Source organism: Xanthomonas prunicola (assembly GCF_002846205.1).
GTDB lineage: Bacteria > Pseudomonadota > Gammaproteobacteria > Xanthomonadales > Xanthomonadaceae > Xanthomonas > Xanthomonas prunicola.
The window spans coordinates 56925-112163 of record NZ_PHKV01000007.1; the positions used below are offsets into that span (position 1 = coordinate 56925).

At 63.9% G+C, this 55239-nt stretch carries 57 protein-coding genes, 1 tRNA gene and 1 other RNA gene (2 of these 59 running past the window's edge); 29 read left to right on the plus strand and 30 right to left on the minus strand.

Translation table 11 applies throughout. The features are described 5' to 3' along the window. The 3 genes from XpruCFBP8353_RS17840 to XpruCFBP8353_RS17850 all read left to right on the plus strand — a co-directional run. A protein-coding gene (locus XpruCFBP8353_RS17840; protein ID WP_101364411.1) for a hypothetical protein crosses the window boundary here: on the plus strand, positions 1-114 show its final stretch. 162 nt of this gene lie to the left of the window's left edge; the window shows 114 of its 276 coding nt (coding positions 163-276); its start codon lies beyond the left edge, outside the window; its stop codon occupies positions 112-114. Between the two features lie 77 nt (positions 115-191). Beyond that, positions 192-785, plus strand: a complete 594-nt coding sequence (locus tag XpruCFBP8353_RS17845; RefSeq protein WP_101364412.1) for a DUF4142 domain-containing protein — start codon at positions 192-194, stop codon at positions 783-785. A 206-nt stretch (positions 786-991) separates the two neighbouring features. After that, entirely contained in the window at positions 992-1879 is an 888-nt protein-coding gene (locus tag XpruCFBP8353_RS17850) for a TIGR01777 family oxidoreductase (protein ID WP_101364413.1), read from the plus strand. A 261-nt stretch (positions 1880-2140) separates the two neighbouring features. Here the strand turns inward: XpruCFBP8353_RS17850 and XpruCFBP8353_RS17855 are convergent, their stop codons facing one another. Further along, a complete protein-coding gene (locus XpruCFBP8353_RS17855; protein ID WP_101364414.1) occupies positions 2141-2959 on the minus strand; it encodes a histidine biosynthesis protein HisIE in 819 nt (272 codons plus the stop codon). A 242-nt stretch (positions 2960-3201) separates the two neighbouring features. Between XpruCFBP8353_RS17855 and XpruCFBP8353_RS17860 the strand changes: the two genes are divergently transcribed. From XpruCFBP8353_RS17860 to XpruCFBP8353_RS17915, 11 genes are all read left to right on the plus strand, one after another. After that, positions 3202-4638: a Do family serine endopeptidase gene (locus XpruCFBP8353_RS17860; RefSeq protein ID WP_101364415.1), complete on the plus strand. Its 1437-nt coding sequence runs from the start codon at positions 3202-3204 to the stop codon at positions 4636-4638. A 118-nt stretch (positions 4639-4756) separates the two neighbouring features. Then, positions 4757-5119 (plus strand): hypothetical protein, encoded by a 363-nt coding sequence (locus tag XpruCFBP8353_RS17865; protein WP_101364416.1) that lies wholly within the window; start codon positions 4757-4759, stop codon positions 5117-5119. A gap of 3 nt (positions 5120-5122) precedes the next feature. Further along, a complete protein-coding gene (locus XpruCFBP8353_RS17870) occupies positions 5123-5608 on the plus strand; it encodes a hypothetical protein (RefSeq protein WP_101364417.1) in 486 nt (161 codons plus the stop codon). Next, a complete protein-coding gene (locus tag XpruCFBP8353_RS17875) occupies positions 5605-5988 on the plus strand; it encodes a hypothetical protein (protein ID WP_101364418.1) in 384 nt (127 codons plus the stop codon). The genes XpruCFBP8353_RS17870 and XpruCFBP8353_RS17875 overlap by 4 nt, the downstream gene beginning before the upstream one ends. Positions 5989-6577: 589 nt before the next feature. Continuing rightward, complete coding sequence (locus XpruCFBP8353_RS17885) at positions 6578-7684, plus strand: AI-2E family transporter (protein WP_101364420.1); 1107 nt, start codon at positions 6578-6580, stop codon at positions 7682-7684. Positions 7685-7790: 106 nt separating this feature from the next. Continuing rightward, positions 7791-8528, plus strand: a complete 738-nt coding sequence (locus XpruCFBP8353_RS17890) for an HAD family hydrolase (protein ID WP_101364421.1) — start codon at positions 7791-7793, stop codon at positions 8526-8528. A gap of 41 nt (positions 8529-8569) precedes the next feature. Continuing rightward, complete coding sequence (locus tag XpruCFBP8353_RS17895; RefSeq protein WP_101364422.1) at positions 8570-9940, plus strand: leucyl aminopeptidase family protein; 1371 nt, start codon at positions 8570-8572, stop codon at positions 9938-9940. Positions 9941-10111: 171 nt separating this feature from the next. Then, on the plus strand, positions 10112-10645 hold the full coding sequence (locus XpruCFBP8353_RS24010; RefSeq protein ID WP_207759669.1) for a hypothetical protein: 534 nt from the start codon (positions 10112-10114) through the stop codon (positions 10643-10645). Between the two features lie 70 nt (positions 10646-10715). Further along, complete coding sequence (locus tag XpruCFBP8353_RS17905; protein ID WP_101364423.1) at positions 10716-11300, plus strand: hypothetical protein; 585 nt, start codon at positions 10716-10718, stop codon at positions 11298-11300. Between the two features lie 232 nt (positions 11301-11532). Beyond that, positions 11533-12624: a catalase family peroxidase gene (locus tag XpruCFBP8353_RS17910; RefSeq protein WP_101364424.1), complete on the plus strand. Its 1092-nt coding sequence runs from the start codon at positions 11533-11535 to the stop codon at positions 12622-12624. Continuing rightward, positions 12621-13163 carry a cytochrome b gene (locus XpruCFBP8353_RS17915; RefSeq protein ID WP_101364425.1) on the plus strand — a complete coding sequence of 181 codons (543 nt, stop codon included), beginning with the start codon at positions 12621-12623 and terminating at the stop codon, positions 13161-13163. The genes XpruCFBP8353_RS17910 and XpruCFBP8353_RS17915 overlap by 4 nt, the downstream gene beginning before the upstream one ends. A 98-nt stretch (positions 13164-13261) precedes the next feature. On the opposite strand, the gene XpruCFBP8353_RS17920 is transcribed toward XpruCFBP8353_RS17915, so the two are convergent. The 3 genes from XpruCFBP8353_RS17920 to XpruCFBP8353_RS17930 all read right to left on the minus strand — a co-directional run bounded on the left by XpruCFBP8353_RS17920 (position 13262) and on the right by XpruCFBP8353_RS17930 (position 16141). Then, positions 13262-14050 carry a ThuA domain-containing protein gene (locus tag XpruCFBP8353_RS17920; protein WP_101364426.1) on the minus strand — a complete coding sequence of 263 codons (789 nt, stop codon included), beginning with the start codon at positions 14048-14050 and terminating at the stop codon, positions 13262-13264. Between the two features lie 229 nt (positions 14051-14279). Next, positions 14280-14882 carry a response regulator transcription factor gene (locus XpruCFBP8353_RS17925; RefSeq protein WP_101364427.1) on the minus strand — a complete coding sequence of 201 codons (603 nt, stop codon included), beginning with the start codon at positions 14880-14882 and terminating at the stop codon, positions 14280-14282. A 77-nt stretch (positions 14883-14959) separates the two neighbouring features. Further along, complete coding sequence (locus XpruCFBP8353_RS17930; protein ID WP_101364428.1) at positions 14960-16141, minus strand: sensor histidine kinase; 1182 nt, start codon at positions 16139-16141, stop codon at positions 14960-14962. Positions 16142-16585: 444 nt separating this feature from the next. On the opposite strand from XpruCFBP8353_RS17930, the gene XpruCFBP8353_RS17935 reads away from it, so the two are divergent. The 5 genes from XpruCFBP8353_RS17935 (at position 16586) to XpruCFBP8353_RS17955 (ending at position 22705) form a co-directional block, all read left to right on the plus strand. Beyond that, the gene (locus tag XpruCFBP8353_RS17935; RefSeq protein ID WP_162301106.1) at positions 16586-17830 is read left to right on the plus strand and encodes an efflux RND transporter periplasmic adaptor subunit; all 1245 of its coding nucleotides are present in this window, start codon (positions 16586-16588) and stop codon (positions 17828-17830) included. Between the two features lie 379 nt (positions 17831-18209). Continuing rightward, positions 18210-18899 carry an ABC transporter ATP-binding protein gene (locus XpruCFBP8353_RS17940; protein WP_101364429.1) on the plus strand — a complete coding sequence of 230 codons (690 nt, stop codon included), beginning with the start codon at positions 18210-18212 and terminating at the stop codon, positions 18897-18899. Positions 18900-18911: 12 nt separating this feature from the next. After that, entirely contained in the window at positions 18912-20072 is a 1161-nt protein-coding gene (locus XpruCFBP8353_RS17945; protein WP_101364430.1) for an ABC transporter permease, read from the plus strand. Positions 20073-20085: 13 nt separating this feature from the next. Continuing rightward, entirely contained in the window at positions 20086-21405 is a 1320-nt protein-coding gene (locus XpruCFBP8353_RS17950; RefSeq protein ID WP_162301107.1) for an ABC transporter permease, read from the plus strand. 184 nt (positions 21406-21589) lie between these two features. Next, entirely contained in the window at positions 21590-22705 is a 1116-nt protein-coding gene (locus tag XpruCFBP8353_RS17955) for an alpha/beta hydrolase family protein (protein ID WP_101364431.1), read from the plus strand. Positions 22706-22784: 79 nt separating this feature from the next. Here the strand turns inward: XpruCFBP8353_RS17955 and rarD are convergent, their stop codons facing one another. Then, positions 22785-23693 (minus strand): EamA family transporter RarD, encoded by a 909-nt coding sequence (rarD, locus tag XpruCFBP8353_RS17960; protein WP_101364432.1) that lies wholly within the window; start codon positions 23691-23693, stop codon positions 22785-22787. Beyond that, positions 23690-24634 carry a drug/metabolite exporter YedA gene (gene yedA, locus XpruCFBP8353_RS17965; protein ID WP_207759670.1) on the minus strand — a complete coding sequence of 315 codons (945 nt, stop codon included), beginning with the start codon at positions 24632-24634 and terminating at the stop codon, positions 23690-23692. Before yedA ends, rarD begins: the two co-directional genes overlap by 4 nt. A 31-nt stretch (positions 24635-24665) precedes the next feature. Between yedA and XpruCFBP8353_RS17970 the strand changes: the two genes are divergently transcribed. After that, positions 24666-25145: a Rap1a/Tai family immunity protein gene (locus XpruCFBP8353_RS17970; protein WP_207759680.1), complete on the plus strand. Its 480-nt coding sequence runs from the start codon at positions 24666-24668 to the stop codon at positions 25143-25145. Between the two features lie 245 nt (positions 25146-25390). Here XpruCFBP8353_RS17970 and XpruCFBP8353_RS17975 read toward each other — a convergent pair whose 3' ends face one another. Continuing rightward, positions 25391-27043 carry a M28 family metallopeptidase gene (locus tag XpruCFBP8353_RS17975; protein ID WP_101364490.1) on the minus strand — a complete coding sequence of 551 codons (1653 nt, stop codon included), beginning with the start codon at positions 27041-27043 and terminating at the stop codon, positions 25391-25393. A 179-nt stretch (positions 27044-27222) separates the two neighbouring features. On the opposite strand from XpruCFBP8353_RS17975, the gene XpruCFBP8353_RS17980 reads away from it, so the two are divergent. After that, a non-coding RNA gene (locus tag XpruCFBP8353_RS17980) (sX9 sRNA) lies at positions 27223-27299 on the plus strand. 368 nt (positions 27300-27667) lie between these two features. On the opposite strand, the gene XpruCFBP8353_RS17985 is transcribed toward XpruCFBP8353_RS17980, so the two are convergent. The 6 genes from XpruCFBP8353_RS17985 to rocF all read right to left on the minus strand — a co-directional run bounded on the left by XpruCFBP8353_RS17985 (position 27668) and on the right by rocF (position 32040). After that, positions 27668-28612 carry an MBL fold metallo-hydrolase gene (locus tag XpruCFBP8353_RS17985; protein ID WP_101364435.1) on the minus strand — a complete coding sequence of 315 codons (945 nt, stop codon included), beginning with the start codon at positions 28610-28612 and terminating at the stop codon, positions 27668-27670. 130 nt (positions 28613-28742) lie between these two features. Further along, positions 28743-30032, minus strand: coding sequence for a tryptophan--tRNA ligase (locus tag XpruCFBP8353_RS17990; RefSeq protein ID WP_101364436.1), 1290 nt, complete (start codon positions 30030-30032; stop codon positions 28743-28745). Between the two features lie 166 nt (positions 30033-30198). Next, a complete protein-coding gene (locus tag XpruCFBP8353_RS17995; protein WP_017117799.1) occupies positions 30199-30408 on the minus strand; it encodes a CsbD family protein in 210 nt (69 codons plus the stop codon). Between the two features lie 239 nt (positions 30409-30647). Then, complete coding sequence (locus XpruCFBP8353_RS18000; RefSeq protein WP_010374872.1) at positions 30648-30782, minus strand: entericidin A/B family lipoprotein; 135 nt, start codon at positions 30780-30782, stop codon at positions 30648-30650. A 74-nt stretch (positions 30783-30856) separates the two neighbouring features. After that, on the minus strand, positions 30857-31009 hold the full coding sequence (locus XpruCFBP8353_RS18005; protein ID WP_010374875.1) for an entericidin A/B family lipoprotein: 153 nt from the start codon (positions 31007-31009) through the stop codon (positions 30857-30859). Between the two features lie 107 nt (positions 31010-31116). Continuing rightward, positions 31117-32040: an arginase gene (gene rocF / locus XpruCFBP8353_RS18010; protein ID WP_101364491.1), complete on the minus strand. Its 924-nt coding sequence runs from the start codon at positions 32038-32040 to the stop codon at positions 31117-31119. A 322-nt stretch (positions 32041-32362) separates the two neighbouring features. On the opposite strand from rocF, the gene XpruCFBP8353_RS18015 reads away from it, so the two are divergent. The 5 genes from XpruCFBP8353_RS18015 to tmk all read left to right on the plus strand — a co-directional run bounded on the left by XpruCFBP8353_RS18015 (position 32363) and on the right by tmk (position 35958). Beyond that, positions 32363-32815 (plus strand): roadblock/LC7 domain-containing protein, encoded by a 453-nt coding sequence (locus tag XpruCFBP8353_RS18015; protein ID WP_101364437.1) that lies wholly within the window; start codon positions 32363-32365, stop codon positions 32813-32815. 63 nt (positions 32816-32878) lie between these two features. Continuing rightward, positions 32879-33238, plus strand: a complete 360-nt coding sequence (locus tag XpruCFBP8353_RS18020) for a roadblock/LC7 domain-containing protein (protein ID WP_101364438.1) — start codon at positions 32879-32881, stop codon at positions 33236-33238. 97 nt (positions 33239-33335) lie between these two features. After that, a complete protein-coding gene (locus tag XpruCFBP8353_RS18025) occupies positions 33336-34253 on the plus strand; it encodes a hypothetical protein (RefSeq protein ID WP_101364439.1) in 918 nt (305 codons plus the stop codon). Further along, positions 34250-34792 carry a GTP-binding protein gene (locus XpruCFBP8353_RS18030; protein ID WP_101364440.1) on the plus strand — a complete coding sequence of 181 codons (543 nt, stop codon included), beginning with the start codon at positions 34250-34252 and terminating at the stop codon, positions 34790-34792. The genes XpruCFBP8353_RS18025 and XpruCFBP8353_RS18030 overlap by 4 nt, the downstream gene beginning before the upstream one ends. A 482-nt stretch (positions 34793-35274) precedes the next feature. Beyond that, complete coding sequence (tmk, locus tag XpruCFBP8353_RS18040; protein WP_101364441.1) at positions 35275-35958, plus strand: dTMP kinase; 684 nt, start codon at positions 35275-35277, stop codon at positions 35956-35958. Between the two features lie 395 nt (positions 35959-36353). On the opposite strand, the gene XpruCFBP8353_RS18045 is transcribed toward tmk, so the two are convergent. The 4 genes from XpruCFBP8353_RS18045 to birA form a co-directional block, all read right to left on the minus strand. Further along, positions 36354-36429 (minus strand) — tRNA-Thr (locus tag XpruCFBP8353_RS18045). Positions 36430-36461: 32 nt separating this feature from the next. Then, complete coding sequence (locus XpruCFBP8353_RS18050; RefSeq protein WP_101364442.1) at positions 36462-37376, minus strand: SPOR domain-containing protein; 915 nt, start codon at positions 37374-37376, stop codon at positions 36462-36464. Between the two features lie 9 nt (positions 37377-37385). Further along, positions 37386-38114 carry a type III pantothenate kinase gene (locus XpruCFBP8353_RS18055; protein ID WP_101364443.1) on the minus strand — a complete coding sequence of 243 codons (729 nt, stop codon included), beginning with the start codon at positions 38112-38114 and terminating at the stop codon, positions 37386-37388. Beyond that, complete coding sequence (birA, locus tag XpruCFBP8353_RS18060; RefSeq protein WP_207759671.1) at positions 38111-39127, minus strand: bifunctional biotin--[acetyl-CoA-carboxylase] ligase/biotin operon repressor BirA; 1017 nt, start codon at positions 39125-39127, stop codon at positions 38111-38113. The genes XpruCFBP8353_RS18055 and birA overlap by 4 nt, the downstream gene beginning before the upstream one ends. A 306-nt stretch (positions 39128-39433) precedes the next feature. Here birA and XpruCFBP8353_RS18070 point away from each other — a divergent pair, with 306 nt between their 5' ends. Beyond that, positions 39434-39748 (plus strand): hypothetical protein, encoded by a 315-nt coding sequence (locus tag XpruCFBP8353_RS18070; protein ID WP_101364445.1) that lies wholly within the window; start codon positions 39434-39436, stop codon positions 39746-39748. Positions 39749-39756: 8 nt separating this feature from the next. After that, a complete protein-coding gene (locus tag XpruCFBP8353_RS18075; RefSeq protein WP_101364492.1) occupies positions 39757-40512 on the plus strand; it encodes a M90 family metallopeptidase in 756 nt (251 codons plus the stop codon). Positions 40513-40656: 144 nt separating this feature from the next. Here the strand turns inward: XpruCFBP8353_RS18075 and XpruCFBP8353_RS18080 are convergent, their stop codons facing one another. The 6 genes from XpruCFBP8353_RS18080 to dusA form a co-directional block, all read right to left on the minus strand. Next, positions 40657-41841 (minus strand): DUF1501 domain-containing protein, encoded by a 1185-nt coding sequence (locus XpruCFBP8353_RS18080; protein ID WP_101364446.1) that lies wholly within the window; start codon positions 41839-41841, stop codon positions 40657-40659. Positions 41842-41974: 133 nt separating this feature from the next. Continuing rightward, positions 41975-43564, minus strand: coding sequence for a DUF1800 domain-containing protein (locus tag XpruCFBP8353_RS18085; protein WP_101364493.1), 1590 nt, complete (start codon positions 43562-43564; stop codon positions 41975-41977). A gap of 120 nt (positions 43565-43684) precedes the next feature. Continuing rightward, entirely contained in the window at positions 43685-45055 is a 1371-nt protein-coding gene (locus tag XpruCFBP8353_RS18090) for an ATP-binding protein (RefSeq protein WP_017115381.1), read from the minus strand. A gap of 74 nt (positions 45056-45129) precedes the next feature. Further along, entirely contained in the window at positions 45130-45813 is a 684-nt protein-coding gene (locus XpruCFBP8353_RS18095) for a response regulator transcription factor (RefSeq protein WP_002808458.1), read from the minus strand. Positions 45814-45884: 71 nt separating this feature from the next. Next, positions 45885-46187, minus strand: a complete 303-nt coding sequence (locus tag XpruCFBP8353_RS18100; protein ID WP_010379215.1) for a hypothetical protein — start codon at positions 46185-46187, stop codon at positions 45885-45887. Between the two features lie 338 nt (positions 46188-46525). Beyond that, complete coding sequence (dusA, locus tag XpruCFBP8353_RS18105; protein WP_101364448.1) at positions 46526-47530, minus strand: tRNA dihydrouridine(20/20a) synthase DusA; 1005 nt, start codon at positions 47528-47530, stop codon at positions 46526-46528. 174 nt (positions 47531-47704) lie between these two features. Here dusA and XpruCFBP8353_RS18110 point away from each other — a divergent pair, with 174 nt between their 5' ends. Then, positions 47705-48061, plus strand: coding sequence for a hypothetical protein (locus tag XpruCFBP8353_RS18110; RefSeq protein WP_101364449.1), 357 nt, complete (start codon positions 47705-47707; stop codon positions 48059-48061). Positions 48062-48408: 347 nt separating this feature from the next. Here the strand turns inward: XpruCFBP8353_RS18110 and XpruCFBP8353_RS18120 are convergent, their stop codons facing one another. From XpruCFBP8353_RS18120 to XpruCFBP8353_RS18145, 7 genes are all read right to left on the minus strand, one after another. Further along, positions 48409-48633, minus strand: coding sequence for a hypothetical protein (locus XpruCFBP8353_RS18120; RefSeq protein ID WP_010374918.1), 225 nt, complete (start codon positions 48631-48633; stop codon positions 48409-48411). A 565-nt stretch (positions 48634-49198) separates the two neighbouring features. Then, a complete protein-coding gene (locus XpruCFBP8353_RS18125; RefSeq protein ID WP_101364450.1) occupies positions 49199-49774 on the minus strand; it encodes an ankyrin repeat domain-containing protein in 576 nt (191 codons plus the stop codon). A gap of 57 nt (positions 49775-49831) precedes the next feature. After that, on the minus strand, positions 49832-51337 hold the full coding sequence (katB, locus tag XpruCFBP8353_RS18130) for a catalase (RefSeq protein WP_207759673.1): 1506 nt from the start codon (positions 51335-51337) through the stop codon (positions 49832-49834). A gap of 432 nt (positions 51338-51769) precedes the next feature. Next, positions 51770-52378 carry a DUF6624 domain-containing protein gene (locus XpruCFBP8353_RS18135; protein WP_101364452.1) on the minus strand — a complete coding sequence of 203 codons (609 nt, stop codon included), beginning with the start codon at positions 52376-52378 and terminating at the stop codon, positions 51770-51772. Continuing rightward, a complete protein-coding gene (locus XpruCFBP8353_RS18140; protein ID WP_243391141.1) occupies positions 52375-53508 on the minus strand; it encodes an ATP-grasp domain-containing protein in 1134 nt (377 codons plus the stop codon). The genes XpruCFBP8353_RS18135 and XpruCFBP8353_RS18140 overlap by 4 nt, the downstream gene beginning before the upstream one ends. A gap of 20 nt (positions 53509-53528) precedes the next feature. After that, positions 53529-53696, minus strand: a complete 168-nt coding sequence (locus XpruCFBP8353_RS24015) for a hypothetical protein (RefSeq protein ID WP_023905561.1) — start codon at positions 53694-53696, stop codon at positions 53529-53531. A gap of 19 nt (positions 53697-53715) precedes the next feature. Further along, positions 53716-55239, minus strand: partial view of a peptidase domain-containing ABC transporter gene (locus XpruCFBP8353_RS18145; protein WP_101364453.1) — the 3' portion only. The gene runs 663 nt beyond the window's last position; the window shows 1524 of its 2187 coding nt (coding positions 664-2187); its start codon lies off the right edge, out of view — the gene reads right to left on this strand; its stop codon occupies positions 53716-53718.

Here is a 55239-nt window from a genome sequence, read left to right on the forward strand (position 1 = left end):
CGTACCGCCCGCATGGCGCGCACCTGCCGCAGTGCACAGGAGGCAGTGCGTGCACCCAAGGTACCTGTCAGACCCGTGGGCATTGCGCCCGTTGCCCAGCCGCAATTGGCCTGACCGACACCTCTCCGGAGCCGCACAGCGGCTCCTTTGCATTCCACCCTCGACAATTGCCGATTCTTTCCAGGACCTCCATGAAATCCACGCTCATCACTGCTTCGCTGTTGGCCATGCTCTCCCTGACTGCGTGCGATCGCCCTGGTGGCGATGCATCGCGCACGGCCCCAGCGGTGTCGCCCGAACCGACGGCTGCGCCTGTCAGCGGCAGCGGTGCGACCGAATTGGCCAAGGGTGATGGCGCGGTGTTGGGCGTGCTGGCGGCCATCGACGAGAATGAGATTGCGCTCGCCAAGCAGGCCATCGAACAGGATCTGGGAGGGGCCACTGGCGATTTCGCGCAGCAGATGCTGCACGACCACGAAGCGAACCTTGAAAAGACCAAGTCGCTTGGCGCAGCCGAGAGCCCGCGTGCCGAAGCCATGCGCGCCAAGGGCAAGGCTGCTGTGGAAGCGCTGTCCAAAACACTGACCTTGCCCGACGGCAAGGACGCGTACCGCAACGCGTTCATGCGCACGATGGTCATCGACCATGGTGACACGATCAAGATCATCGATTCGGAACTGCTGCCCGCTGCCGAAAGCGCACCGGTCAAGCAGCACCTGGAAGAGACCCGACGCGTGGTCTCGGCGCATTTCGAACGCGCCCACGCGGTGTCCTCGTCCAAATAAGCAACTGTCCGGACTGCACCCTGCAAACGCGCCGGCCCGTCCGGCGCGTTTGCGTTTAGCGCCCAGTACATGCCGCTGCCTGCGAGGCGCTTCGGCCACGCAGTGAGATGACGGCGCAGCGCACAGCGGGATGTCCGCGCCAGCTTCACCTCGCTTGGCGTGATCCTGGCCTATGGTGCCGCATCGATTCGGCCCGGGAGCCATCCATGCATCTGCTCATCACCGGCGGCACCGGCTTCATCGGCCAAGCCTTGTGCCCGGCATTGCTGCAGGCCGGCCATCAGGTCAGCGTCCTGACTCGCGACGTGCGACGCGCCAGGCGCACCCTGCCCGGCGTCACTGCGGTGGAGACGCTGGACAGGATGCAGGCCGATGCAGTCATCAACCTGGCCGGCGAGCCGCTGGCTGCAGGCCGTTGGACCGATGCCCGCAAGCAGCGCTTCCGCGAATCGCGCCTGGGCATCACCCGCCAATTGCATGCCTGGATTGCGCAGCAGCCGGCCGCGCAACGCCCCTCTGTGCTGATTTCCGGCTCGGCCGTGGGCTATTACGGCGCGCGGGGCGACACGGCACTGACCGAAGCCGAGCCCGCCGGCGATGACTTCTCTGCCGTGCTGTGCCGCGATTGGGAAGCCGAAGCAACTACCATCGCCGCCCTCGGCCCGCGCGTGAGCTGGGTGCGCACCGGTATCGTGCTGGATCGCGATGGCGGCGCGCTGGCCCGCATGCTGCCGGCATTCCGTTTCGGCGGCGGCGGGCCGTTCGGCGATGGCCGGCACTGGATGAGCTGGATCCACCGCGCCGATATGGTCGCGCTCTTGCGATGGCTGCTGCAGCACGGCCAGCCCGGCGCCTACAACGCTACTGCGCCCAACCCGGTCACCAATGCAGAATTTGCGCGCACGCTGGCCCATGTGTTGCACCGCCCCGCCCTGCTGGCATTGCCGGCAGGGCTGCTGCGGCTGGGCTTCGGCGAGATGGCCAACCTGCTGCTGATCAGCCAGCGCGTACTGCCGCAACGCGCGCTCGATGCCGGCTTCCGCTTCCAGTACGTCCAGCTGGACGCGGCGCTGCGCGCCATTCTGCAGCGCTGATCGGCGACCAAGACGCGGCCAACCGAAAGGGCTCCTCCTGGACGCAAGCAACACAGTGACGCAGCAGAGAGGCGTCACCAAGGGCAGGTAGAACGACACGGGAAAGGCTAAGCAGGCTGCAACGAACGACTCCCTAAGACAGCGACAAGAAGGGCCAACGACTCGGCCACAAAAAAAGCCGACGCTGTTGCACAGTGCCGGCTTTTCAACAGGACATCTGGTGCGTGCGCTGCACGCAGCGCACGCCGCAGCGTGACGACCTCAGCGCGTCACGCGCTTTACGGCTTTTTTGCCCACTGCCTTGCGGGCAGCGGTGGTCTTGGCCACAGCACGCGTTGCCGGGGTCTTGGTGACCTTGGCCGCTTTCTTCAACGCGGTTTTTGTCACCGCCTTCTTGAGCGGAGCCTTCTTCACTGCGGCCTGTTTGGTCGCGGTCTGCTTGGCGACCGGCGCTTTCTTGGCCGCGGGCTTGGCCGGCGTCTTGGCAACCGACTTCTTCGCTGCCGCCGACTTGGCCGCGGCCTTCTTCGCTGCCGTACGCGCGTTCACCGTTGCAACAGCGGTCTTGCGCGCTGTGCTCTTGGCGGCAGTCTTGGCACTCAGTGCAGCCGCTTCGGCCTTGGCGTTGGCCTTGGCAGTTTCCAGCTTGCGCTTGGTCTTGGCCTTGGTGTCGGTGATCTTCTTCTTGGCGGCGGCGCTGGTGCTGCTCAACTTCTGCTTGGCCGCATCCTTGGTGGACACCAGCTTCTGCTTCGCGGCGTCTTTGGTGGCGACCAGCTTGTCCTTGGCAGCATCCTTGGTCGCCGTCAGCGAACGCGTGGTCTTGGCCACGCTGCGCTTCACTGCGGTGGCCGCGGCGCCGGCCTTCTTGGCCACGTTCTTTTCGACCTTGACCACCGCCTTGCGCGCTTTGGCTACACGCGTCTTGACCTCTTCCACTGCCGTGCCTGCAGCTTCCTGCACGCTGGCGACCGCCTCGCTGGTGGTACTGGCGATGGTCTCGGTCAACTCGGTGGCGGTGCTCTTTACGCTATCGACGGCGTCGGACAGGGTTGCCGTTACACCATTGCCGTTGCTCATAGTCCCTCCTTAAGGGCGTCAGTGCGGGAAACCGGGCGATGCGCGACCGCACGCAACATGCTGAACAGGCATCGGATGAAGCGGACGCTACGCCGGGCCTGACGGGCTGTCAACGCAATCGGGGCAAGGGATGCGCGGCACTTTCACCAGCAGTTAAATTGTACCCAGGCACTCTCGTTCAGCTTGATTTACGCAGTCAGACGCCCTATTCCTCTTCCACCGCGTAACCCGGAATCCGTTCCATGCGACCGCTGCCCACTTTGCTGACTCTTTCGCTGGCCGCTGCCTTCGGCGGATTTGCCGCCACTGGCATCAACGCTTGGCTCGACAACCGTGCCGACGCCACACCGCCGAGCAATGCCGCCTTTACACTGCCCACCGCCGCCGCGTTGCCGGCCGCAGTCGCCGGCCAACCGGTGCCGTCGCTGGCGCCGATGCTGCAGCAGGCGATGCCGGCAGTGGTGAGCGTCAACACCAAACAAGTGGTGCGCGTGCGCAACCCGTTCTTCAACGACCCGATCCTGCGCCGGCTGTTTCCACAGGTACCACAGGACCGCATCAACGAATCGCTGGGGTCGGGCGTGATCATCGATGCGCAAAAAGGCTACGTGCTGACCAATCACCACGTCATCGAAAACGCCGACGACGTGCAGGTGACGCTGGGCGACGGGCGCACGGTCAAGGCAGACTTCATCGGCTCCGATGCCGATACCGATATCGCGTTGATCCGCATCAAGGCCGATAACCTCACCGACATCAAACTGGCCGACAGCAACGCGCTGCGCGTGGGCGATTTTGTAGTGGCGATCGGCAACCCGTTCGGCTTTACCCAGACCGTCACCTCCGGAATCGTCTCGGCAGTGGGGCGCAGCGGCATTCGCGGGCTGGGCTATCAGAACTTCATCCAGACCGATGCCTCGATCAACCCCGGTAACTCGGGCGGTGCGCTGGTCAATCTGCAGGGCCAACTGGTGGGCATCAACACCGCCAGCTTCAACCCGCAAGGCAGCATGGCCGGCAATATCGGTCTGGGCCTGGCAATTCCGTCCAACCTGGCGCGCAACGTGGTCGAACAACTGGTGACCAAGGGCGTGGTGGTGCGTGGCACGCTCGGCTTGGAAACCCAGAACCTCACCCAACAGATGCTGCAGGGGCTGGGCGTGGATTCGTTGCGTGGCGCCTTGGTGACGCGCGTGTTGCCTGGTTCCGCAGCGGCAGCCGCAGGTGTGCAACCGGGTGATGTGGTGGTGGCGGCCAACGACCAGCGCGTCGACAGTGCCGAGGCCCTGCACAACTATGAAGGCCTGCAAGCCGTTGGCAGCGCGGTGACATTGGACATCCGTCGCGATGGCAAACCGCTCAAGCTCAAGGCCACGCTAAAAGAGCAGGACCGCGCCGTTACCGGCGACATGCTCGACCCACGCTTGACCGGCGCGACCTTCGTGGACCTGCCCGAATCGCTGCGTCAGTCCGGCATCACCGGGGTGATGGTGAGCGAGGTCAAACGCGGCGGTCGCGCCGCAGCCAATGGGTTGGTGACCGGCGATGTCATCGTGGCCAGTAGCGTGGGCGAGTTTGCCGATCTTGCCAGCTGGCGCGCCAATTTCCAGCGCAAACCGCAGCAGCTGGTCGTGCGCATCCTGCGTGGCAACGCGCAGTACGACGCGCTGATGCGTTGACGTGATGTGTACCGCGAAGTGCTTCCACTAACGCCTCCTACACCCCCCCGATGCTATTGCTAGCGCTCGACCGCACGTGAGTGGCGGCTGTGTCATCAATGACCCAAGGAGATATCGCATGAGCCCCACCAATACCGAACAGCTGAAAGAAAATCTGAGCGAAGCCGGCACCCACCTGAAGTCGGCAGCCAGCGCCGCCGGCGAAGCCGTCAAGGGCGCCACCAGCGCTGCAGGCGATGAGCTCAAGCTCGGTCGCGCCAACGTCAAGGCCGAGCTGTCCGACACCGCGCTGGCCGGCATGGCCGCTGCCGAGTTCGGCGGTGCCGCTGCCAAGGAACAGATGGATGTGCTGGTTGCCAAGGGCAACGATCTGCTGGAAAGCGCCACCGACCTGATCCGCGAGCGTCCGCTGGCCGCCTTCGGCGTGGCCTTCGCTGCTGGCTGGGTGATCGCCAAGCTGGCACGCAGCAACGACAACTAAGCCGTGAGCGATCAGGCCTCTACAGCTGCCGGAACCGACGCGCCCGACGCGCGTGCGGAAACGCCAGGACTGGACGAAAGCGTACGTGCGGTCGGCGCTGCCGGCCGCGCAACGCTGGGCTCGGCCAAGGACACCAGCCGCGCGTTGCGCCGGTTGGTGTCGGCCGATCTGCAACTGGCACGCAGTGCGTTCGGGCGTGGCCTGGCCTGGGCGTGCGTTGCTGTGGTGTTTGGTGCATCGTCGTGGCTGTTGCTGGCCGGTGCGATCATTGCCCTGCTGCAACGTGCCGGGCTGTCGTGGTTCCAGGCGATGTTCTTCACCGCGCTGGCAAGTTTGCTGGTGACCGGCATCGCTGCATGGCGGGTGTTCTTTTACTTCGACCACACCGGCCTCAACGCAACGCGCCGTCAGCTCATCAAGTTGGGAATTTTCGATGATCCCAACGACGATGAAGATGCCGCGACGTCTGCCAGTGGAGCACGCACATGAAGTTTGGAGACTTACGTCAGCGCGTTGAACGTGCAGAGTTTCTAGTGGAAGGGCGCGCGCAAGAGACGCGTCTGCATTGGAGTGAATTGCGCCAGACCTGGCGTGCCGGCTGGTCTCCGCTGCGGATCGTGATGGTGGGCGTCGGGCTGGGGTTTGTCACCGGTCGCAGCGAGCCGCAGGCCGCTTTGGGCAGCATCGCCGGCAAGCTCGGCGGGATTCCCAAGATTTTGCAGATGATCAGCACGATCTCTGCGCTGTTCACTGCGCACCGCGCCCAGGAAGCCTCCGAGCAGGCCGAACGTGCCGCGGACAATGCCGAAGAAGTCGCGGCTGATCCGGCGGTGACGGTGGTGCAGGTCCCGGTCGATCGCGCGGCCTGATTTCGTGTTGTTTTTCGACGGCGGCTGACGATTTGTCGTGCCGCCGTGGTTAATGGCAGCGGGTTTGACCTGTCTCTGCCACCCACCGAACCAACGCAGCCGATAGCGCACGCAACCGAGACATGCGCGTGTTCAGCTCCTACGCTGCACGCAGCGCTCATGCAGACCGCTTGGCATTCGTCGAAGAGAATCGGTGTTCGAGCCGACCGGCTGATCGTGTTTGCGGCATCACCAACCGCTAGATGCCTGATGGGCGTGTGGTGCTAATCCCTCTGAACTTCGAAATGGGTCGAGCGCCATCACTGGCCGCTCGATTTTCTTGATGCTCGTCCGCCTAACGGCTACTCGCGCGCAGCAGGCGTGCTGGCAGCGTCGAAGCAGTGCTTGCGATGGAATCCGGCGTCGCCGGCAACGCCACGTCGAGTACCAACTGGGCCTGTGAAAACTGCACCACTGCGCGCGCGGCCGAGTCCGCCAGGTCATTACCCGCTCCCTGACACGGCGCGCACAGATTCTGTGCGCGCTGTTGACGCATTGGGCCGATAATGGCGCACCGCTGGCAGCACGCCAGTCTGCTGCCAGGGCGCGCATGTCTCTTTCCGTCGACTCATCGGATGCCGCCGTAGCGGCAGATTCGCTTCCGCCCGCACCGGCGCCTCGCCCGCGCGCCCCTGCTTCGATGGTGGTGCTGGCCACACTTGCCGTTGGCTACACGCTGTGGGCGGCGCAGACGATCATTCTGCCGATCATGCTGGCCGCGTTCTTCGCGTTGATCGGCAACCCCATCCTGCGCGGTCTGCGCAAGCTGTATATCCCGCGGTTTCTCGGTGCCTTACTCATCCTGTGCCTCGGCCTGGCCGGTACCGTGACCCTGGCCGCGCAGTTGGCAGGCCCTGCCACCGAGTGGGTGCAGCAGGCGCCGCAGCAGATGCGCCAGATCGCCCGCGATGTGCGCGATCTCACCAAGCCGATGATGCAGGCCAACCAGGCGGCGGAAAATTTTGCACGCGCGGCCGGTGGCGAAGGCCAGCGCGGCGTGCAGATCGTACGCACGCAGATGGACGACCCCTACAAGGCATTGATCCGCACGCCCAAGCTCGCCGCATCGGTGCTGGCAGTGGTGCTGCTGACCTTCTTCTTCATGGTGTATGGCGAAAGCCTGCAGCGGCATGCGATCGCCTTGCTACCGAACCGCCAGCAGCAACGGTTCACCACCGAAATCATGCTGGACATCGAACGCGAGGTTTCGCGCTACGTGCTCACGATCAGCGTGATCAATACGCTGGTCGGGTTGGTCTTTGCCGGCATTTTGTATGCGCTGAAGATTCCGCTGCCAGAAGCGATCTTGTGGGGCACGGTGGTAGCCCTGCTGAATTTCGCGCCGTATGTGGGTCCGTTGATCGGCGTGATGCTGATGCTGCTGATGGGCTTTGTGGAATTCCGCACCACCTTGTCTTCGCTGCTACCGGCCATCCTGTACCTCGCGCTGCACAGCATCGAAGGCCAGGTGGTCACACCGATCGTGCTGGGCCGCCGCATGGCGATTTCGCCATTGATGCTGATCCTGGCGCTCATGCTGTTCGGCTGGTTGTGGGGCATGGTCGGGCTGTTGCTGGCGGTGCCGCTGCTGGTCTGCATCAAGATGGTGCTGAGCCGGGTGGAAGGCATGCAGCGCTGGGCGCGTTTGCTTGAGTAGTCGGGAGTCGGGAGTCGGGATTGGGGATGCGCAAAAGCGGCCTGCAGAGGCGCTGCGTTGCCCATTCTCCATTCCCGCCCCCCATTCCCGGCATTACAATCGAGCGATGAGCTTCCACATCCGCGCCATCACTCTCGACCTCGACGATACGTTGTGGCCCTTTGCGCCAATCGGGGCGCGGATCGATCAGGTGCTGTACGACTGGATGCGCGAGCACAGTCCAGTCACCGCCGAGCGCTTTCCGGTGGAGGCGATGCGCGAGCTGCGTGAGCGCAGCTTTGCCGACAACCCGCACCTGCATCACGACCTCAGCGCACTGCGTCGGTTGACGCTGGAAATGGCATTGCGCGAGAGCGGCGGCGATCTGGCGTTGCTGGAGGCGGCCTACGAGGTGTTCTATGCCGCACGCAATCAGGTGGAATGCTATCCGGATGCGCTCGACGCGCTGGCACGTATCGCCGCGCACGTACCGGTGGCTGCGCTCAGTAACGGCAATGCCGATCTGCAGCGCATCGGGTTGATGCACCACTTTGCGTTTCAGCTGGGCTCGCGCGAACACGGCAGCGCAAAACCCGACCCGAGTATCTTCCTGGCCGCCTGCGCCCGGCTTGAGGTGCCTCCCGCGCAAGTGCTGCATGTGGGCGACCACGTGCGCATGGACGTGCTGGGCGCACTGGATGCGGGCCTACGCGCTTGCTGGATCAACCGCGAAGGCGCGGTGTGGTCACACCCCACCCAGCAACCGGATCTGGAATTCGACAGCATGACCGGGCTGGCCGACTGGCTGGACGCGCAGCAGCCGCATCCCGGCCCCGCGCACGCCGGCATCCCCCTTCCCGCCTGAGCCCAACTGCTCGGCGCACGGCGCCGCATTCGAGGATTTCCATGTCGCACCTCACCGGTTTCATCGATTCCAACGCGGCGGCCTTGCCGCTGTATGTGCTCGACCGCGAAAGCTTTACGCGCTGGTGCGCGGAGCAGCCCACCCGTGTGCTGTCGTGGGCGCAGGCGCAGCGCTTCGACGCCGCGCCGGGCAGCGTGCTGCTGTTGCCGGGTGACAACGGGCTGGCCGGGGCGATCCTCGGCATCGGCGACCGTGCCGATGCCTACGCTTACGCGCATGCGCCGATGGCGTTGCCGCCGGCCAGCCGCTGGACGCTGGCCAACCCGTTGAGCGATGCCGAGCAGGCGTTGCTGCATCTGGGCTGGGGATTGGGCGCGTATCGCTTCGCGCGGTATCGCAAGGTGCCGCGTGCGCCGGCCGAACTGGCGGCCACGCCATCGACACAGACGCGCGCCTTGATCGAGGCCTGTCTGCAGGTGCGCGACTGGGTCAATACGCCGACCGAAGACATGGGTCCGCAGCACCTGGAAGACGCCGCGCGCACGCTGGGGCAGGCGCATGGCGCGCAGGTCGATGCGATCGTCGGCGAGGCATTGCTGGCGCAGAACTTCCCCACCATCCATGCCGTGGGGCGTGCTTCGCATCGCGCCCCGCGCTTGATTCAACTGCACTGGGGCGACACCGCGCATCCGCATCTGGTGCTGGTCGGCAAGGGCGTGTGCTTCGACACCGGCGGGCTGGATCTGAAGCCGGCCGACGGCATGCGCAACATGAAAAAGGACATGGGCGGTGCGGCGCATGCCTTGGCGCTGGCCGGGCTGGTGATGGCGCAGCAGTTGCCGGTACGGCTGACGCTACTGATTGCTGCGGTGGAAAATGCGGTGGGCCCGGATGCCTTCCGCCCCGGCGAAGTGATCACGACCCGCGCCGGCGTGACGGTGGAAGTGGACAACACCGATGCCGAAGGCCGCCTGGTGCTGTGCGATGCGCTGAGCTACGCCACCGAACAGCGCCCGGACCTGATCCTGGATTTCGCCACGCTCACCGGCGCCGCACGCATCGCGCTGGGCCCCGACCTGCCCGCGCTATTCGCCAACGACGATGCGCTGGCGCAGGCCTGGATCAGCGCCGGCGAACAGACCCGCGACCCGGTCTGGCGCATGCCGCTATGGCGCCCCTATTTACGCTATCTCAACAGCCATGTCGCCGATATGGCCAACGCCGGCTCGCGCATGGCCGGTGCGGTCACCGCTGCGCTGTATCTGGAGCGCTTCGTGGCCCCGGGCCAGCCCTGGGCGCATCTGGACGTCTACGCCTGGAACGACAACGACCGCCCCGGCCGCCCGGCTGGCGGCGAGGCGCTGGCGCTGCGCTCGGCCTTTGCGATGCTGCAGCAGCGCTACGGCGGCTGAGCGCGGATGGCGCTGCAACCAGGCGTTCGTTCTGCCGTTACGCTTAGGGTTGAGTGGCACTCTCTGGGCTGCCTCGCGATCCAGACATCGCGTTCAAACGCCTTCAGGCGTTGCCCAACCTGATCACGGTCTCGCCACGGCGAGCCGCTTCAATCAAGGCGACAGACACGCATGTACCGACTCGGGCATCTGGAAGACGGGCAATGGCGCGCTCATTCGCATCCGGCGGTCTTTGAATCCACAGACCGCATCGTGGCAGGTGTTCCCGGCGGGGATCCTGCAATTTTCGAGCGCCTGATCGCGTGCATGGAGCCGCCGTATTACTTACTGTATCTCCTGCACACGTCGCGTGGCGAGGCAGAACCAGGCCGCTACCAAAGTCCTGTGCTGGAACGCTCCGACGTCAAAACGTTCCTGTCACGGTTTGGCGCATTTCTTTCAGCAGACGCGCGCTATGACCTGTGGGCGCATTCGCCTTCCAGCAAAGCGACGGTGATATGGGACCGCCACAACCAGTTATTCGCCTATGGCCCACTCGCACAGTTTTCGGCCAGATTGCAGGCGATGGGTTTCACCCGGGGGAAGACCGTAGTTCCAACGCCGCACGAACATCATTATCGGCCTGAGTTTGATCAATTGGCCAAGGAACTGCTGACAGTATTCGATTGGTCGTTTTCACCGCTTCGCTCGGAAGATGTGCAATGAACGAGTGTCGGGTTGGTGAAACACGGTCTGGCCTACAGCATCACTTGGCTAAGTAAGGCATCGAATCTTGATGAGTGAGCTACCCATCACGACGGCTGATGTGGGCGGACGCGGACGCGGGCGCGTCTTCGCCATGGCGCCTGATGACCCCGATGGCGCTGCCACGATCGCCCGAAAAATCAAACATCCCGGGTATCGGTGCCAGGCGCTGTCGCGTGCCGCCAAATTCTCTTCTGGCGCCAAACGCTCTTCCCTTCTCAAGGCAGCGATCGAGGCTGCTTACGAACAAAGCGAACCGAATCCCATCGTGACGGTTGCCTCCTGGCCGGTCGCCGTAATGGCCGAAGCATCTCCGGCGCAGGCGGCAGATGTGATTCGTCAGCTACTTGGCGTCGCCGAAACCGAGCGACACAATCTTCGTCGCGCACATGCTTTGCAAGCGCTTGCGCGCTGCGTTTGTCATCTTCCCGAGCTTCTTGGATTGATCGTCCCGGCGCTAGCTGCGGCCATCCTTGGCGGAGCCGGGCCGCGCATGGATCGCGTCATCCGTGACACCTGCGAACTGGTGAGAATCACCAACCCTGAACTGCTTTACAGCTTGGCTCTCCATCACAAGTCGAACCAACAGCAAAAGAAACTTTTAGCTTCTATCTGAAACAATACAGGCCTCTATGTTGATGCTTATTGGCGTATGTCGATTGCGTTCCGTGAACGCCTGCAGCAGGGATATCCACGTCGCACTTGAAGCGCTCCGCAGAATGTTCCATCACACGCCCAAGGCGGCCTCTTCCGGATGATACAGCACGGGCGTGCTCGGCTGCGGCAATGCACGCAGGGCCGTGCGACAGTGAGCACGCCGCCCACAGTACCCACCACCGGAGCCAGCCATGACGTTGCCACCTCCCTCGCCCAAGCGCGCGCGTAGCCCTGTGCTGCCGTTGCTGGGCATCGCCGCGATTGCCGGTGGCATCGCCATCGCGTTTGCCTGGACCGCCGGCTGGATCGGCGGCGACCGGCTCACTGCCGCGCGCATGACCGATACCATCGAATCCAGCGGGCCGCCGCATCCGGGCTTTCGCCGCGCGCATACCAAGGGGTTGTGCGTGAGTGGGCAATTCCAGTCCAGCGGCAAGGCCACCTGGCTGTCGTCGGCGCGCATCTTCAGCCAGCCCAGCACGCCGGTGCTGGGGCGCATGTCGATCGGCGGCGGCGACCCGCACGGAGCCGATGGGCAGGCGCGCGTGCGCAGCATGGCGCTGCTGTTGCGCAGCGACGACGGGCAGGAATGGCGTACGGCAATGAACAGTTTTCCGTTCTTCGTGGTCGCCACGCCGGCCGGCTTTCAGGCCCTGAACGTGGCCTCCAAGCCGGACCCGGCCACGGGTAAACCGGACCCGGAAAAACTGGCGGCGTTCGGCAAGCAGTATCCGGAGGCAGCCAAGTTCCAGCAGTGGGCCAAGACTGCGCCGTGGTCGGACAGCTGGGCCAATACGCAGTACAACGGCGTCAACGCGTTTCGCGCAATTGCCGCCGATGGGCGCGAACGCTACATCCGCTGGTCGATGCGCCCGCATACACCATTCAAGGAATTGAGTGCCGAGCAGCGCAAGCAGGCCGATGGCGATTTTCTCGCCACCGATCTGGATGCGCGGCTCGCACAGGGGCCGTTGCGTTGGGACATGGTGCTGACCGTCGCCGAGCCCGGCGATGCGGTGGACGACCCATCGCAACCATGGCCAGAAAGCCGCAAGCAGATCGTGGCAGGTACGCTCTCGATCGAGCATGCGCAGCCACAAGCCACCGGCCCGTGCCGCGATCTCAACTACGACCCATTGATCTTGCCCAAGGGTCTTGCCGCATCGAATGACCCGATTCTGGCGGCACGCTCGTCGGTGTATTCGCAGTCGTTCAATCGCCGCGAGCGCGAGATCGCCAACGGTCAGGGCAACGCCGCCACCGGCCAGGGAGCACGCCAATGAGCAGCCGTACCCACTTCAACCTGCCTGCGCGCGTGCTGCATTGGCTGATGGCCGCGATGATCCTGACCATGCTGTTCGTCGGCGTGGGCATGGTGGCCTCGGTGACACAACGGCCGTGGTTGATCGACCTGCATCGCCCGTTGGGCATCGCGATCCTGATCCTGGCGGTGCTGCGCCTGATCAACCGCCTGCGCAATCGGCCACCGGCATTGCCTGCGGATTTGCCTGCCTGGCAGAAGGCCGCCGCGATCGCCTCGCACTGGCTGCTGTATGCGTTGATGCTGGGCATGCCGTTGATCGGCTGGGCGATGTTGTCGGCCGGCGGCTACCCGATCGTGTTGTGGCCGGGCGCAAACCTGCCGGCGATCGCACCGCACGACCCGGCGCTGTACGCGTGGCTACGCACGGCGCATGGCTGGTTAGCGTATCTGTTGTTCGCCACCGTGCTGGGGCATCTGAGCGCGGCGCTGTTCCATGCCTGGGTGCGCCGCGACGGCGTGTTTTCCAGCATGGCGCGTGGGGAGCGGTCTGCACGTTGATGGTTTGGATGGGTGTTGGCAGACGCCTTGCGCGGAGTGATTTGACTGCGTGGACGTACCTCCCCCAACCCCTCTCCCGACGGGAGAGGGGCTAGCGCTTAGCGTTGGCGTTTTGTTTTGTCCGTTGGCGCAGATGCGTCGATGCCCTTGCCGGTGGCTGCCCAGTAGATGCCGCCGTACAGATGATCCAGATAGCGCGGATCGTTGTAGGCCTCGGCCAGATGGCCAAGGGCAGTGGCGAAGACGCGGCCGCCTTCGAAATGGTGGTACCACGCCACCGGGTGGTGTTTGCCCATGCCCTTGGCGACCTGGCCCGGCCAGATCAGCGTGGGGTCGTAGCTGGTTTCATCCACGGTCAGTAGCGTGACCAGATCGTCGCTGTAGGGCGGGTCGTATTCGTACCACTCGTCGCTCCACACCCAGCGCTTGGGCAGGCCCGCGGTGGCGGGGAAATTGGCGTCCACCACATCCACCATCGCGGTTTGCATGTACGGATGCGTGCGGAACGAACGGCCGATCAGATGGTCGTACCATTCCCACTCGCCGCGCTTGATCGCAAACGCCTTGTGCACCGCGACTACGCCGCCTCCATTGCGCACGTATTTCTGGAAGTTTGCCCGCTGGGCCGGATCCAGATCGGTGGCCGGGGTATTGAGCAGCACGATGGCCGCGTATTGCGACAGATCGCCATCGAACGCCTTGGCATTCCAGGCCCACACCATCTCGACATCATGCTTGCGTGCCATCGCTTCGAATTGCGGCTTGGCGACGGGGATATAGTCGTGGTGATACTGGTTGGGAATGGCCGCCACCAAGATCTTGAATTGCTCGGCAGATGCGTTGAAGGCGCACACCCACAGCAGGCCCGACAGCCACAGAGACTTCATGCATCACTCGCCGTGTTTTCCAATGCTGCGCAGTGTACCTGCGTGCAAATCGCATGCCTTCGCACGCGTGTGTGGAATAGCTGCGGATCGGTGAGCGAAGCGGCTGACGCCACCTCTTTGATGACGGTTAGGCGGTGTGATTCCTTCGATCGAGCGCCGCTCAAGCGCATGCTGTCTCACACACGGCAGACTCCAGCTACACGCGCACGCAACGCATCGACTGGCTGCGCTACAACCAGCCCTTCTGGCGCGCCAGTCGATAGGCTTCGATGCGATTGCCCACACCGAGTTTGCCGATGCATTCGGACAAGTAATTGCGCACCGTGCCGTGCGACAGCTGCAACTGCTGGGCAATCTCGCTGGCAGAGCGACCCTCGCCGGCCAGCCGCAGCACGGTCCGTTCGCGTTCGCTCAAGGGGTCCGCTTCCACCCAGGCATCGATGGCCAGCTGCGGGTCGATCACCCGCCCGCCGCGGTGCACCTGACGCAACGCCTCGACCAATTGTTCGGCCGGCGCGTCCTTGAGCAGATATCCGGCCACACCGGCATCCAGTGCACGACGCAAAAATCCCGGGCGCGCGAACGTGGTGACGATCATGACGCGCACCGGTAGCGCCTGACGCTGAATCCGCTGCGCCAATTCCAGCCCGGTCAGGCCAGGCATTTCGATATCGGTGACCAATACGTCCGGCTGCAGGCGCTGCAGTTCACGCCATGCGCTTTCGCCATCGCCGGCGCTGCCAACCACGGCGATGTCGTCCTCTAGCCCGAGCAAGGCGACCAGCGCGCCGCGCAGCAAGGCTTGGTCTTCCGCCAACAACACCCGGATCATCGGTCGCGCTCGTCTGCATGCAACGGTTGCGCACCATAACAGCGCTGGTGCACCTCGTGCACAAGCAGCGACGCGTTTTAGTGCGACTGCGGCATCGCTGGCGACGGCGGTGGCGCCGAAACAGCGGCCGGACGCGGCAACGGCAAGCTGGCGCGTAGCCGCATGCCGCGCGGCAAGGCCTGCACATCCAGCGCGCCACCCAGGCTATGCAAGCGTGCGCGCATGCCATCCAGGCCGTTACCCGGCACGATCACGCCGCCGCGTCCGTCGTCGGCGATCTCCAGCACCGCCTGCTCGCCGTGCGCGCGTAACTGCACGCGCACCCGTCTCGCCTGGGCGTGGCGCTGCACATTCGTGGCTGCCTCGCGTACCACCAGCGCGAGCGCGGTTTCGTGCTCGGGCGGCAAGGCCAGCGTCTCCAGGTGTTGCTCCAGCACAATACCGTCCAGGTCCAGCAGCACACGTGCCGATGCCAATTCGGCGACCAAGCCGGCCGCGCGAATACCGGTCACTGCGCGTCGCACTTGCGCCAATGCATCGCGCGAAATCTGTGCCACCGCGTCGATCTCGTTGCGTGCCGCCTGCGGGTCGCGCTCGATCAGGCGTGCGGCAAGATCGGATTTAAGCGCCACCAGCGACAAGGTATGGCCGAGCAGGTCATGCAGGTCGCGGCCGATGCGCTCACGTTCGGCGGTGGCTGCCAGCCGACGCACTTCGTCCTGCGACAGGCGCAGCAAGGTGTCCTTGCGCTCGTTGATGCTGTACACCGCGCCCACGGCTGCCATGCCCAGCACCGTCACCGGCATCCACACCAGCGCCTGCAAGCTCAACCCAAGCCAGCGCGCCCAGCTCAGGTACAACGCGTTCATCAGCAGCAACATCGCGAAGTGCCGCCACAACGCATGTCGCGTGGAGGGACGCAAGGTCAGGCAAGCGAATACGAAATAGCTGAGTCCCGCCGAATACACCGGCAACAGGGCAGCACTCAGCACGCCCATCGCCCAGGCGTAGCGATACAAGGTGCCGCGCGGCGCCAGCAACATGCGTGCGTATAGCAGCAGAAACAGCGGATAAGACGCCAGCGTGCACAACAGCCAGGTCTTGTCGTAGCCACGCGCGGTGAACGCCGGCACCACGAACACCCAGGCCGACCAAAACAGGTGCACGCTATCCATCCACGGCGATTGGCCCTGCGCCATCCGCGCGGCAACCTGCGAACTGGCGGCGGGGCGAAGCCATGCGGGAAACCGAAGGCGCATCAGCGAAGGTCCGTGTGGGTGAGCGGATTCTGCCACTGCCGGGCCCGCCTGCGCGCAGGCCCCTGCAAGACGGTGCGGGCGAGCGGCCTCATGCACGCGTGCCGCCGGTGATTGCAGGGCTGCGATTGCATGCCGACGCAGCTACTCGTCCGCGCAGGCGCAAGCAATACACATGCAGGTACAAAGAACGCATGCCGATATCGCCTTGCCGAGGAGCCGCCAGCATTGCCGCCCGCACCGATGGGGCACAGTCGCCATTGTCATGGTCTGCAGGTGACAGCTGTCACTGGTGCGCATGGTTCGGTCGCCGCATGCTGCGCAGCATCTGGCCATGGCCTCAGCGCACTGACCGTTCGTCGCCGCACCACCGTTGGTGACTTCCGGCAGCTTGCCGCGCCGCCCGCAGACCGTCACATTCCGCACAGCCTTCCGTCCCGGTCATCGATGAACACTTCCGCCGATCTGCTCAAGCAACTCCGTATCGACCGGCAGCGCCCTGCCGCGCCACCGCCCGCACGCCGTGGCGCCTGGATTGCTGCCGGGGTCGTTATCGTCATCGTGCTGGCTGCCGCCGCGTGGTGGTTGACGCGTCGCCCGGTGGTCAAGGTGCGGACCGCGCCGGTGGTGGCGATCAGCGCCGGGAGTAGCAGCGCCTCGGTGCTGGATGCCTCCGGGTACGTGGTGGCGCGACGCATGGCCACAGTGTCGGCACAGGTCACCGGCAAGGTGCGTGAGGTGATGATCGAAGAAGGCATGCGCGTCGAACAAGGCCAGGTGATGGCCACACTCGACCCGCTGGATGCCGACGCACAGCGCACCCTATCAGCCTCGCAGTTGTCGGCCGCACGTAGCCAGGTCGACAACATGCAGGCGCAACTGGCCGTGGCCAATGCCGATGCCACGCGCCTGCAATCGTTGGTCGGCGCGCAGTTGGTCTCGCGCTCGCAATACGAACAAGCCATTGCGCAGCGCGATGCCTTGCGCGCGCAGTTGCAGAATGCGCAGCGCAACGTGCAGGTCGCGTCGGATCAATTGGCCATCGCCGGCATCCGCTCGGACTTCAATGTGGTGCGCGCACCGTTTGCCGGCGTGGTGACGGCCAAGGCGGCGCAGCCGGGCGAAATCGTCTCGCCATTGTCGGCCGGCGGCGGCTTCACCCGCACCGGTATCGGTACCATCGTGGACATGGAATCGCTGGAAATCGAAGTGGAAGTGGGCGAGTCCTATATCGGTCGCGTGCAACCCAAGATGCCGGTGGAAGCAGTGCTCAATGCATACCCGGAATGGAAGATTCCCGGCGAGGTCATCGCGATCATCCCCACTGCCGACCGCGGCAAGGCCACGGTGAAAGTACGCGTAGCGCTCAAGGTCAAGGACGCGCGCATCGTGCCGGAAATGGGCGTGCGGGTGAGCTTTCTGGAGCAGGCCAAACCGCAGGAAGCGACCAAGCCGCAAGGCGTCCGCGTACCGACCGCCGCACTGGTGGAACGCGACACGCGCACCGTCGCGTTCGTGGTCGGCGAGCACAACACCGTCAGCGCGCATGCCGTCACCACCGGCATGGTGATGGGCCAGGACAAGCAGGTGCTGTCGGGCCTGACCGCAGGCGACACCGTGGTGCTGAATCCGCCGCAAGAATTGAAAGAAGGCGACAAGGTCGCCGAAGCCGGGCCAGACGCTGCCGAATAACGAAGAACCAAAGACGGACCGGGTAGCCCTACTGCTCGGAGAGCACGGCAGACACGTCGATGGGAAAAGACAGATGTGCCGGCGCCGGCGTCGCATGCGGCAGGCGCTTTGAAAGTCCGTAACGCGGTATCGACTGTGTCAACCCATGCGCAGTCGCGATGCTCTTCAACATGCTCCGCCGTTGTCGCAGTGCACGCATTTCAGACATCGGCAGCGTATGCAGTGGTGCGCGTTGCCGCTGCAATGGTCGATGACGTGTCGCCACACGCAGGCGTCTGCGCACATCAGCTCGTCATGTCACCGCAGCACCGCATCAGACAGTCGCAGTCACTTTGCCGCATCGCAGTCACCTCTTCCCAATGCATCGCCAGGAGTCGCCATGTCCGCTCTCGTCAGTTTGCGCAACATCACCAAGACCTACCAACGCGGCCCCGAGCAGGTGCAGGTGCTGCACGGCATCGATCTGGAAATCGCCAGCGGCGATTTCGTGGCGTTGATGGGTCCCTCCGGATCGGGCAAGACCACCTTACTCAACCTGATCGGCGGGCTGGACAGCCCCAGCGGTGGCGAGATCGAGATCGAAGGCGAGCGCATCGATCGCATGAGCGGCGGCCAGCTGGCGACCTGGCGCAGCCACCACGTCGGCTTCGTGTTCCAGTTCTACAACCTGATGCCGATGCTCACCGCGCAAAAAAACGTGGAGCTGCCGTTGCTGCTCACCTCGCTCAATGCCGCGCAGCGCAAGCGCAACGCGGAGATCGCGCTCACCCTGGTCGGCCTGCAGGAACGCCGCAGCCACAAGCCCAGCGAGTTGTCCGGCGGCCAGCAGCAACGCGTGGCGATTGCGCGCGCGATTGTCTCCGACCCGACCTTCCTGATCTGCGACGAGCCCACCGGCGATCTGGACCGCCACAACGCCGAAGAAATCCTGCGCCTGCTGCAGGAGCTCAATCGCGAACATGGCAAGACCATCGTGATGGTCACCCATGACCCCAAGGCCGCCGAATACGCCACCCACACCATCCATCTGGACAAGGGCGAGCTGGCCGATGCGCCGCTTGCACTGTAAGGGAGCGCTGCCATGAAGTATCTGTCGTTGGTGTGGGCCCAGTTGTTCCGCAGCAAGACCCGCACCTTGCTGACCTTGCTCTCGGTGGTGGCGGCGTTCTTATTGTTCGGCATGCTCGATTCGGTGCGTGTGGCTTTTACCTCCGGCGGCAGCGTCAGCGGCGTGGACCGGCTGGTGGTGGCATCGCGTTTGTCGATCACCCAGTCGTTGCCGATCAATCTGGAAAACCAGATCCGCAGCGTGCCAGGCGTGCGTGATGTGACCTCGGCAATGTGGTTCGGCGGCATCTATCGCGACCCGAAGAATTTCTTCCCGAATTTTTCGGTGGCGCCGAATTTCTTCGACGTCTACAGCGAGTATCAGTTGCCCAAGGATCAACTCAAGGCCTTCCAGACCACGCGCACCGGGGCAGTGGTCGGCGAAAGCCTGGCCAGACAAAATGGCTGGAAGATCGGCGACACCATCCCGCTGCAGGCCACCATCTTTCCCCGCGGTGGCAGCAACGACTGGCCGCTGAAACTGGTCGGCATTTTCCGCATGAAAGACCGCACGGTGGCCGCGAATCAGGAACGCCAGTTGATGATGAACTGGAAATACTTCGACGAATCCAACGACTACATCAAGAGCCGGGTCAGCTGGTACACGGTGACGCTGCGTAATGCCGACCAGGCATCGCGCGTGGCGCAGGCGATCGACGCGTTGTCGGCCAACTCCGACCATGAAACCAAGTCGCAGACCGAGTCGGCGTTTCAGCAGGCCTTCGTCAAACAGTTCGCCGATATCGGTTTGATCGTCACCTCGATCATGGCCGCGGTGTTTTTCACCTTGTTGCTGCTGACCGGCAACACCATGGCGCAGGCCGTGCGCGAGCGCATCCCGGAGCTGGCCACGCTGAAGACGCTGGGCTTTCAGGACCGTACCGTGCTGAGTCTGGTGATGGTGGAATCGATGCTGCTGATCGGCCTGGGTGGTCTGATCGGCATGGGGCTGGCAGCGCTGGTGATCCCGGCGGTCGCAGCGCGCAGCGGTGGCCTGATGCCAACCCAGACCGTGCCGCTGCAGACCTGGCTGGTCGCCTTCGGGTTGATGGCCGGCATCGGCATCGTGGTGGGTGTGCTGCCGGCGTTACGCGCGCAGCGCTTGAAGATCGTCGATGCCCTCGCCGGCCGCTGACAGGAGCATGCACATGCAACGCAAATGGAAAGATCGTGGGGTCAACCTGTTGTCGACCGTGCTGCTCGCGCTCGGATTGGCTGCCTGGATCGCACTGCCGTGGATGGTATTGCTGCCGATGGGCGGATTGCTGGCGGTGTGGCTGCTGGTCACGCGCAGCGGGCGGCTCTCGCTGGCTGCCGCGCGCATCGGCATCGCCACGCTGCCGCAACGCTGGGGGTCCAGCTCGGTGATCGTGGTCGGCATTGCCGGCGTGGTCGGCGTGCTGGTGGCGATGCTGGCGATGGGCCAGGGCTTTCAGGCCACGCTCAACAGCACCGGCGACGACACCACCGCGATTGTCCTGCGCGGCGGTTCGCAGGCGGAGACCAACTCGGTGATCACCCGCGATCTGGTGCCGCTGATCAGCAGCCTGCCCGGCATCGCCGCCGATGCCAATGGCCGCCCGATGCTGTCGCCGGAATTGTCGCAGGTGGTCAATATCGCCTCGCGCTCCGATGGCACCGACGTCAACGCGCAACTGCGTGGCGTGGGCGAACAGGCCTGGGCCGTGCATGACAAGGTCAAGATCGTGCAGGGCCGCCGCTTCAGCACCGGCCTGCGCGAAATGGTGGTGGGCAAGGGCGCGTTGAACCAGTTCCGCGGATTGGAGTTGGGCAAGACACTCACGCTCGGCAGCCAGCAGTGGACCGTGGTGGGCGTGTTTGCCTCCGGCGATGCGCACGATTCGGAGATGTGGACCGACGCGCAGACACTGGCCACGACGTACAACCGCAGTGCCTATCAGTCGATCAGCGCGCGCACCACCGGCAAGGCAGGCTTCAGCGCGTTCAAGACCGCCATGGCCGCCGACCCGCGACTCAAACTGGATGTGGAAACCACCCGCGCCTACTACGGCAAGCAAGGCGGCGGCTTGAACAAGTTGATCAGCATCCTGGGCACGGTGATCGGTGCGATCATGGCGGTGGGCGCGGTGTTCGGCGCACTCAACACCATGTATGCGGCGGTGGCCACGCGTGCGCGCGAGATCGCGACCATGCGTGCGATCGGCTTTCGCGGCACGCCGGTGATCATGGCGCTGATGCTGGAAACCATGCTGCTGGCACTGCTGGGCGGGCTGCTGGGCGGGGCCATCGCCTGGGCGGTGTTCAACGGCTACACCGTCTCCACACTGGGCAACAACTTCAGCCAGGTGGTCTTCCAGTTCAAGGTGTCACCGGAGCTGTTGTGGAGCGGGCTGAAATGGGCGCTGGGCATTGGCCTGGTGGGCGGGCTGTTTCCGGCGCTGCGTGCAGCGCGTTTGCCGATCACCACGGCCTTGCGCGAGGTCTAGGCGGACGTTCGCCCGCCCGGGATTTGGGATTCGGGCGGTGGGAGTGGTGACAGCCAAAGCAGCGCGTCCAGGCACTGCGGCTGAACGTATTGCAGGCTGTCATCGTTTTGTCACTGCGGTGCGGTAGATGCGCCGGCCCGGCAGGCCGTAGCCTGCGCGGCCGTTGCATCCATCGATCTTCGCCATGACGCGCCTGATTCTGCTGGCCTGCGCCTGCCTGTGGCTGGCCGGCTGTTCCTCTTCTTCGACCTCGCTCAGCGAGCGCCTGGTTGCGCCCGGTGGCACCTCGCCGCTGCTGGACGAAGAACGCATCGCCGCCACCATCGCCACGGTGCCCAACCGCAGCGGGCATGTGGTGACGCGCGATGGCGTGCCGATCTTCTGGCGTGCGATCGATCCCGGCCAGTACGCCATGCATTACCGCTACAGGGGTCAGCGCAACGACCCGGCGCATGCGCTGGATGTGGATTTCAGCTTCAAGATCCCTGCCACCGCGCCGCCGACGCCGCGCGGCACAGTGGTGCTGCTGCACGGCTGGATGATGGATGGCGATTCGCTGCTGCCCTGGTCGCTGCAGCTCGCGCAGGCCGGCTACCGCGTGGTCACTATCGACCTGCGCAACCACGGGCATTCCGGCGGCGGGCCGTCCGGCTACGGCACACGCGAATCCGACGACGTCATCGACGTGCTCGATGCGCTGCAACCGCGCGGCGAAATCCGCGGGCCGCTGTATCTATTCGGCATTTCCTACGGCGCGGCCACCGCGCTGTTTACCGCCGACAAACTCGGCCCGCGCGTGACCGGCGTAGTGGCGATGGAATCCTTCGCCAATGCCGGGCGCGGTATTCGCGACATGGTGCCGCATCTGCTCTCCAGCCAGCCGCACGGGTGGCGCGGGCGGGCGGTGGCGGCGTATGCGCGCTGGCGCTACGCCGACCAGAATATCGACGCGGTGATTGCAGCGGCCGATAGCCAGCTCAAGCTGGACCTGGACCGTGTCGATGTCGCACACGCCCTGGCCGACACGCGCAGCTGCGTGCTACTGCTGCATGGCGATGCCGATCAGCACATTCCAGTCGCCCATGGCCGCGCACTCGCCCTGGCCAGCGCGCGTGCGCATTACGTCGAACTGGCTGGCGAAAACCATCTGAGCCTGCCGCTACGGCTGGATCTGCTCGGCGGGCCGATCGATCAATGGCTGGCACAGGTGCAACAAGACCCCAGCCATTGCCCCGCGCCGCAGACGCTGCCCGCTTCCACGCTGGCCGTGGCCAGCCCCTTGGCGATGCCGCAGAGTTGAGCGCGGCAGTCGCAGCATGCTCACGCGCAGCACACGCGCTGATGAAGACCACAGGCACTACATGCAGCGCTGCGCCGACTCAGCGCGTCACGACCGGCTGACGCGAACGCATCACGCTGTCGCCGACGAACAACAGCAAGCCGACCCAGATCGCGGCAAAGCCGATCGCGCGCCCCTGGTCGAACGGCTCGTGGAAGAACCACACGCCCAACAGCAACTGCAGGCTCGGCGCGATGTATTGCAGGATGCCCACCAACGACAGCGGAATGCGCCGCACGCCGTAAGCGAAGCCGATCAACGGCAGCGCCGTCACCACACCACCGAAGATCAGCATCGCATCGGTGCGCAGGTTCCAGCCGCTCAGGAATGCGCCGCCATGACCCTGCTCGCCCCAGGCCGCCAGCAGCAACGCCGGCACGAACAGATACACGCTTTCAACGCCCAGCCCGGCCACCGGATCCACAGCCACCAATTTGCGTAGCAGCCCGTAAATACCGAACGACACCGCCAACCCCAACGCAATCCACGGCGGCGCACCGGCATCGATGGTCAGCCACAGCACACCTGCTGCCGCGCACGTCACCGCCACCCACTGGATGCGACGCAGGCGCTCTTTTAACACCAGCACGCCCAGCAAGACGCTCAGCAATGGATTGATGAAGTAACCCAGGCTGGCCTCGATCACATGCCCGGCGTTGATCGACCAGATGTACAGGCCCCAGTTGAACGCGATCGCCACGCTGCTGCCGGCCAGCATCCGCAATGCGCGCGGCTGCGCGGCAATGCTGCGCCACCAGCGCAGGCCCGAGGTGGCCAGCAGCCACGCCACCACCAGCACCGTGCTCCACACGATGCGGTGGGCAATGATCTGCAGCGACGGCACCGCCTTGAGCAGATGCCAATACACCGGCACCAGCCCCCACAGGACGAAGGTGGACGCGGTGATCAACAGCCCGCGCCGCGCCTCCTGCGGCGAGATCGTGCTCATCGCCGCGCCTTGGCGAAGGTCACTACCAACACACCCGCCAGGATCACCGCCATCGCACCGATGTCCTGCGCGCTGAAGCGCTCGTGGCCCAGCCAGGCGCCCAGGCTCACCGCAATCACCGGATTGACGTAGGCATAGCTGCCGGCCAGGGCCGGGCGCACGTGATGCAGCAACCACACGTAGGCGGTGAACGCCACGATCGAGCCGAACACGCATAGGTACGCCACTGCCAACGCTCCTTGCGAGCTCGGCCATGCCTGCGGGCGCTCGCCGATCAGCAAGCCGGTACTGACCAGCAGCACGCCACCGCACAGCATCTGTCCGGCGGCGGTCATGAAGGGCGAAGGCAGATCGCGGCCGCGCGACCACACCGAGCCGAACGCCCAGCCAATCGGTGCGATCAGCAGCAACACCAACCCACCCGGCGTTGCGGTCAGGCTGCTGCCAGCGTTGAGCCATATCACGCCCAGAAAGCCGATCACGATGCCCAGCCATTCACCGCCGCTGGCATGCTGCCCGCGCAGGGCGCCGAACAAGGCCATCCACAGCGGCACCGAAGCCACTGCGGTAGCGGCCAGCCCGGACGACACACTCCGCTCAGCCAACACCACCATGCCGTTGCCCAGCAGCAGCAACGCCGCGCCCATCAGCGCCACGTTCTTCCACTGCCCGCGCGTAGGCGCAGCCACACCACGCCAGCGCAGCACACTGTAGAGCACGCTACCGGCGACGATGAAACGTGCGCCGGAGACCATCGTCAGCGGCTGCGCGCCACCTTCCAGCGCAAAGCGGATCGCCAGATAGGTCGAGCCCCACACCACGTAGACCAGCAACAAGGCGAGAACGACTAACCCGCTGCGCGCAGGCGCGGCAGCATCGTGAGAGGAAGACATCGGAACAGTGCCAGGCAGTGCAGGGTAAACTTCAATTCTAGAGCACATGCGAAAGCCCACGCCGCACGCAGGTCGCGGTATCGTGCAATTCACATCGCACCCGAGCGTACATATGCAGCGCCATCTCCTCTGGCTGGCCCTGGCCACATTGACCGCAGTTTCCACCACGGCCATGGCACGCGCGCCCGAGCCGTGGGAACTCAGCGGACGCAAGCTGATCGAAGCCGGACTGGACGGATCACTCGCGCCAGAAATCACGGCGCCGGAGCAGGCCGAACTCAAGGTCATGCTGTCGGCCAACCGCGCCGGCGCTTATCTGCTCGGCGTCGCCAGCACCAGCTATCGCGCCCAGTGGTGCATGCCGGCAGGCAAAACAGGCATACCGGATCTGCAGGCGATCATTGCCGATATCGATGCGCTGCCCGACGCGCGCCAGGACGAAGCCGCACCTGGCTTGATCGTCCAAGCGCTGGCAAAGCGCTATCCGTGCGGCAGCGGCGGGCGCGCTGGAAGCAAGCGTGCCACGGGCGACAAGCAGGCCAACGCCGGCGAGCCGTAGAGCGCGTGGATGCAAAGCCATTCAATGCGCGGCATTGACCGTCAGGCCAGGCAAACGCGTTGGATCAGCTACCCAAAGATGGCGAGCAGTCGTCGATGTGCATGGCCGGCACAGGAACCGCAGCATACGCGTGGTCCACGCCACACCCAGCACCGCCCGCGCCCGCCTGACGGTGGACGCAGTCACGTTGTCAGTCGCTCTTCGTCCACGTGGTGGAGGCCGCGCGGCCCTCCACCACTGCGCCCTTACTTGCGCGCCGCATCGCTCTTGGCACGGATCGCCTTGAACTCCGAGCCGTCCTGCCAGCTCGGCCACTGCCGGCCATTAGCCAGCGCTACGCCCACATCGTAGACCAGGGTGGTGTCGGCGGCATGGCCGCTAGCATCCCATTGCGGGGTCCAGCGGTCGCAGGGCTGGTGGTAGCAGTCGGCGAAATATTTGTCGCGCAGTGCCTTGCCTGCGCTGACGCCGCCGTTGAGCATGTCTAAGCCAGGGCCGGCGGTAATCGCCGGTACGCCCATGCGCGCGAACGCAAAATGGTCGGCGCGGTAGAAGAAGCCAGCTTCCAGATTCGGGTCCGGCGAATAGCTGCGTCCACGCGCCTTGGCAGCGGTTTCCAGATCGCCTTCCAGCGACACTCGACCACGTCCCCATGAAGCAATGTCGCGGGTCGGACCATCGGGGCTGAACATTTCCATATTGAGCACGGCCACGGTCCTGTCCAACGGCGCCAGTGGATGCGCAGCGTAGTAATTGGCGCCAAGCAGACCCTTTTCTTCTGCGGTCAGCGCGATGAAATACAGCGTGCGCTGCGGCTTGGGACCGGCCGCAAACACGCGCGCGAGCTCCAGCACGCTGGCCACCCCGGTGGCGTTGTCTACCGCACCCCGCCGGATCGTGTCGCCACTGGCATCGGCCTTGCCGATACCGAACGCATCCCAGTGCGCGGAGAAGATCACCGTCTCATCCGGATGCTGGCTGCCGGTGAGTTTGGCCACGACGTTGTGCGTGACCACACGCTCGCGCTTGAGCTTGAAATCCACCGACAACCTCGCATCGCCCAATGCCACCGGCGCGAAATCGCGCTGCTGCGCACGTGCCTTCGCTTGTTCGAAATCCAGGCCCGCCTGCTTGAACAACGACACCGCCAGCGCACGCTGCATCCAGCCACGCACCGGAACATGCTGCGCCTTGGCATCGGTATCGCTGCGTTCGATATCGAACAACGGCGACATGCCCGAGCTCTGCACCGTGGCCCAGCCATACGCCGCCGGCGCAGTCTCGTGCACGATCAACACACCGGCCGCACCGCGTCGCGCGGCCTCCTCGTACTTGTAGGTCCAACGCCCGTAATACGTCACGGCCTTGCCATCGAATGCGCCCGGCTGCGGCGATTCGAAATCGGCGTCGTTGATCAGCACCACGGCAATCTTGCCGCGCAGGTCCACACCTTTGTAATCGTCCCATTGCCGCTCGGGCGCGCTGATGCCGTAACCGACGAACACCAGCGGCGCATTCTTCAGCGCGACCGCCTTCTGCGGGCGCAGGCTCTGCAAGGTCACATCGCTGCCATTGACCAGCGCCTGGGTCTTGCCGCCGACGCGCAGGCTCGCGCGCACCGGGCCATCCACCTGCGCGCGCACCAGCGGCACCGCCTGCGTCCAACCGCCCTGCTCGCCACCTGGCTCCAGGCCGGCGACCTTGAACTGCTCCACCAGGTAATCAACCGTGCGCTGCTCACCGGCACTGGCCGGCGCGCGCCCTTCGAATTCATCCGACGCCAGCAGGCGCACATGCCGCGACAACGCCTCGGCATCGATGCCACCGCCAGGCAGATCGTTGGCAGCCTGCGCCACACCTCCGACAAACAGGCAGGCGGACAACAGCAGGATACGCATCGGATTCACGGTGAGGCCTTGCAACAGGTAGATGACACATAGTTTACAAGCGCGCAGCCAACGCAGGAGCGCCATGACGCGGAATGCATTCGATCGCAGGAACTGCGTGCATGGCCAAGAGGGGCTAACAACACGACGGCGTAGCCGCCAGGCGGACGCGGACGGTACCCGGAATCGGCATGTACCACGCGTACGCTGCGGGTCTCAGCGCGCCGTCCACACCCGCCTGACGACTGCTCGCTACTTTTAGTGAGCCAACTCCAAGAGCGAATAACCTCCGGTTTGGCTGCAAGGCCTTTGCCCGACATCGCCGGACCGTCGAGGTGCCGGGTGTGCATGGTTGCAATCGGGTCATCACCGCCATTGTTGTTGTATCTGCGTGAGCTATGCGCGTTCCAATGGAAGCCGAGCAACCGTAGAGCGTTGAAGAAGGTCACCGTCTGGTGCGGTGTCCTCGCCGCTTGCGGGACCATTGGCGGCATGGATGCTGCATCGAGCCCCAAAGGATGAGTTCACGGCCTGTCCTACGAGCGGCAGTGACACTGCGTGCCCGACTGACCTGCCTTTATCGACGCGATCATGTGCTACACCATTGCACAGGCGTCATTCGCCGCTCCAATCGGGCTAATGCGTGCGCGCTGCACGATCCAGCCAACAGCCCAGCCCTTGCGCGTTGAGCTCGATGTCCGTTGCCAGCAGTTGCTCCACCGCCGCATCGTCCAACCGGCATCCATGTTGGCGTGCGCGTTCCAGATACAACTCGGTCAATGCCGTCACCATGCAGCGATGCCGGTCCCGACGTTGCGCGCAGCCCAGTGCAATCTCGGTCATCGCCTGAATCTGCTCGCCCAGCGCCTGTGCCAACGGTGCCGGCGATGTGACACGGCCGTAATGGGTGAGATACATCGCCTCCGGTGCGGTGTCCATCAGGCGTGCGATCGACTGCTGCATCGCCTCGGGCTCGAATTGCACCGGCGAGGACGTCGGCAGGATGAAGGCACCCTGCGCACTGTCCAACTGGCGATACGACAGGCCGAAGGTGTCGCCGGTGAACCAGCTGCGGCTACGCGTATCCCATACGCACAGATGATGGCGTGCATGCCCGGGCGTATCGATCGTGCGCAGCGCGCGCTCGCCCAGCATCACCGTGTGACCATCGGCCGCCTCAACCACACGTTCGGCCGGCACCGGCTCGATGACGCCGTAGCTGCGCGCCATTTCCGCCTCGCCATACACCGCGGTGGCACCGGCAATCAGCCGCGTAGGGTCGATCAGATGCGGCGCACCGCGCGGATGCACCAGTACCTGCGCATTGGGCAGGTGTTGCAACAAGGCCCCGGCACCGCCGGCATGATCCAGATGCACATGGGTCAGGATCAACCAATCTATCTGTGCAGGCGCCAACCCCGCCGCCTGCACTGCGGTCAGCATCTGCGGCACCGACAGCGAGGTACCGCAATCGATCAAGGCACCGCGTTGCGCTTCGACGATCAAATACGCTGCATCGAATTGCACGCCACCAAAGCCGGTATCGATGGTGTGGATGTTGCACTCGGCTGTCGCTGTCATTCGCACCCCGCGGCGGCTCTAGAGACTGCAGTGTAGGCCCAAGCCTTGCCTCGCTGTCATGCATGTCGCCACAGGCACGCCACAACGCAGCGATCCATGGCGAACAGCTACGCCCGCAGCGTCGCGTCGATCATGCGTCGCGCAACGCGTGCATCGCGGCAAGAATCACGTCCGCATCCACTTGCGCATGCACGCCCGGCAGTTGCAAATCACTCGCCTGCGCAGCCTGCTTCAACCGTGCGATCAATTGCCCGGCATCGCGTGGCGAGGCGAAGCCATCGCTCTGCAACAACAACGTCCCCGCACCGTCATTCAACTTGAAATAGAACTGGCCATCGCTTTCACGATATTGCTTGAACACCGGCAGCGCGATCTTTTCGCCAACCTCGCTTACCGCTGCGCCGGCCTGACTGGACAGATCGCGCAGGCCGACCGCATCGCGCAGCTCGGCCAGCAGCGGGGTGGCATAGCGCGCGCGCAAACGTGTGCCGCCGGCGCGCAGAATCGCTTCGATCTTGGCCGGCTCTGCCATCAGCGCTTCGTAGCGCGTGCGCAGCGGCGCGATGTCCTGATCGATCCGTTCGAACAACTGCTGCTTGGCATCGCCCCAGCTAATGCCGTCGGCAAATGCCTGCGCAAATGCCGCAGACTCCTGCGGCGTGGCGAATGCCTGATACAGCTGAAACAACGCCGATCCCTGCGTGTCCTTCGCCTCGCCCGGCGCACGCGAATCGGTGAGGATGGAAAACACTAGTTTGCGCAACTCCTCGCGTGGTGCAAACAGCGCAATCGTATTGCTGTAGCTCTTGCTCATCTTGCGGCCGTCCAGGCCCGGCAAGGTAGAGACCTGCTCATCGATGACGACCTCGGGCAAGGTAAAAAACTCGCGCCCATACACATGATTGAAGCGCTGGGCAAAATCGCGCGCCATTTCGATGTGCTGAATCTGATCACGCCCCACCGGCACCTTGTGCGCGTTGAAGATCAAGATGTCGGCGGCCATCAGCACCGGGTACATGAACAAGCCTGCGGTGACCCCGGCATCTTCGTCCTCACCGTCGGCGCGGTTCTTGTCCACCGCGGCCTTGTAGGCATGCGCGCGATTGAGGATGCCCTTGCCGGCCACGCAGGTCAGCAGCCACATCAGCTCGGTGGTCTCGGGCACGTCGGACTGCCGATAGAACCACACCTTCTCCGGATCCAGCCCGCAGGCCAGCCAGGTGGCGGCAATTTCCAGCGTCGAACGCTGCGTGCGTGCCGGATCCTGCGCTTTGATCAGACTGTGCAAGTCAGCCAGGAAATAGAAGCTCTCGGTATCGGCGCCCGCGCTGGCCTGGATGGCGGGGCGGATCGCACCGACGTAATTGCCCAGATGCGGGGTGCCGGAAGTGGTGATGCCGGTAAGGACACGAGTGGTCATCTGCGTAATGCCAGGGAATCAGCCCCCAAGTTTAGCGGTTCCGCACCCCTGCCATCGCTGCCGCCTGATCGAAGGCAGGCTTTCGACGCACAAACGCAGAACGGGCCGCACTCGGCGGCCCGTCGTCTGTAACCTGCGCCGCATCGGGCAGCAGGGTGGCGCACTATCAGGTCTCGTCGCGCAACGATTTTTCGAACGCGCGTACTTCGGTCTGGGCGCGGTCGCGATCCCAGCCATAACGTTCCTGCAGCTTGCCTTGCAGATATTCCGCATTGCCTTCGGCAACCTTGAAATCGTCGTCGGTGAGGTCGCCCCACTTCGCCTGGGCCTTGCCCTTCAACTGGGTCCACTTGCCGGAAATGATGTCAGTGTTCATGCGATGACTCCGCTGATGCGGCCTTAATTGACCGTGGCGCCAGATTGCCAATGGCGATGTTTGCGATGGATCAACAGGTGTCAAACGATCGATCACGGCACTGAACGGTTGCCGACTCGCAACCAGGATGCAACGCGTGGACCGTGTCAAGCAAAGGATGCTGACGCCACTTTTACGGTGCAATAGCGCACAAAAAAACGGACCTTGCGGCCCGTTTTTTGTTTGCATGCGGCGGCAGATTACTTACGCGCTGCGTCTTCCACCTTCTCGCCAGCACCCTTCACGTCCTTGCCAGCACCTGCGACGGTGTTGCAGCCCGACAGCATACCGACCGACAACATCGACAGCACCAGCAGCACAATTGCACGCTTCATAACACACTCCTCATGGATAAAGCGGCGCGTTGCCGCAGATCGAACGATTCAACAAGCCACGCAGTGGTGACGGATCAGCACTTACCGTCGCTGCATTTTTCGGCCGTTTTCTCGACCTTCCCACCTGCGCCCTGCATGTCCTTGCCAGCGCCAGCCACGGTGTTGCAGCCCGTCATCACGCCGGCCGAAAACAGGCCCAATACCATCAGTGTCAGCAGTCGCTTCATCGCTCGTCCTCGTTGTGTAACGGTGCCAGCGCACCTCGCTTGGCGCCAAATCTGACTGCGCGGCCGTGGATTTGATGTGAACGCGGTGCGCCGCGTTCAGCGCTGGATCAATCCCGCATCAGCGTCGACTTGCCAAACAGGCTTTCGACCAGATCCACCGCCAGTTCAGCGGTCGCGTTGCGGTTGTCCAGCACCGGGTTGAGCTCGACGATATCCAACGACCCCATGCGCCCGGTGTCGGCGATCATCTCCATCACCAGCTGCGCCTCGCGGTAGTTGGGGCCGCCGGGCACAGTGGTGCCCACGCCCGGTGCGATGCTGGGGTCGAGGAAATCCACATCGAAGCTCACGTGCAGGTGCGTGTCGGCAGTCATGTCCTGCAGCGCGGCTTCCATGGTGCGCTTCATGCCGGCTTCGTCGATGTAGCGCATGTCGTACACATCGATGCGGTGCTGCTTGATCAGCCGCTTCTCCTCCGGGTCCACCGAGCGGATACCGATTTGCCGCACCTGCTCGGGAAACAACGCCGGCGCACTGCCACCGAGATGGGTCAGCGCCTGCGGGCCCAGCCCGCACAAGCAGGCAACGGGCATGCCGTGCACATTGCCAGACGGCGTCACCTCGCTGGTGTTGAAGTCCGAATGCGCATCCAGCCACAACACCCGCAACGGCCGGCCCTGCTCGCGGCAGTACTTGGCAACCGCAGTGATCGAGCCGATGCCTAGGCAATGATCGCCACCGAGCATGATCGGCATGCGTCCGGCACGCAGTTCGGCGTAGCTGGCATCCATCAGCGCCTGGTTCCAGGCCACCACTTCGTCCAGATGCCGGTAGCCGGCTTGCGGTGCCTGCCAGGGATTGCGCGGGCCATCCAAATTGCCCAGGTCGCGTACCTCCACGCCGCGGCCGACCAGCGCCTCGTGCAGGCCGGCGATGCGTAGCGCCTCCGGTCCCATGCGCGCGCCACGGTGGCCGGCGCCGATGTCGGTGGGAACGCCAATCAAGGAAACCGGCACGTACTGCGTTGCCATGCATTGCTCCAGCATCGATAAAGCCAAGCAGTCTAGTGGCCCGCCCGCACGGTGACGCGCGGCAGCGCAGCACGGCATCTGCCATGCCATGAACAGTGCGACGAAGCGCGAGGTTTAGATCTGCCTCTTCGGGCCGCTACCGTGACGTGCCATGCCACTTTGTGGCGCGCCGGACGTTGCCGATCCTGCCTGTCTGACCGCCCAGTGAAGCAACACGGGCCGGAGTGACAGCCTGCTCGGATCCGGGTGGTGTGGTGCGCGCCGGCCAGCGCAGCACGCCACGCATGCACGCGCTCAAGCCATCAAGCAACAGGGGGATTTCATGCCGAATAACGCCGTCAACCAGGTCGTCAAGGCTGCCGTGGGCGACGTCCCGCGGGCGTCGCATTTCTACGATCTGCAGCGTATCGGGCACGAGTTCGCGCAGACCATCGAGCGTGAGCCGGGCATCCGTCTGTTGATGCTTTCCACCGCCGATGGGCGCGCCATTACCGAGCAATCCAGCCTGGATGTGGACGGGCGCCGGCTTGCCGCAATGGCCAATTCGTTCCTGACCCTGGGCGAGACCCTGGCGCGCGAATCCAGCCTGAAAGAGGCAGATTACGCCACCATCAGCACGCGTGCCGGGCAGCTGGTGTTGATCCGCATCCGCGCCGACAAACCGCTGACCCTCACTGCCGTGGGCGGTAGCGACATCAATGCTGCTGCGTTGCTGTTCAATGCGCGCGATTGCGCCGGCCGCCTCGCCACCGTGTTGACGCCGCCGCAAGGCTGAGCGCTTGGTACCGTTTGTGCATGCCGCAAGACACTCATTACTCACCGCTTGTAAGGACGAACCATGTCAAAACTCAATCTGGAACACCTGCATTCGCTGGCCGGCTTCGTCGGTGCGGCGCTGGTCGATAGCGACAGCGGCATGGCACTGGGCATGACCGGCGGTGCCGAGCTCAACCTGGAACTTGCAGCGGCCGGCAATACCGACGTGCTGCGTGCGAAGCGCCGCATCGCCGAACAGCTCGGTTTGAACGACACCATCGAAGACATCCTGATCACGCTGGCGCGCCAGTACCACCTGCTGCGCCCGCTCGAAAGCAACGGCGCGCTATTCCTGTATGTGGTGCTGGACCGCACAAAGGCCAATCTGGCCATGGCCCGTCATGAGCTCAAGGCGTTCGAGAAGACCCTCGATTTCGGTTGATGCCAACCATGCGGCGCAAGCGCGTTGCCTGCTCCAGCCTGCCGGTGCGTACCGGTAGGCATCTCGCTCTTCCAATGCGCCACCACGGCGCCGGCTCATGACTACACCCATCAACGCCATGCGGGTCGCTACGGCCGGCCTGGACCTGCTGCACACCACACGCCTGAAACTGGCGTGCTCGCTGCTGCTTGTCGAACGCATCGACGTGCAGTTGGGCGAATGGCCGCAGCATGTCGCCGATGTCGTGGTGCTGAGCCTGGACAGCGCCGATGGCCTGGCCGCCTGGCAGGCGCTGCAGGGGCAACCGGTGCGTATGCTGGTGGTGTCGCGCACGCCGGTTGCAGGCGCATGGATCAAGCACGGCGCCACCGTACGCGAGCTCAACGAACAGGTGCGCATGCTGTTGTCCTCGCCACACGCCACCCCGGTAGCGGAACCAGCGCTTTTGCTGCGGCATTGCCGCGGCGAATTCGGCACCGGCGTGGTGACCCTGCAGCATGCGCAGTTGCAGATCCGTGTGGACCCGCGCAATGGCTGCGTGCACTTGCCGGCTGGCGTGGCGCTTGGCGAGGTGATCGCCGCGCTCGACCGTTCGGGCTGGCACGCCGTGCCGGACCTTGCTGCCACTGCGTTACCGCAACGCCTTTCATTCGAAGCGCTGTTCTTTGCCCTGCCCGGGCATCTGCGCCCGGCACTGCCGGCCGTGGAACCCAGCCATGCGCTGCAACTGCGCCAGTGGCCGGAGTTGAGCGCAGAGACCAGTTCGCCAGCCCAATTGCTCGCCATCGCCCACCTGCATGCGCGCCCGTGGCGCCCGCAGGCGTTGGCCAGCGCTTGCAAGCTGCCGCTGCAAACGGTGGAATGCCTGTTCGCCGCTGCACTCGCCAGCGGCCTTGCCCAGACTGCGGAGATTCCCGTGCCTGCAACGCAGCGTCGTCCGGACAGCGGCAACACGCGGTTCTTTTCCTGGGTCGCGCGTCGGTTCGGCCTTTCCCTCTTCCAGACGCAGTCATGAGTCTTCCAGCCAACAAGCTGGTGTTCGTCGGCGGTATGGGCGCCGGCAAGACCACCGCAGTGCGCGCCATCTCCGATGTGGAGCCGGTCAGCACCGAAATGCCACTGAGCCAGGATGCGTACGGCGACAAGACCTACACCACCGTCGCGCTGGACTACAGCTCGATCGAGCTGGAGGACGGTGAGCTGCTGCACGTGTACGGCGTGCCCGGTCAGAAATACCTGGATTTCATGTGGCCGCTGGTGTGCGACGGCGCCTTGGGCGTCATCGTGCTGACCAACGCGCGCGACCCGCAGATGCTCAGTGCCACGCTGGCGTTATTGCGTGAGTTTACGCAGATCGCACCCCAAGCCAGCCTGGCGGTGGGCATCACCATGACCGATGAAGTCGAAGATTTCCTGATGCCGCCATTTCGCGATGCCTTGGTGGCCGAAGGCTTCCGCATCCCGGTCATGCGGGTGGATGCGCGCTCGGCCACCCAGATCACCTTCCTGGTGAAGTCGCTGCTGTCCTATCGCTACACCTCGGCGACCAGCTGATCATCAGCGCGCCTGGCGCGTGCATGTGCGGCAGAGAGAGATGGTGAGGAAGACAAGGAATCCGGTCACGACGTGCCTGAGAGGGCGTCACGCGGGGGATGCCGCCTCTAGGGTGGCGGCGACGCGTCCGTCTTCCTTGAAGCCAGAAACACGACTCAGTCGTAATACGAATGTGCCGTGTGTCTGACTTATTCAGTATGGAGCGCGGTCAGAAACCAGGACATCGGGACGTTCCCGACATCGCGCAGGACATACCGGCGATAAGTCATCGGCATATGCCGCGTCACCTGCCAGACCTTGCGTAGCTGTGTTCGCTGCATGCTGGCCCATCACGTTGCGACAGCGTTCGCGGTGTGTGCCTGCGTCTGCAGCTGGCTCGGTCGCTGCGTCTTCGCCATCGCGCGGGTCCGCCGCAGCCGCATGCTCACCATCGCGCCGCTGCCGGCTAGGGGTCCATCGCCACGATCAGATAAAGTAGCGCGATGACAATTGAACTGAACCCCGGCGGCTTGCTGATCGCCATCGAAGGCATCGACGGCGCCGGCAAGACCACCCTCGCGCGCCGCCTGGCCACCACGCTGGAAGCCGCTGGTGCACGCGTCGTGCTGAGCAAGGAGCCGACCAACGGCCCCTGGGGCACCAAACTGCGCCAGTCCGCCGCCACCGGCCGCCTGAGTGCGGACGAAGAAGCCGAGCTGCTGATCCGCGACCGCCACGAACACGTGGACACCCTGATCGCGCCCGCGCTGGGACGCGGCGACATCGTGATCCTGGACCGCTACTTCCCCTCGATGGTCGCCTACCAGGGTGCCGCAGGCCTGCCGCTGGACGATCTGTTGGAGCGCAACGCCTTCGCGCCGCGCCCGGACGTGCTGCTGCTGCTCGACCTGCCCCCGCCCACCGGCCTGGCCCGCATTCGTGCCCGCGGCGATGCGCCCAACCACTTCGAAACCCAGGACAACCTGGAACGCTGCCGCACGATTTTTGCCGGGTTGGAATTGCCAGGCAAACATGTGGTGGATGCCAGCGCCGACGCCGACAGCGTGTTGCGCCAAGCCCACGCCATCATCGTGGCCGCACTAGCCGACCGACTGAGCGGCAATGCAGCGCAGGCAGATAACGGCAAGGCCGCGCTGGAACTGCTATCGGCCGGCCGCCCTGCCTGATTGCTGCACGTCTGTCGCGCGACAGGACGTCGCGCCATGGGTGCGGCGCCTGCAGGCAACTTGGCCGCAAGCGTTCACCGCGCGCAGTCCAAGACCCTCACCTTCCGGGCAAGGAAGGCAACGCTGGCACGCCACAGGTGCGCATGCATTGGGGTGCCGGCGTCGCAAACGCGAATGGCATCCGAGATTAGGGCGCGGGTAAGGCAAGCCACCATGCTCGACGGTCGTGCTTCTTCACCGGACGCTGCGCGCACGAACGTCAGTTGGAAGCGATGGCGCTCGCCACAGGCCACCGTGGGTGGCGACCGGTCGAACGAGAACTCCACACGCAGCACAGCGTGCTTTCGAGCAACAGCACAGCCAATCACGATTGCCGCGGACGCGTGGATCGAAGATGGTGCCGGCACCCGGATTCGAACTGGGGACCTACCGCTTACAAGGCGGTTGCTCTACCAACTGAGCTATGCCGGCGAAGCCAGGCGCATCGCGCGCCGGTGCGCATTCTAGCGCAGCGCGGCGCAATCTAGCGAACGCTCGCGCGCGGCACCGGCAGCACGTTGCAACACGCTGGTGGCCGCGCTGCTGCGCAGATCGATCCACCAGCGCGATTGACCGCTGCCGCTGGGCACCAACTGCGCCGGGAACCCTGCGCCGACCAGGCTGGCCTGGCGCCGCTCAGCGCGCTCGCGGCTCTGGTACTGGCCTAGCGCCACGGTGTTGTCCTCGCCCTGTGCGATCACGTAGTAGTCGCCCATACCAGCCGCGGCAATGCGCTTGACCAGGGCCTGCGCGGCTGCGCGATCGCCCACGTTGGGCAACATCACCCGAAACGTGCTGACGCCAGCGTCCTTGTCCTCGCGCAGAGTGGCGCGACTGGCCTGCCCACGCACGCGCGCCAGCGCCGCATCGGCATCGGCGCGTGCCGCGAATGGCCCCAGGCTGGCGCAACGCTCCGCTGCAGGCACAGGCGGTGGCGACGCGGTCGGCGATGGTTTTGCAGCGGCGACGCGGTCGGCCGGCGTTGCAGCAGTTTTTGTGGTCGCCGCCGTCTCGGCTGCGGCACGCGGCGTTTCCGCTACGGCCGCGGTGGCCGATGTCGTCGATGCAGGCGTGGACGCCGCTGTACTGGCAACTGCCGCCGGGGTGGGCGTGGGTACCGATGCGGAGACAGGTGTCGATGCTGGTGTGGCCGATGCGGTCGACTCACTCTCCGCTGCCGACGCCGATCCCGTAGTCGCCGCTGCACCCGGCAGCGCAGCCCCGCCAACAGCCGTCGGGGTTGGCAGCAACTCCAGCCGCGCGACACCCGTCGGTTGCGCCGGCGCCGGCGGTGGTGCCGGCGGCGGCTGCACGGCCCACCACAATGCCACCCCGGCATTGAGGACGATCAAAACGACGATGAGGGCGCGGACATACATGCGCCGATTCTACGGGGACGCCGCCGCGGTCGCCCACGTCGCCAGGCCGTCCAGCACCAAGGCGGCGCGGAACGTGGCGCCGGGCAACAGCGGTAGCAGCGGCGGCGCGCCGCCGCCATGCACCAACAGCCGCACCGGCACGCCCAGGTTGCGTTGCGCGTGCTGCAAGCTGCGCTCAATCAGCGCCACCGCCGCGCCATCGCAGCCGGAGGTCAGCGCATCGTCGGTGTCGATGGCCAGCTCGACATAGTCACCGCCGCTGGCCGGCAGTTGCACAGCGCGCGCATGCAGCGCTTCGCGCATGGTGGTCGGCGAGGCGGCGATGCGGCCGCCGTGATGCAGGCCATCGGCGCCGAGCACGTCGATCGTCAATGCGGTGCCCACGCCGGCCACCAGCACCGGCGCGTCGCCCCGCGCACCCAGCAACGCCAGAAAACGGTCCACACCGAAACGGCTGGGGTCGGCATAAGCAATACGGATGCCGGCGCATTCGGCGGCGGTCCGCGCGATGCGCACCTGCGCAAAGCGCTCCTGCAGGCAAGCGATCATGCGCTGGGTCAGTGCCGGTGCGGCCACGCTGGCGACGTGCGCGATACGCCCGGACGGCAGCGCCGCTACTGCGGCCGCATCCATGGCTTCGGCGCCGTGCGCCCATGCCTGCACCTCGCCGGCACGGTTGCCGTGCAACGGCGCGTACTTGAACCGCGAATTTCCCAGGTCGAACAACCACTCGCTCATGCAGGTCTCACGCTCACTTCTCCGGAGTGGAACAGGCGCACCGTGTCGCCCAGTTGCACCCGCAGCGCGCCGTCGGCCGCCAGGCCGAGCGCGACGCCACGATGGCCGGTGCCGGCCTCTTCGACCTGCACCGCACGCCCGCTCAAGACATCCAGGTCTGCATAGCGCCCCAGGAACGGCGCCAGCCCCTGCGCCTCGAACAGGTCCAGTGCCGGCAGCAAAGCGGACAGCACCGCCGCGGTGACGCGGTCGCGCGACACCGGGCTGCCAGCCAGGGTATCCAGGTCGATCCACGGCTGCTCGATGCTGGCCGCTGCTGCCGCCGGCATGTGCACGTTCAAGCCCAGCCCGATCACCGCACGCGCGTTGCCGGCCATCTCGCCGCCACCTTCGATCAACAGGCCGCCCAGCTTGCGCTCGCGTGCCAGCAGATCGTTCGGCCATTTCAGACCGACATCGGCGAACCCGCAACCACGCAAGGCTTCGGCCACTGCCACCCCAACAGCCAGGCTAAGGCCGGCCAACTGGCCCAGCCCGCCACTGAAACGGCGCGACGCCGACAAATAAATGTGCGCGCCCAGCGGCGAGGTCCACTGGCGTCCGCGCCGGCCGCGGCCGCCGGTCTGGCGCTCGGCCAGCAGCACTGCCACGCCGTGTGCGGGCGCCGGCTGCGACAGCAAGGTGGTGTTTGTGGATTCCAGCGTCCAGGCCACATCCAGCGCCGCCAGGCCGGCCGCTGCATCGGGTGCCATGCCGGCGCGAATGCGCGCCGCGTCCAGCAGATCCAATGGCGTGGCCAGACGATAACCGTCGCCGGCCCGTCCTTCGATGTCGACACCGGCCGCGCGCAGATTCTGGATGCGCTTCCACACCGCCGCACGGGTCAAGCCGGCATCGCGTGCCAGCGCATCGCCGGACAGCCGGCCACCGGCGAGTTTGGCCAGCAACGCACGATCATCCACGGCTGCGGCGCACCATAAGACGTGAGCGGACGACGGCGCGGGCTGCGGCATAGCGAGAGAAGGCCTGCGTTGCGCACCCAGCGGTTCGCCAGGGCAACGCGCGTGCCGCAGTAGCGGCTTGCCACAGGAGGCATGCCGCTGGGTCGGTGGCCGGCGGCACACAGGGGGCATGCGGTGGCTGGCCATCACGCGCGTCGGAGCAATGCCTCGCGGCGCCCGCGCCGCAACGCTGGCCGCCGGCGCCTCTCATCTCAAAGTGCATCACGCGCCCGAAGTCCCCGAATCCATCGGCCAAAGTATGCGCCAAGCCCTCCCGGGCGCCCAGCGCGGCTTGCGTGAGGGAGTGAAAAGCGCGTTATGATCGGCGACTCACGCCGCTTGCCCTGGATGTGGACGATGCGCCGAATCACGGTTTGCCTGTTCATGCTGTTGGCTCCGCTTGCCGCCCTGGCATCGGACCAGCTGGTCGACGGCGATCATGACAGCTGCGTCAGCACCAACTCGGCCGCCCGCGGCAGAACGCCGGCTCCCGAGGCAGCACCGGCACGCACCAGCCCGCACAAAGCCACGCCGTCCACCGGCGGCGGCGGTGGCAGCGATGGGGATTCATTATTCCCGCGCATGCGCACCATGCCGCGTTGGCACAGTTTCCTGCCGGGCATGTTCCGCTGATCAAATGGTTGACGCGCTGGCTGCGCCGGCCGCCTCGCGAACTAGCTGATGCGCTGTGGCAGCCGCTGTGCAGCAGGTGCACGTGGGTCGCAGCGCTCGATCCGCCCCGACAGCAACGTCTGCGCGCATTGACCGCGCAATTCCTGCATCAAAAAACGATTTCGCCTGTCGATGGGCTGCAGCTGCAAGCGCACGATCGGCTCGTGCTGGCCGCGACCTGCTGCCTACCTCTGCTGGAAATCGGCGCCGCCGGTTGGCGCGGCTGGTCGCAATTGATCGTGTATCCGGATGCGTTTCGCGTGCAGCACACGCACATGGATGCGGCCGGAGTGATGCACGCATGGGACGACACCCTGATCGGCGAAGCCTGGGAGCAAGGTCCGCTGATCATCAGTTGGGCTGATGTGCAAGCCGATCTGGACGACCCGCGGGCGGGCTTCAACGTGATCGTGCACGAGATGGCGCACAAGCTCGATGCCCTGGATGGCGCGCTCGACGGCACACCGCCGTTACCACGCGATGCGCAGCGCACCTGGGCACGGGATTTCCAGTGCGCCTACGAACTTTTTTGCCAACGCGTCGATGCCGGCGAAGACACCGAGATCGACCCATATGCCGCCGAAGCACCCGAAGAATTCTTCGCTGTGGTCAGCGAATATCACGTCTGCGCACCGCAGGTGCTTGCGCGAGTGATGCCGCAGGTCGCTGCGCACTTGGAACGCTTTTACGGGCCCTCGCCGTTTACCGCTTCAGTGCAGCGTTGAGGGTGCTGCGTCACCAGACAGCGTCGTTGTCGCCGTTCGCAAACATCACCCGCAGCCGTCACTTGAACAACCGCACAGGCATTGAAGCAAACCCGCCGTCATATCCTGCACATGTTCTTGCGTGCGCCTGGCAGCTCTCCAACCTCAGACCAATCCAAGATCGCGTGGTTTGCCGCCGGGAAAAACCCGCTCCAGTTGCGCTGGCGACAGGCCCCACATGCGACTCAGCAGCCCGCCGAACAGGCTGCGGTAATTGTTGAGCACGGGGTAATCGCGGTTCTGCAGCAGCTGCGTCTGTTCGACCGCTACTTGTTCGCCAGCGATACGGCCGCCGTGCACGCCTCCGCCCAGCACCCAGTACGTGGTGCCGTGGCCGTGATCGGTGCCCTTGCTGCCGTTCTCGCGGAAGGTGCGGCCGAATTCGGAGATCACCACCACCACGGTGTCGTTCCACGCCGGCCCCAGCGCATCGGCATATGCGGCCAGCCCTTGACCGAGATTGCGCAGGTTGTTGGCCAGGCCACCTTCCACACTGCCCTGATTGGCATGCGTGTCCCAGCCACCGACATCGACAAATCCCAGGCGATAGCGCTCCCGCATCAAGGTTGCCATGCGCCGGGTTTCATCGGCAAAGGTGCGCGCACTGGCGGCGCCACGGCCGGCCTGCTCCATCTCTTCGCGCAGCTGCGCGGTGACCTGCTGGCGCAGCGCCAAGCCGTCGCGCGCAGCGGCGGCCAGCGGCGTGCTGTCGTACATCTGCGACAGGATCTGCGCCTGCCGCGCATCCAGCCCACCCTTGCCGATGCCCCGCAACGACACATTGGGTAAATCGCCGCCACCTTGAAACGTCAGCGGCAACGAATCGGTGAACGCGATCGCTGGCACCCCACTGAGCACGCCCGACAGGCGCGCCATGAACCCGGAGCGATAATCGCGGTGCTTGCCGGCTTGGCCGGATTCGATATCGTCCTGGGTTTCGAAATGACTACGCGACAGATCGTCGGTGCCGGCGAACGGCACGAAGGCCACCTGCTGGCGTTCCCACAGTGGCAGCAGCGCATCGCGCATCACCGGGTTGAGGCCCCACTGCGCATTCAGCGCTACAGCACTGTTTGGATTGGCCGGATCCGGCCGCGCAATCGCCAGGCTCGGCCGCGACTGGTAGTAAAAATCGCTGCCGTACGGCACCAGCAGATTATTGCTGTCGTAGCCGCCACGCAGAAACACCACCAGCATGCGCGCGCTATCGCGTGGCGCAGCGAACAGACGACCGGCCCACGGCATGCTTGCAGCGGCTGCAGAGGCAAGCAGAAATTGACGTCGTTGCATGGTGTACTCCCGCGGCGATGACCGCTTGGTATTCGTTAGATCGTTGTATCGGGTGTTTTGACTCTACGAGCGTTGAATCGCTGGCGTTGAATCATTGGCGTTGCATCGGCAGATCTGAATCGGTGCCATCGCGTCAGCGATAGTTGAAATCAGGCGACGACAGCAAAAATCCGTTCCATTCGGCAGGCGAGCGCGCCTGGTCGAGCGCCTGCTGCGTGGTGCCGGACAGCGAGGGCACCAGCCAGCGGTACGAGGGGCGCGTATCGATTTGCGTCACTGCCGGAATCGGCGTGTCGTTATCACCATCCAGACGAAACAGTTGCTTGGGTCCGCCACCGATCGAACGCGCGACTTCAAAGCGCCGCGCCAATTGTCCGGAACTGGTCCAGGCCTGCGACTGCAGCGACCAGCCATCGGGGGTGATGCGTCCAAACAACGGTTCACCCAGTTGCTGCACCCAACTGGCCATCGGCGCGGCATTGATCACCGGTTGATCCTCATATGCCACCCGCATCGCCGACACCACGAACCGGTTCGGGTCCTTGAACTTGCGCGGTTGCGCCTGCGCAAACTCCGGCGACGCGAGCATGGCCTGCATCACCTTGGCGATATCGCCATCGCTGCGCTGGAAGGTGTTGGCCATGCGCGTCACCAACGCAGCGGGGGGCGTGTCGCTGACGAAATACTCCGCCAGGCGTTGCGAAATGAAATGCGCGCAGGCCGGCTGCCGCACCAACAGCTGCACGGCGCGCTCGATCTCATCCAGACCACCTCCGGCGATGCGCTGGCCAAGCAGCATTTTGTCGCCGGGTTGATGTCGCGCTGGATTGAATTCGAACAAGCCGTTGCGCACGACCTGCGCCTGTCCTGGTGCTGCGGTCGGCAACGGCGGTGCGCCGTTGGCCTTGATCGGCACCAGGCCTGCGCCGGTGAGGATCAGCGCCAGCTGCTGCACATCCTGCTGGCTGTAGCCGCCATGCACACCCAGCGTGTGCAGTTCCATCAACTCGCGTGCGTAGTTCTCGTTGACCTTGCCCTTGGCGTTCTTGGCGTTGTCCAGGTATTCCAGCATCGCCGGGCTTTGCAGCGTGGCCATCACCAAATCGGCAAATTTGCCGGTGGCATTCGGGCGAATCGCATTTTCCATGTAGTCGGCGGCCATCCACTTCACCCGCGCCTTGTCGGCATACACGCTGAAATGATTGAGCCAGAACCACACCAGTTGCTCGCGCAGCTGATCCGGCGCGTACACCGCGCGCAGCAATTGCGCCTGGCGCGCCTGCACCAACATCTGCCCGCCGCGCGCCTGCCAGTCCTTCTTTAAGGCAACCTTCTCATCGCCATCGGGCATGGCCTGCAAGCGGACCTTGTCGGCCTCGTATTGGGTTAGCAAATCCACCAGCGGGGTATGCAGCCCATCGAAGCGCTGCAGCTGCGCGCGCACCGGCGCGGGCAACGCCGCGTCATCGCTGGGCTGCAATAGCAGGGCACCGAAACGCTTGGGGCCTAGCCGTGTCAGTTGCGTGGCGCTGTTGGCATCCACGCCGTAAGTGGCGCGTTGCAGCCAACGCGTCTGCGATGGTGTGAGAGGAGCGTCGGCAGCCGTGCAGTTAAGCGCGCACACGCTACCGATCAACAGCGACAGCGCGCGCCATCCACGCCATTGCCGCGCGCGTGCCACACGCGTTTCCATGCGCCCTGCCTGGCTAACTTGCTCGAACATGCGGCCCTCCATCGCAACGGCTTACCGGCTCAGTATGGGTACGCCAACGCATGAGGGGTTAAACGGTTGTCGGAAGGTCTGCCGGCATTGACCACGTGTTCATCGGGCCATTTGCGACGGTCACAAGCCCGGCGGCAGGGTCACATCGAAGCGGGCGCCGCCCAGTTCCTGCGAGCGCACCACCTGCAGCTCGCCGCGGTAGGCCTTGATCAGATCCTGCACGATCGACATGCCGATGCCGTGCCCTTGCACGCGCTCATCCCCACGTACACCGCGTTGCAGGATCTTGGCCACGTCTTCCGGCGCGATGCCGGGACCATCGTCTTCCACCGACAGGATCAGTCCGGCGCGACGGCTACCGGTCGTGGGGCCTGGTTGTGCGGTCAGCAGCACCCGGCTGCGCGCCCACTTGAAGCCGTTTTCCAGCAGATTGCCGAGCAGTTCCTGCAAATCGCCCGGCTCGCCGTGAAAGCGCGCTTCGGGCGAAATATCGAATTCGCACAACACGCCCTTGACCGAATACACCTTCTCCAGACCACGCACAATTTCTTCGGCGGTCGGCTCGATCGGCAAAGGCGCGGCGAATAACTTGTGTCCGCTGGAAGCCGCGCGGGCCAGCTGGTAAGACACCAGATCGTTCATACGGCGCAGTTGCACATCCATTTCTTCGTGCAGGTCGCGCTCGGATGCGCCGCTATCCAATTGGGTGCGCAATACGGCGATGGGTGTCTTGAGGCTATGCGCCAGATCGGCCAGCGTGTTGCGCTGGCGCTCCAGGTTATCGCGCTCGCTCTCGATGAAGGCATTGATGCTGTCGGTCAGCGGCTCCAGCTCGCGCGGATGCTGCTCGCTCATGCGCTGGATCTCGCCGCGCTGCACCTTGGTCAACTCGTTGATGACCCGCCGCAGCGGACGCAGGCTCCATTGCAGAATAAAGGCCTGCAACACCAGCAACACCACACCGGCGCTACCGAGGTAGAACCACACCGCACCACGGAACACGCGCAGCTGCGCGCCCATCGAGCGCGCGTCTTCCATCACATAGATGGTGTACGGAATCTCGCCGCCGTGTTCGCGTTCGACATAACTCACGCCCAGGCCGTAGCGATACAGCTGCCCAAGGCTGCCATCGATCTGGGTCATTTCCAGCGGGCCGATGAACTCTTCCTGGCGCGGCTCCAGCATGCGGCCGTGCGGAATATTCGGGCCTTCGGCAGACATCGAGGTCCAGCTTTCGTCCGGACGCACGACTTCGACATAGAGCCCGCCGCCAGGCACATCGAAGCGAGGGTCGGGCGGTTGCCCGCCGATGTACAGCGACCCATCGCGCACGAAATCGATATTGGCCGCGTACGCCGAGGCATAGTTCTTCAGCCGCTCGCGCAGATTCTTTTCGGCGGTGTCGGCAAACGCCACATCCAGTGCGTAACCGGCCAGCGCCAGGAAGGCCACCAGACTGAGGCTGGCGGCCAGCAGCTGGCGGGCCTGCAATGAGCGCGGCCGCCAGCGTCTATACCACTTGGAGCGGCCCTGCACTTGGTCTTCCTGCTCGCTGACGCGCGGACTCAGCCTTCGGTACGCGGAATGGCGAACCGGTAACCGCGGCCACGAACGGTTTCGATCGGCTTGAGCTCACCATCCGGATCGAGCTTCTTGCGCAGGCGACCGATGAACACTTCCAGGACATTCGAATCGCGGTCGAAATCCTGCTGATAGATGTGCTCGGTGAGGTCGGCCTTGGAGACCAATTCACCGGCATGCATCATCAGGTACTCAAGCACCTTGTACTCATAGCTGGTCAGGTCGACGTTGGCGCCATTGACGCTCACCGTCTGTGCTGCCAGGTCCAGGGCGACCGGACCGCATTCCAGCGTGGGCTTGCTCCAGCCAGCCGCACGGCGCAGCAGTGCGTTGACGCGCGCCAGCAACTCTTCGACGTGGAACGGCTTGACCAGATAGTCGTCGGCACCCTGCTTGAGGCCTTCCACCTTGTCCTGCCAGCTCGAACGCGCGGTCAGGATCAGCACCGGGAATTTTTTGCCTTCATCGCGCAGGGCCTTGATCAGCTCCATGCCCGACATTTTGGGCAAGCCAAGATCAATGATGCCGACATCGAACGGAACTTCACGGCCCATGTAGAGGCCTTCTTCACCGTCCTGTGCAGCGTCAACCGCAAAACCTTCGCGCTTCAGACGCGCCGCAAGGGTTTCGCGCAGCGGAGCTTCGTCTTCGACCAAAAGGATACGCATGCACTCTCCCTAGTTACGTTGTCGGCCAATGGCCGGGGAATTTATAAGACTGAACGTAGGACTATCTACGTTCAGTGGTTATCGTCGCGTGGTGGCGCGTCCGGCGGCGGCAAGTTACGCGGCGGCGCGGCCTGCGTCTGCTCAGGCTCATACACGGTGTGTACGCGCCCGTCTTTCATGTACTTGACCCGGTTGAGATTTCCGCCATCGAACGGCACGCGCTCGGCACCGAGGATCTGTCCACCGGTGGACCGTTGTACGTGTCGGATGGTGTCCGACAGCGTGCGGCTATTGCCACGTGCCGAGGGCGGCAACGCCTCGCGCCCGCTCTGCACCATCGGGTAGCCCTGGCCCCAGGCCGACGGCGCGGCCATGGCAACCCAAAGGGCAACCAGAGCGATTTGGCGAGCGCGGCAGAGCAATCGGGTCACAAACGAATCCTAGCGGGTTGTTCAGGAACATTCAAAATTCGTGAAATCGACCACGCGTTGCTAATGGTCGAGCGTCGGAATCGAGCCAAATTCTTGATTTTTCGGGGTGAATCCGATCTGAACTTTTTAGCTTCGAGTTAACGACGTTCAGTGAAATGAATATTGTTGATGCTCAGAGCGACGATGGGCCCGGGTTGTGACGGACGCGCCCCCTGCGAAGAACCCATTAAAACCGGCGATATCCCAGCAGCCCGTTCAGGAATGCAAGCGGTGGGCCAAAACTAGGCGACCACCCGCCAGGACCGCGTATCGGTCCGCTGCAGAGCCTGCTCGACCAACTCCCAACCAGCGCCTGGACGGTGTGCGCCTTCGCTCAACACCTGCCGGAATGCGCGCCCGCCGGGCTGCCCATGGAACAGGCCCAGCACGTGCCGCGTCATGTGCTTCAGGGCCAGACCTTGCGCCAGCTGCGATTCCACATATGGCCGAAACGCGCGCAGCAAGGACTCGCGCGGTTGCTCGGGCTGCTGGTTCAAGGCGGCATTCAGACAATGCAGGACGTACGGGTCATGGTAGGCAGCACGGCCAAGCATGACGCCGTCAGCGTGCTGCAGATGCGCCACTGCGGGGTCCACGGCCGTAATGCCACCGTTGAGCACCACTGGCAGGCCGGGCCGCTCCTGCTTGAGCCGGTAGGCCCAGTCGTAACGCAGCGGCGGCACTTCGCGGTTTTCCTTCGGCGACAGGCCCTTGAGCCAGGCATTGCGGGCATGCACCACCACCATCGCTGCGCCGGCCGCGACCACATGGTCGACAAAGCGGGCGAACACTGCGTAATCGTCATCGTCGTCCACGCCGAGGCGGCATTTGACCGTGATCGGCAAATGGGTGGCCGCGCACATGGCCGCGACGCATTCGGCCACCAGTGCGGGCTCGCGCATCAAGCAGGCGCCGAACCGGCCGGCCTGCACGCGGTCTGACGGGCACCCGCAATTGAGATTGATCTCATCAAAGCCCCACTCCTGCGCGATTGCCGCCGCCTGCGCGAGTAAGGCCGGATCACTGCCGCCCAGCTGCAGCGCCAGCGGATGTTCGACGGCATCGAAGCCAATCAAGCGCGCGCGATCGCCGTGGATCACCGCATTGGCGTGCACCATTTCGGTATAGAGGCGTGCAGACGGGGCCAACAGGCGATGGAAGACCCGGCAATGGCGGTCGGTCCAGTCCATCATCGGGGCGACGGACAGGCGCAAGGAGGCGGCGTAGCGATCGGCGGAAGCGGTCATCGACTAAAGCGGCCGCAATGAGCAGCCATTAGAATGCGAAGCAGGATCAATAGCTTACACGGGCGCCGATGAATCTACGGCGGTGCGGCATGGCAGGCTGGGGCCGGTGCCTTTCGGAGCTGGCTGCGGGATCGTCTGGTGGCTACGCGAGGTGCCAGTCATTCAGGAGGGAAGATGAGCTACGACTTGGACTTCTGGAAATACAAACCGGGGATTTCGCTCGACCATCCGTTCGTCTATGAAAGATTGACTGAAGGCGAGCATGTGGAAGGGCTTGAAGAACTCCCAATAGAAATGATGCTGTCCCGTCTCGAAGAACTGTTCTCAGATGGCTGGGCCCAGTCAGATGTACTGCATTACGAGAGCGATGATCGCGGTGTCTTCCAGATCTTCACTACGGCGCAGTTCTTCCGGGTTGACTGCTATGGAATGAGTGGTGAAGACATGAATCGTTTTATTGACCTAGGGAAAGAGTTCGGTTGCCCTCTTTACGACCCCCAAGTGGAGACTCGCTACGATGGAAACGGCTAGCACTTCGTTCAAGCCAACGCTGCTTCAAGACGCGGCTTAATTCACGCCATCCACCTGCATCAGCTGGTCAACTTCGAGCATGACGCGCGATTGTCGATGGCGCTGATGACGCGCTTCAGCGGCCAGCATTGCGGCTGCGTTCCATTGTCGGGAGGGGCGAACAACATCGCGTTGACGCTGTTTTCGTTTCCATCGCTCGCCACGTGCGAGCGGTAACGGGAGGCATCGCTGATGCGCGTTGCCTGTCTGCGTTCGCCTCTGCGGCGAACGCCTTGCATCGTCAGTGACGAGTGGAGCTTTCCACGCCCAGGACTGCAGTAACCGCTGCGCCTGGACGACCCCGTCACTTACGGGTTACGGACACCAACGCGCTCTTCGGCGCTCAGCGGCTTGCCGAGGGCGTGGTACGAAGCGACCAGCGTGATCAGGGCGGTGCCCATGACCGTGTAGAAGCTCCACGACTTGGCCAGCACGTGCACCTGGCCGAACACCAGTGCGACGACGGCAGTGGCGGTGCACAGCACCATGGCCAGCAGAGACATCAGGAAAGGGATGGAAGGATCGAGCTTCATGGTCCGGGGGTTCCAAGGTGCGATGCGATAGCTGCAGCATCGGCGTTCCCGTCGCTTTCTTGAACTGTTTTCTGCGCTTTTCTTCAGGCAATCTTGAGCAAGTCAGCAAATGCTCAGCTTTCTGTCAACGCCTTGGCGCGCAAGGATTTGCGTGTCGGAAAACTCCTGACGCGCTGGCGGAAAAATCACCACCTGCGCCAGAGTTCCAACGCGGTCGCGGCGGAAAACCGACAGAACTGCGCAGGGCGGTTTGGCGCTGCCAAAGCGCGGCTCCGACATGCTGCGATGGATGCGGCCATCCCGACCGATACCGCCGGAGTGGCAGATGGGCCAGACCGAGGTGAGCCAGAGCGTAGAGCAGGCGTGCAACGCCAGGTGCGGCGTCTTCGCCCAGCACCGGCGCGGGTCGCGACAAGAACATCTGAGGGACTGCCTCCCTGTCGCACAGCAGGCATTGGCTACGCACGGGTGTTCCGCTCACTCCAATCGGATACGAGCGGAACAACGTGCATTGCAATTACGGCCAATGCTGCGCGCTGGAAACGCGCAAACCTACCCGGCACGCTCAGCGCGCCGGGTAGGTGGCGAATTCGCCGCGTTGCAGTTTGGTCACGTCGTTGCCCTGCCCGTCCTTGAGGCTGAGGTCAGCGCCCTTGGCGGCGAGGTCCTTGAGCACATCGGTGCGCTGGAACAGCGCCGCATACATCGCAGCGGTCTGGCCGGCGTTGTTGCGCTGGTCCGGCGCGCAGTCGGCCTGCATGAGGCGCTTGGCGATGCCCAGCTCGCCCTTGAAGATGGCGCCCATCAGCGCGGTGTTGCCACGCTTGTCCTGCGCACAGGGGTCGGCACCGGCGCTGAGTAATTGCTCCACTGCCGGGCGCTGGCCGTGGTACGCGGCAAGGATCAACGCGGTATAGCCCTTCTCGTCGCGGGTATTGAGGTCGTAATGCGAGCGAATGAACTCGGCCAGCATGTCCTGGCGACCTTCGCGTGCGGCATCGAAGAAGTACTCACGTAGCTGCAGCTTGATCTGCTCTGGGGTTGCCGTGGATGAAGTGGGCGCTGCGGGCGCGGCAGACGGCGAGGCAGCGATGGCTGGCGCGCACAGGGCGCTCAGCATGACCAACAGCAGGGTGCGCATATCGCTCTCCCAAGACGGGGACGGCACCGCGGCATGGCCGCGATGCCGTCGGATGGATCACTCCTGCAGGCTGGAGGCCAGCTGCTTGACGCGCGCCAGGTCACCCTTTGCCACGCGGGTCACGCCAGTGCCGTACTCGGGGTCGGCCTTGTACAGGAACGACAGCATCAGGTGCTTGCTTTCGGTGTCGGTGGTGGCCAGCGACTCGCCAAAACTCTGCACCAGATCGGCACGATCCTTCTTGCTGTAGGAGCGGTACAACTCACCGGCCTGCTTGAAGTTCTGCTCGCGGGTGATCTTGGCCTGCTGGGTGGTGCCCGACAGCGGCAACGCGCTGTAACGCGCAGCGGTGTCCTGCGGCCGCGGCTCCAGCCGGCTCGGCTCGTAGTTCACGCCGCTGGTGGTGTGGCCGTTATTGCCTTCGCCATCCTGGTTGCCGTTATTGACGGCCACGCGCGGGCGGTTGACCGGCAGGCTCAGCCCGTTGGCACCGATGCGATACAGCTGGGTGTCGGCATAGGAGAAGATACGGCCCTGCAACAGACGGTCTTCAGACGGTTCGATACCCGGCACCAGGTTGGCCGGCGCCATCGCCACCTGTTCGGTTTCCTGGAAGAAGTTGTCGACGTTCTTGTTCAACACCATCTGGCCGACCTTCTGCTCCGGCACGTCGGGCCAGATCTTGGTGGCATCGAGCGGATCGAAATCGAACTTGGCCAGGTCTTCGGGCTTGAGCACCTGCACGTACAGGTCCCACTTCGGGAAATCGCCCTTCTTGATCGCACCGACCAGATCGTTGGTCAGGTGGCTGTAGTCCTTGGACTGGACCGCGGCAACCTGCTTGGGATCGAGATTCTTGGTGCCCTGCAGCGTCTTCCAATGGAACTTGACGTAGTGCACTTCACCCTGGGCATTGACCAGCTTGTAGGCGTGCACGCCGTTGCCATCCATGAAGCGATAGCCGGCGGGCGTGCCTTCGTTGGAATACAGCAACGTCAACGTACGGGTGGCTTCAGGCACATGCGAGAAGAAATCGAAGCGACGCGAATCGTCGTCCAGGTTGGTGCGCGGGTCCGGCTTGAAGGCGTGGACCATGTCGGGGAACTTGATCGCATCGCGGATGAAGAAGGTCGGGAAGTTGTTGCCGACCAGATCCCAGTTGCCTTCGCTGGTGTAGAACTTGGTAGCGAAACCATGCGGGTCGCGCAGCGTTTCCGGCGAATGATTGCCATGCACCACCGAGGAGAAACGCACGAACACCGGAGTCTTCTCGCCGGCGCTGAACACCTTGGCCTTGGTCAGGCTGGACAGATCGGCAGTGGCGGTGAATTCGCCTTTGACGCCGGTACCGCGCGCATGCACCACGCGCTCGGGAATGCGCTCGCGATCGAAGCGCTGCAGCTTCTGGATCAGCTGCACGTCCTGCAGCAGTGTCGGGCCGGCGGCGCCGGCCGTCTGCGAATTCTGGTTGTCACCGACCTTGGCGCCATTGTCGCGGGTCAGAACGGATTGGGCGAAGGCCGGCGGGGCGATCAACGTGGGGGCTAGCAGGGCTAGCACCATGAGGTGTCCAGGGCGCATGGCGTCAGCTCGTTTGAGGAGGCTGAATCATGGCCAGCAGGCCGAAGCGTGAGAAGTCGTTAGTTACGATCACTGCGATAGGCGAACATGATGATGACTCCAGAGCGTGATATGCATCGCGTTACAAGGCGGTAGCACGTTGAAGATCATGTCGCTTGCGCCACGCATGCGGTGACCAGGCCTGATTCACAGCGGCGCACTCTCTGCGTTGACGACTGCAACATACTGCAGTGCACACGATTGGCAAACTTTCAGACGGCATTGACATGCAGTGAAGCATGCACAGGAGACCGGATTCATCGCCCAGTGCAAGCAGGACAGCAAGATCCCAGAACGCATGTGATCCACGCATGCACGCGCGACCCGTGCGTTGATTGGCAGCCATCGCATCGCACTTGGCGATCTGCGCAAGATTCAAAGACCGCCAGAACCGCCCTGCTCGTCAGGCAAACCGACATCTGCCCGTCTCTGCGCCAGCCGCGCCGGATCCTCCAGCTCGAACAGGCTGCCGTCCGCCTTGCGCTGGGTGCCATAGCGCTGCGGCTTGCCCGACATGATCAGGTTGCGATCCACGAACAATGCCATGTCCGCGGTGCTGTAAGACCCGCGCGCCGCCGCAATCTCGATGTTCTTCAGGAAGCCATCGCGAAACGTGCGGTCAGTGGAGTGCTGCGCGACCAGGAAACCGGCATGCGCCCCGTCTTCGCCGACCGACGCGACATCGGGGAAGCCGAATTTGTCGATCAATGCAGACAGCGCAGCCTGGTTTTCCCGTTGCGACGCAACCAGACGCATGGCCATTTCTTTTGCTGCACCTTGATTGGCCTGCAGCTGTTGCGCCGTGAAAGCACCACGAATCTGCTCACGGATCTTCTGATCGGCATCGGCCAGTGCCAGCAACTGTTCACGGTAGGTAGCATTCATAGAGTGGCGGTCCGGCTGCAGATTCTGCCCTGTTTCGGCAACAGCATGCCCTATCGTCGCCAGCTGCCACAGCAACACTCCTAGCATCACCACTTTCATGAGCACTCAACTCCCGATTCTGGAAAACTCTCGACCCCCGTCCCACTCTGAACAGCTACGGGCTTTTCTTCCAAGCGTGGAAATTCCTGGCACCTACTGGTTTTCCCGTAAACCAGGAACGAACAAAACTTGCCCGCGATGTCCATCCCAGGCGACTTGTCATCCAGATAGAGGAATTGTCCACCCGGGTTGAGCTCCAGGAATACCGGCTCACCCCCAGCGATGGGGACGACAAAATCTGCACAGAAGAAGTCGATCCCCAGTGCTGATCGAAGCACATCCAGCTTTGCCTGCAAGCCGGGATACAAAGATACCCACTGGTAGTGCATGGTCGTCTTATGCCTGATGGCACGATAGTCGATCTCGCCCAACAAGGAATGACGCATCTGCATGCAGAAGTACTCCCCCCCCATGCAGACCACCCGCAGGTCCGCTTGATGACTAATAACCTGCTGATAGGTCGTCGGACACGCGCGCAGATCCCCATCCGCCAGCTGCTCTTTCGAAGCAATGCGTGTCGCATAGGAGACGCTGTAGTTTTCACCATCCGCCCATGCCCCGACATTGAACGGCTTGACGACAACACCATCGGCATGTTTCTGACGAAATGCATGAACATCGTCTGGACGCTGGCTGATCAAGGTCTCAGGCACCAACAAACCACTGACAACTGCGGCTGCGAGCTGCAGCGGCTTCTGATCGGCGGCGAGTGCGACTAGCGGCGCATTGACCCAGCGCTTTACGCCATGCCCAGCTGCAAGCAAGGCTACAGCCCCCAGATCGAACAGCAATCCTTCTGTCCTGATGAATTTCATGTCCTGATCGTGGACATGCGCAGGTGCGGATTTACTGAACAACAAACGGCGACTCCAAGCCGCATCGTAGACAATCGGAACGCCATCTCGAACAACACTCACGCCTTGCGGCCCATACAGCAAAGACCCGTCAAGGCCACACGGCCATTGCCCGGTGTCCAACAGGCTTACGGCGTGTCCCGACGCAGCGATCATCGCAGCAATCGTGGACGCGTGTGTATCGCTGCGCGGCGCGACGATCAACACATTCCTGGTATTTTCGTCCATAGACGCGACACATTCCAAAGCACGACAGGAGCATGGCGACATCTGCATGTCGCCATGCCGGGGGACGCTTAGCTGACGATAATGATCGTTTCGGTGTCGATGGCCTCGACAATGATGATGACTAACGTATCGCCAGCACCACCGCAGGACACAGCACTGACTTCTTCCTGAGTCATCTCACGTGCGAAGCGCTGAGCGACGGGACGCGAGTTTTCCATGAGTTCAAAGTTTTCCATTACTTACTCCTTGGCTGCTTCAGGGTAGTTCGCCGGCGAGATTGCCGACGTGCTTCTCGACACCATCACTGGCATCAAGTTTCTCGGCGCCATGAAGGGCAGCCTGCTTATCTCGCGAATCGGCGACAAGCGATATCCTGCGGTCGGCAGAGGCAATCGTTTCCTGCCGGTGCGCGATGATGATCCGGGTCATTTTCATTGCCTTGATATGCGCGTTGACCACTTGATCTCTGGTGGAATCCAGATGACTGGTCGCCTCGTCCAGCACGAGGATCTTCGGCTGCCGGTACAAAGCGCGCGCAAGGATGACGCGCTGACGTTGACCACCGGACAGGATCGAACCCATATCACCGACAAGGGATTCGTAGCCCATTGGCATCCTGGCAATATCGTCATGGATCGTAGCCAGCTGCGCGGCACTGGCGATCCGCTCGATACTCGAATCCGGATCGAAGAATGCGATGTTGTCGGCCAACGATCCGGCAAATAGCTGATCATCCTGCATGACTGCCGACACCATCGCCCTGTAGTTCTCCAGCCCAAATTTGCGGATATCGACGCCGCCGACCTCGATGGTGCCCTCAGTCGGCTCGATCAGACCCAGCAGCAACTTGGCGAATGTGGACTTGCCACAGCCGCTGGGGCCCACAATGGCAACCGACTCACCCGCTTCGATGCGCAGATTGAGATTGCGTATGACCCATGGATCGTCGTCTGAATAACGGAAACTCAGCCCCTTGACGAGAATTTCAGGAACGGGCTCCGGGCCGCTATAACTGGAAATTTCATCCAGCTCCGGGGCAGTCGCGGCGATATCCGCGATCCGCTCGGCATGCAGACGCAGCATCTTGAGTTCGATGAACTTATCGACCAAGCCCGCAGCCCTGCTGGTGAAAAGATCCGCGTACGCCAGGAAGGCAACAAGCATGCCTGCCGACAAGGTTCCATTCAATGCCAAGTAACCGCCGATGGCGATGAGAAACACTCTCTGCGCCCCGAACAGCCCCTGATTGAGCGCATTGAATGCAAGGCCAAAACGTTGCGTCTGCATTTCCAGACGCACACTCTGTGCTGTGGCACTGAACAATCTGCCCTGGCGAAGCCCCTGCTTGTTGGCAAGCTTGATCGCCTGTATACCCCGTACCGACTCCATCAGCTCGCTTTGCTGACGTGCCGCATATGCCAACTGATCACGACTTATCACGAATTGCAGTCGATAGAAGGCCAGACGCAAGCCGAGATATAGGGTGAAAGCTGCCAGGACCAGGCCTGTGAGTGGCAGGCTGTAGGCCATCAGGATGACCACAGCCAGGCACCCCGTTAGCCCATTGAGCATCGCTTCCACAAAGCTGCCGGTCAATGTCGTCTGGATGGATTTCAAGGAAGAAAAGCGCGACAACACATCGCCCATGTGCCGCTTCTCGAAGTACTCGAGTGGAAGCCGCATCAGATGACCAAACAGGTTGGTGATCCATTGGGTATTCAATGATGCGCCGAGCCAACTGACGATCCAGCTCCGCGCGACTGTCAGCATGGTCTGGAA

Bases quoted from the DNA above. Each gene is read 5' to 3' on its own strand.
- XpruCFBP8353_RS17955 (WP_101364431.1), top strand. From the start codon at position 21,590: ATGACGCGCCTGATTCTGCTGGCCTGCGCCTGCCTGTGGCTGGCCGGC.
- tmk (WP_101364441.1), top strand. From the start codon at position 35,275: ATGACAATTGAACTGAACCCCGGCGGCTTGCTGATCGCCATCGAAGGC.
- XpruCFBP8353_RS17945 (WP_101364430.1), top strand. From the start codon at position 18,912: ATGAAGTATCTGTCGTTGGTGTGGGCCCAGTTGTTCCGCAGCAAGACC.
- XpruCFBP8353_RS24010 (WP_207759669.1), top strand. From the start codon at position 10,112: ATGTACCGACTCGGGCATCTGGAAGACGGGCAATGGCGCGCTCATTCG.
- XpruCFBP8353_RS18120 (WP_010374918.1), bottom strand. From the start codon at position 48,633: ATGAAGCTCGATCCTTCCATCCCTTTCCTGATGTCTCTGCTGGCCATG.
- XpruCFBP8353_RS17905 (WP_101364423.1), top strand. From the start codon at position 10,716: ATGAGTGAGCTACCCATCACGACGGCTGATGTGGGCGGACGCGGACGC.
- XpruCFBP8353_RS18110 (WP_101364449.1), top strand. From the start codon at position 47,705: ATGAGCTACGACTTGGACTTCTGGAAATACAAACCGGGGATTTCGCTC.
- XpruCFBP8353_RS17975 (WP_101364490.1), bottom strand. From the start codon at position 27,043: ATGCGTATCCTGCTGTTGTCCGCCTGCCTGTTTGTCGGAGGTGTGGCG.
- XpruCFBP8353_RS17920 (WP_101364426.1), bottom strand. From the start codon at position 14,050: ATGAAGTCTCTGTGGCTGTCGGGCCTGCTGTGGGTGTGCGCCTTCAAC.
- XpruCFBP8353_RS18070 (WP_101364445.1), top strand. From the start codon at position 39,434: ATGATCGGCGACTCACGCCGCTTGCCCTGGATGTGGACGATGCGCCGA.
- XpruCFBP8353_RS17890 (WP_101364421.1), top strand. From the start codon at position 7,791: ATGAGCTTCCACATCCGCGCCATCACTCTCGACCTCGACGATACGTTG.
- XpruCFBP8353_RS17885 (WP_101364420.1), top strand. From the start codon at position 6,578: ATGTCTCTTTCCGTCGACTCATCGGATGCCGCCGTAGCGGCAGATTCG.
- XpruCFBP8353_RS18015 (WP_101364437.1), top strand. From the start codon at position 32,363: ATGCCGAATAACGCCGTCAACCAGGTCGTCAAGGCTGCCGTGGGCGAC.
- XpruCFBP8353_RS17850 (WP_101364413.1), top strand. From the start codon at position 992: ATGCATCTGCTCATCACCGGCGGCACCGGCTTCATCGGCCAAGCCTTG.
- XpruCFBP8353_RS18095 (WP_002808458.1), bottom strand. From the start codon at position 45,813: ATGCGTATCCTTTTGGTCGAAGACGAAGCTCCGCTGCGCGAAACCCTT.
- yedA (WP_207759670.1), bottom strand. From the start codon at position 24,634: ATGTGCTCTAGAATTGAAGTTTACCCTGCACTGCCTGGCACTGTTCCG.
- XpruCFBP8353_RS17860 (WP_101364415.1), top strand. From the start codon at position 3,202: ATGCGACCGCTGCCCACTTTGCTGACTCTTTCGCTGGCCGCTGCCTTC.
- XpruCFBP8353_RS17845 (WP_101364412.1), top strand. From the start codon at position 192: ATGAAATCCACGCTCATCACTGCTTCGCTGTTGGCCATGCTCTCCCTG.
- XpruCFBP8353_RS17875 (WP_101364418.1), top strand. From the start codon at position 5,605: ATGAAGTTTGGAGACTTACGTCAGCGCGTTGAACGTGCAGAGTTTCTA.
- XpruCFBP8353_RS17925 (WP_101364427.1), bottom strand. From the start codon at position 14,882: ATGATCCGGGTGTTGTTGGCGGAAGACCAAGCCTTGCTGCGCGGCGCG.
- XpruCFBP8353_RS24015 (WP_023905561.1), bottom strand. From the start codon at position 53,696: ATGGAAAACTTTGAACTCATGGAAAACTCGCGTCCCGTCGCTCAGCGC.
- XpruCFBP8353_RS17865 (WP_101364416.1), top strand. From the start codon at position 4,757: ATGAGCCCCACCAATACCGAACAGCTGAAAGAAAATCTGAGCGAAGCC.
- XpruCFBP8353_RS17940 (WP_101364429.1), top strand. From the start codon at position 18,210: ATGTCCGCTCTCGTCAGTTTGCGCAACATCACCAAGACCTACCAACGC.
- XpruCFBP8353_RS18100 (WP_010379215.1), bottom strand. From the start codon at position 46,187: ATGGCCGCGCCGTCGGCCTGGGGCCAGGGCTACCCGATGGTGCAGAGC.
- XpruCFBP8353_RS17950 (WP_162301107.1), top strand. From the start codon at position 20,086: ATGCAACGCAAATGGAAAGATCGTGGGGTCAACCTGTTGTCGACCGTG.
- XpruCFBP8353_RS18000 (WP_010374872.1), bottom strand. From the start codon at position 30,782: ATGAAGCGTGCAATTGTGCTGCTGGTGCTGTCGATGTTGTCGGTCGGT.
- XpruCFBP8353_RS17855 (WP_101364414.1), bottom strand. From the start codon at position 2,959: ATGAGCAACGGCAATGGTGTAACGGCAACCCTGTCCGACGCCGTCGAT.
- XpruCFBP8353_RS17985 (WP_101364435.1), bottom strand. From the start codon at position 28,612: ATGACAGCGACAGCCGAGTGCAACATCCACACCATCGATACCGGCTTT.
- XpruCFBP8353_RS18005 (WP_010374875.1), bottom strand. From the start codon at position 31,009: ATGAAGCGACTGCTGACACTGATGGTATTGGGCCTGTTTTCGGCCGGC.
- rarD (WP_101364432.1), bottom strand. From the start codon at position 23,693: ATGAGCACGATCTCGCCGCAGGAGGCGCGGCGCGGGCTGTTGATCACC.
- XpruCFBP8353_RS18025 (WP_101364439.1), top strand. From the start codon at position 33,336: ATGACTACACCCATCAACGCCATGCGGGTCGCTACGGCCGGCCTGGAC.
- XpruCFBP8353_RS17990 (WP_101364436.1), bottom strand. From the start codon at position 30,032: ATGACCACTCGTGTCCTTACCGGCATCACCACTTCCGGCACCCCGCAT.
- XpruCFBP8353_RS17935 (WP_162301106.1), top strand. From the start codon at position 16,586: ATGAACACTTCCGCCGATCTGCTCAAGCAACTCCGTATCGACCGGCAG.
- XpruCFBP8353_RS17910 (WP_101364424.1), top strand. From the start codon at position 11,533: ATGACGTTGCCACCTCCCTCGCCCAAGCGCGCGCGTAGCCCTGTGCTG.
- XpruCFBP8353_RS18050 (WP_101364442.1), bottom strand. From the start codon at position 37,376: ATGTATGTCCGCGCCCTCATCGTCGTTTTGATCGTCCTCAATGCCGGG.
- XpruCFBP8353_RS18080 (WP_101364446.1), bottom strand. From the start codon at position 41,841: ATGCAACGACGTCAATTTCTGCTTGCCTCTGCAGCCGCTGCAAGCATG.
- XpruCFBP8353_RS18125 (WP_101364450.1), bottom strand. From the start codon at position 49,774: ATGCGCACCCTGCTGTTGGTCATGCTGAGCGCCCTGTGCGCGCCAGCC.
- XpruCFBP8353_RS17930 (WP_101364428.1), bottom strand. From the start codon at position 16,141: ATGCGCCTTCGGTTTCCCGCATGGCTTCGCCCCGCCGCCAGTTCGCAG.
- XpruCFBP8353_RS18055 (WP_101364443.1), bottom strand. From the start codon at position 38,114: ATGAGCGAGTGGTTGTTCGACCTGGGAAATTCGCGGTTCAAGTACGCG.
- dusA (WP_101364448.1), bottom strand. From the start codon at position 47,530: ATGACCGCTTCCGCCGATCGCTACGCCGCCTCCTTGCGCCTGTCCGTC.
- XpruCFBP8353_RS18135 (WP_101364452.1), bottom strand. From the start codon at position 52,378: ATGAAAGTGGTGATGCTAGGAGTGTTGCTGTGGCAGCTGGCGACGATA.
- XpruCFBP8353_RS18085 (WP_101364493.1), bottom strand. From the start codon at position 43,564: ATGTTCGAGCAAGTTAGCCAGGCAGGGCGCATGGAAACGCGTGTGGCA.
- XpruCFBP8353_RS17915 (WP_101364425.1), top strand. From the start codon at position 12,621: ATGAGCAGCCGTACCCACTTCAACCTGCCTGCGCGCGTGCTGCATTGG.
- XpruCFBP8353_RS18140 (WP_243391141.1), bottom strand. From the start codon at position 53,508: ATGCAGATGTCGCCATGCTCCTGTCGTGCTTTGGAATGTGTCGCGTCT.
- XpruCFBP8353_RS17995 (WP_017117799.1), bottom strand. From the start codon at position 30,408: ATGAACACTGACATCATTTCCGGCAAGTGGACCCAGTTGAAGGGCAAG.
- XpruCFBP8353_RS18020 (WP_101364438.1), top strand. From the start codon at position 32,879: ATGTCAAAACTCAATCTGGAACACCTGCATTCGCTGGCCGGCTTCGTC.
- XpruCFBP8353_RS18030 (WP_101364440.1), top strand. From the start codon at position 34,250: ATGAGTCTTCCAGCCAACAAGCTGGTGTTCGTCGGCGGTATGGGCGCC.
- katB (WP_207759673.1), bottom strand. From the start codon at position 51,337: ATGGTGCTAGCCCTGCTAGCCCCCACGTTGATCGCCCCGCCGGCCTTC.
- rocF (WP_101364491.1), bottom strand. From the start codon at position 32,040: ATGGCAACGCAGTACGTGCCGGTTTCCTTGATTGGCGTTCCCACCGAC.
- birA (WP_207759671.1), bottom strand. From the start codon at position 39,127: ATGCCGCAGCCCGCGCCGTCGTCCGCTCACGTCTTATGGTGCGCCGCA.
- XpruCFBP8353_RS17895 (WP_101364422.1), top strand. From the start codon at position 8,570: ATGTCGCACCTCACCGGTTTCATCGATTCCAACGCGGCGGCCTTGCCG.